55 protein-coding genes, 1 tRNA gene, 2 pseudogenes and 1 riboswitch (1 of these 59 only partly in view) are annotated in these 56,346 nt (G+C 56.2%); of the genes and pseudogenes, 17 read left to right on the forward strand and 41 right to left on the reverse strand.

Annotated elements, in window-relative coordinates; genetic code table 11:
- Together GF108_RS00005 and GF108_RS22635 are read right to left on the reverse strand one after the other, a co-directional pair.
- Window positions 1-123 (reverse strand): annotated as a pseudogene (locus GF108_RS00005) (DUF892 family protein); the annotation flags it as partial.
- Between the two features lie 508 nt (window positions 124-631).
- Window positions 632-931, reverse strand: coding sequence for a DUF982 domain-containing protein (locus GF108_RS22635; RefSeq protein ID WP_153666377.1), 300 nt, complete (start codon window positions 929-931; stop codon window positions 632-634).
- 240 nt (window positions 932-1,171) lie between these two features.
- Between GF108_RS22635 and GF108_RS00015 the strand changes: the two genes are divergently transcribed.
- The 3 genes from GF108_RS00015 (at window position 1,172) to GF108_RS00025 (ending at window position 4,815) form a co-directional block, all read left to right on the forward strand.
- Window positions 1,172-1,495 (forward strand): DUF982 domain-containing protein, encoded by a 324-nt coding sequence (locus GF108_RS00015; RefSeq protein WP_153666378.1) that lies wholly within the window; start codon window positions 1,172-1,174, stop codon window positions 1,493-1,495.
- Between the two features lie 289 nt (window positions 1,496-1,784).
- A complete protein-coding gene (locus GF108_RS00020; RefSeq protein ID WP_153666379.1) occupies window positions 1,785-3,635 on the forward strand; it encodes a hypothetical protein in 1,851 nt (616 codons plus the stop codon).
- Window positions 3,636-3,807: 172 nt separating this feature from the next.
- Window positions 3,808-4,815, forward strand: coding sequence for a glycosyltransferase (locus tag GF108_RS00025; protein ID WP_172982532.1), 1,008 nt, complete (start codon window positions 3,808-3,810; stop codon window positions 4,813-4,815).
- A gap of 16 nt (window positions 4,816-4,831) precedes the next feature.
- Here GF108_RS00025 and GF108_RS00030 read toward each other — a convergent pair whose 3' ends face one another.
- From GF108_RS00030 to GF108_RS00080, 11 genes are all read right to left on the reverse strand, one after another.
- The gene (locus GF108_RS00030; protein WP_153666381.1) at window positions 4,832-5,206 is read right to left on the reverse strand and encodes a GtrA family protein; all 375 of its coding nucleotides are present in this window, start codon (window positions 5,204-5,206) and stop codon (window positions 4,832-4,834) included.
- A complete protein-coding gene (locus GF108_RS00035) occupies window positions 5,203-5,913 on the reverse strand; it encodes a class I SAM-dependent methyltransferase (RefSeq protein ID WP_153666382.1) in 711 nt (236 codons plus the stop codon). The genes GF108_RS00030 and GF108_RS00035 overlap by 4 nt, the downstream gene beginning before the upstream one ends.
- A 658-nt stretch (window positions 5,914-6,571) precedes the next feature.
- Entirely contained in the window at window positions 6,572-7,495 is a 924-nt protein-coding gene (locus GF108_RS00040; RefSeq protein ID WP_153666383.1) for a bifunctional 2-polyprenyl-6-hydroxyphenol methylase/3-demethylubiquinol 3-O-methyltransferase UbiG, read from the reverse strand.
- Between the two features lie 12 nt (window positions 7,496-7,507).
- Window positions 7,508-8,500 (reverse strand): fatty acid desaturase, encoded by a 993-nt coding sequence (locus GF108_RS00045; RefSeq protein ID WP_370462031.1) that lies wholly within the window; start codon window positions 8,498-8,500, stop codon window positions 7,508-7,510.
- An 839-nt stretch (window positions 8,501-9,339) separates the two neighbouring features.
- Entirely contained in the window at window positions 9,340-10,089 is a 750-nt protein-coding gene (locus tag GF108_RS00050) for a class I SAM-dependent methyltransferase (protein WP_246663805.1), read from the reverse strand.
- Window positions 10,090-10,140: 51 nt separating this feature from the next.
- Window positions 10,141-11,643 carry a hypothetical protein gene (locus tag GF108_RS00055; protein ID WP_153666385.1) on the reverse strand — a complete coding sequence of 501 codons (1,503 nt, stop codon included), beginning with the start codon at window positions 11,641-11,643 and terminating at the stop codon, window positions 10,141-10,143.
- Window positions 11,644-11,710: 67 nt separating this feature from the next.
- Window positions 11,711-12,628 carry an NAD-dependent epimerase/dehydratase family protein gene (locus tag GF108_RS00060; RefSeq protein ID WP_153666386.1) on the reverse strand — a complete coding sequence of 306 codons (918 nt, stop codon included), beginning with the start codon at window positions 12,626-12,628 and terminating at the stop codon, window positions 11,711-11,713.
- A gap of 44 nt (window positions 12,629-12,672) precedes the next feature.
- Window positions 12,673-13,335, reverse strand: a complete 663-nt coding sequence (locus GF108_RS00065; RefSeq protein ID WP_153666387.1) for a class I SAM-dependent methyltransferase — start codon at window positions 13,333-13,335, stop codon at window positions 12,673-12,675.
- A 26-nt stretch (window positions 13,336-13,361) separates the two neighbouring features.
- Complete coding sequence (locus tag GF108_RS00070; RefSeq protein ID WP_153666388.1) at window positions 13,362-15,572, reverse strand: glycosyltransferase; 2,211 nt, start codon at window positions 15,570-15,572, stop codon at window positions 13,362-13,364.
- 54 nt (window positions 15,573-15,626) lie between these two features.
- Complete coding sequence (locus tag GF108_RS00075; RefSeq protein WP_153666389.1) at window positions 15,627-16,730, reverse strand: glycosyltransferase; 1,104 nt, start codon at window positions 16,728-16,730, stop codon at window positions 15,627-15,629.
- Window positions 16,730-19,039 carry a methyltransferase domain-containing protein gene (locus tag GF108_RS00080; protein ID WP_153666390.1) on the reverse strand — a complete coding sequence of 770 codons (2,310 nt, stop codon included), beginning with the start codon at window positions 19,037-19,039 and terminating at the stop codon, window positions 16,730-16,732. The genes GF108_RS00075 and GF108_RS00080 overlap by 1 nt, the downstream gene beginning before the upstream one ends.
- Window positions 19,040-20,058: 1,019 nt before the next feature.
- On the opposite strand from GF108_RS00080, the gene GF108_RS00085 reads away from it, so the two are divergent.
- Window positions 20,059-20,301 (forward strand): hypothetical protein, encoded by a 243-nt coding sequence (locus GF108_RS00085; protein ID WP_153666391.1) that lies wholly within the window; start codon window positions 20,059-20,061, stop codon window positions 20,299-20,301.
- A 267-nt stretch (window positions 20,302-20,568) separates the two neighbouring features.
- Here the strand turns inward: GF108_RS00085 and GF108_RS00090 are convergent, their stop codons facing one another.
- The 14 genes from GF108_RS00090 to GF108_RS00150 all read right to left on the reverse strand — a co-directional run bounded on the left by GF108_RS00090 (window position 20,569) and on the right by GF108_RS00150 (window position 28,180).
- A complete protein-coding gene (locus GF108_RS00090) occupies window positions 20,569-20,949 on the reverse strand; it encodes a DUF1515 family protein (RefSeq protein ID WP_153666392.1) in 381 nt (126 codons plus the stop codon).
- Window positions 20,950-21,171: 222 nt separating this feature from the next.
- A complete protein-coding gene (locus GF108_RS00095) occupies window positions 21,172-21,531 on the reverse strand; it encodes a hypothetical protein (RefSeq protein ID WP_153666393.1) in 360 nt (119 codons plus the stop codon).
- Window positions 21,528-21,824, reverse strand: coding sequence for a hypothetical protein (locus GF108_RS00100; RefSeq protein ID WP_153666394.1), 297 nt, complete (start codon window positions 21,822-21,824; stop codon window positions 21,528-21,530). The genes GF108_RS00095 and GF108_RS00100 overlap by 4 nt, the downstream gene beginning before the upstream one ends.
- Entirely contained in the window at window positions 21,817-22,347 is a 531-nt protein-coding gene (locus GF108_RS00105) for a hypothetical protein (protein WP_153666395.1), read from the reverse strand. Before GF108_RS00105 ends, GF108_RS00100 begins: the two co-directional genes overlap by 8 nt.
- Before the next feature lie 400 nt (window positions 22,348-22,747).
- A complete protein-coding gene (locus GF108_RS22235) occupies window positions 22,748-23,185 on the reverse strand; it encodes a hypothetical protein (protein WP_210386041.1) in 438 nt (145 codons plus the stop codon).
- 1 nt (window position 23,186) lies between these two features.
- Window positions 23,187-24,602, reverse strand: a complete 1,416-nt coding sequence (locus tag GF108_RS00115) for a fusion protein (protein ID WP_153666396.1) — start codon at window positions 24,600-24,602, stop codon at window positions 23,187-23,189.
- Window positions 24,602-25,231, reverse strand: coding sequence for a hypothetical protein (locus GF108_RS00120; RefSeq protein WP_153666397.1), 630 nt, complete (start codon window positions 25,229-25,231; stop codon window positions 24,602-24,604). The genes GF108_RS00115 and GF108_RS00120 overlap by 1 nt, the downstream gene beginning before the upstream one ends.
- Window positions 25,231-25,596: a hypothetical protein gene (locus tag GF108_RS22240; RefSeq protein ID WP_210386059.1), complete on the reverse strand. Its 366-nt coding sequence runs from the start codon at window positions 25,594-25,596 to the stop codon at window positions 25,231-25,233. The genes GF108_RS00120 and GF108_RS22240 overlap by 1 nt, the downstream gene beginning before the upstream one ends.
- Window positions 25,526-26,344, reverse strand: a complete 819-nt coding sequence (locus GF108_RS00125; protein ID WP_210386042.1) for a tape measure protein — start codon at window positions 26,342-26,344, stop codon at window positions 25,526-25,528. The genes GF108_RS22240 and GF108_RS00125 overlap by 71 nt, the downstream gene beginning before the upstream one ends.
- Window positions 26,344-26,493, reverse strand: coding sequence for a hypothetical protein (locus GF108_RS00130; protein ID WP_153666398.1), 150 nt, complete (start codon window positions 26,491-26,493; stop codon window positions 26,344-26,346). The genes GF108_RS00125 and GF108_RS00130 overlap by 1 nt, the downstream gene beginning before the upstream one ends.
- Before the next feature lie 32 nt (window positions 26,494-26,525).
- Complete coding sequence (locus GF108_RS00135) at window positions 26,526-26,909, reverse strand: gene transfer agent family protein (protein ID WP_153666399.1); 384 nt, start codon at window positions 26,907-26,909, stop codon at window positions 26,526-26,528.
- Window positions 26,906-27,346 (reverse strand): phage tail tube protein, encoded by a 441-nt coding sequence (locus GF108_RS00140; protein ID WP_153666400.1) that lies wholly within the window; start codon window positions 27,344-27,346, stop codon window positions 26,906-26,908. Before GF108_RS00140 ends, GF108_RS00135 begins: the two co-directional genes overlap by 4 nt.
- A 22-nt stretch (window positions 27,347-27,368) precedes the next feature.
- Window positions 27,369-27,773, reverse strand: coding sequence for a DUF3168 domain-containing protein (locus GF108_RS00145; protein ID WP_153666401.1), 405 nt, complete (start codon window positions 27,771-27,773; stop codon window positions 27,369-27,371).
- Window positions 27,770-28,180 (reverse strand): HK97-gp10 family putative phage morphogenesis protein, encoded by a 411-nt coding sequence (locus GF108_RS00150; protein WP_153666402.1) that lies wholly within the window; start codon window positions 28,178-28,180, stop codon window positions 27,770-27,772. The genes GF108_RS00145 and GF108_RS00150 overlap by 4 nt, the downstream gene beginning before the upstream one ends.
- Before the next feature lie 162 nt (window positions 28,181-28,342).
- Here GF108_RS00150 and GF108_RS00155 point away from each other — a divergent pair, with 162 nt between their 5' ends.
- From GF108_RS00155 to GF108_RS00170, 4 genes are all read left to right on the forward strand, one after another.
- Window positions 28,343-28,630: a hypothetical protein gene (locus GF108_RS00155; protein ID WP_210386043.1), complete on the forward strand. Its 288-nt coding sequence runs from the start codon at window positions 28,343-28,345 to the stop codon at window positions 28,628-28,630.
- On the forward strand, window positions 28,630-29,034 hold the full coding sequence (locus GF108_RS00160) for an HNH endonuclease (protein WP_153666403.1): 405 nt from the start codon (window positions 28,630-28,632) through the stop codon (window positions 29,032-29,034). Before GF108_RS00155 ends, GF108_RS00160 begins: the two co-directional genes overlap by 1 nt.
- A gap of 156 nt (window positions 29,035-29,190) precedes the next feature.
- Window positions 29,191-29,397, forward strand: coding sequence for a hypothetical protein (locus tag GF108_RS00165; protein WP_153666404.1), 207 nt, complete (start codon window positions 29,191-29,193; stop codon window positions 29,395-29,397).
- The gene (locus GF108_RS00170) at window positions 29,384-30,433 is read left to right on the forward strand and encodes a tyrosine-type recombinase/integrase (protein ID WP_153666405.1); all 1,050 of its coding nucleotides are present in this window, start codon (window positions 29,384-29,386) and stop codon (window positions 30,431-30,433) included. Before GF108_RS00165 ends, GF108_RS00170 begins: the two co-directional genes overlap by 14 nt.
- Window positions 30,434-30,506: 73 nt before the next feature.
- Here GF108_RS00170 and GF108_RS00175 read toward each other — a convergent pair.
- Window positions 30,507-30,580: transfer RNA gene (locus tag GF108_RS00175), tRNA-Gly, on the reverse strand.
- 62 nt (window positions 30,581-30,642) lie between these two features.
- Window positions 30,643-31,734 carry a 2'-deoxycytidine 5'-triphosphate deaminase gene (locus GF108_RS00180; protein WP_153666406.1) on the reverse strand — a complete coding sequence of 364 codons (1,092 nt, stop codon included), beginning with the start codon at window positions 31,732-31,734 and terminating at the stop codon, window positions 30,643-30,645.
- 77 nt (window positions 31,735-31,811) lie between these two features.
- Window positions 31,812-31,891: riboswitch (SAM riboswitch) on the forward strand.
- Window positions 31,892-31,954: 63 nt separating this feature from the next.
- Here GF108_RS00180 and GF108_RS00185 point away from each other — a divergent pair.
- Window positions 31,955-33,148: an O-succinylhomoserine sulfhydrylase gene (locus tag GF108_RS00185; protein ID WP_153666407.1), complete on the forward strand. Its 1,194-nt coding sequence runs from the start codon at window positions 31,955-31,957 to the stop codon at window positions 33,146-33,148.
- A gap of 7 nt (window positions 33,149-33,155) precedes the next feature.
- Here GF108_RS00185 and GF108_RS00190 read toward each other — a convergent pair whose 3' ends face one another.
- Window positions 33,156-33,494: an MmcQ/YjbR family DNA-binding protein gene (locus tag GF108_RS00190; protein ID WP_172982533.1), complete on the reverse strand. Its 339-nt coding sequence runs from the start codon at window positions 33,492-33,494 to the stop codon at window positions 33,156-33,158.
- A 134-nt stretch (window positions 33,495-33,628) separates the two neighbouring features.
- Here GF108_RS00190 and apaG point away from each other — a divergent pair, with 134 nt between their 5' ends.
- Both apaG and GF108_RS00200 read left to right on the forward strand, forming a co-directional pair.
- Window positions 33,629-34,021 (forward strand): Co2+/Mg2+ efflux protein ApaG, encoded by a 393-nt coding sequence (gene apaG / locus GF108_RS00195; protein ID WP_027230342.1) that lies wholly within the window; start codon window positions 33,629-33,631, stop codon window positions 34,019-34,021.
- Window positions 34,021-34,317 (forward strand): hypothetical protein, encoded by a 297-nt coding sequence (locus tag GF108_RS00200; protein ID WP_153666409.1) that lies wholly within the window; start codon window positions 34,021-34,023, stop codon window positions 34,315-34,317. Before apaG ends, GF108_RS00200 begins: the two co-directional genes overlap by 1 nt.
- A gap of 12 nt (window positions 34,318-34,329) precedes the next feature.
- On the opposite strand, the gene GF108_RS00205 is transcribed toward GF108_RS00200, so the two are convergent.
- Genes GF108_RS00205 through GF108_RS00215 form a run of 3 tightly spaced genes read right to left on the reverse strand, consistent with a single transcriptional unit; the run spans window position 34,330 to window position 37,472 of the window.
- Window positions 34,330-35,325, reverse strand: a complete 996-nt coding sequence (locus GF108_RS00205; RefSeq protein WP_370462032.1) for an Hsp33 family molecular chaperone — start codon at window positions 35,323-35,325, stop codon at window positions 34,330-34,332.
- Window positions 35,318-36,256, reverse strand: a complete 939-nt coding sequence (gene argF / locus GF108_RS00210; protein ID WP_153666411.1) for an ornithine carbamoyltransferase — start codon at window positions 36,254-36,256, stop codon at window positions 35,318-35,320. Before argF ends, GF108_RS00205 begins: the two co-directional genes overlap by 8 nt.
- Before the next feature lie 10 nt (window positions 36,257-36,266).
- The gene (locus GF108_RS00215; RefSeq protein ID WP_153666412.1) at window positions 36,267-37,472 is read right to left on the reverse strand and encodes an aspartate aminotransferase family protein; all 1,206 of its coding nucleotides are present in this window, start codon (window positions 37,470-37,472) and stop codon (window positions 36,267-36,269) included.
- Window positions 37,473-37,975: 503 nt separating this feature from the next.
- On the opposite strand from GF108_RS00215, the gene GF108_RS00220 reads away from it, so the two are divergent.
- Complete coding sequence (locus tag GF108_RS00220; RefSeq protein WP_153666413.1) at window positions 37,976-38,494, forward strand: GcrA family cell cycle regulator; 519 nt, start codon at window positions 37,976-37,978, stop codon at window positions 38,492-38,494.
- A gap of 79 nt (window positions 38,495-38,573) precedes the next feature.
- Here the strand turns inward: GF108_RS00220 and phoR are convergent, their stop codons facing one another.
- Window positions 38,574-39,839, reverse strand: coding sequence for a phosphate regulon sensor histidine kinase PhoR (gene phoR / locus GF108_RS00225; RefSeq protein WP_153666414.1), 1,266 nt, complete (start codon window positions 39,837-39,839; stop codon window positions 38,574-38,576).
- A gap of 63 nt (window positions 39,840-39,902) precedes the next feature.
- On the opposite strand from phoR, the gene ppk2 reads away from it, so the two are divergent.
- The gene (gene ppk2, locus GF108_RS00230) at window positions 39,903-40,841 is read left to right on the forward strand and encodes a polyphosphate kinase 2 (RefSeq protein WP_113279769.1); all 939 of its coding nucleotides are present in this window, start codon (window positions 39,903-39,905) and stop codon (window positions 40,839-40,841) included.
- 302 nt (window positions 40,842-41,143) lie between these two features.
- Here ppk2 and GF108_RS22640 read toward each other — a convergent pair.
- Window positions 41,144-42,676, reverse strand: a pseudogene (locus GF108_RS22640) (glycosyltransferase); the annotation flags it as partial.
- A gap of 301 nt (window positions 42,677-42,977) precedes the next feature.
- Between GF108_RS22640 and GF108_RS00240 the strand changes: the two are divergent.
- From GF108_RS00240 to GF108_RS00250, 3 genes are all read left to right on the forward strand, one after another.
- Complete coding sequence (locus GF108_RS00240; RefSeq protein ID WP_153666416.1) at window positions 42,978-43,817, forward strand: transporter substrate-binding domain-containing protein; 840 nt, start codon at window positions 42,978-42,980, stop codon at window positions 43,815-43,817.
- Window positions 43,818-43,937: 120 nt separating this feature from the next.
- The gene (locus GF108_RS00245; RefSeq protein WP_153666417.1) at window positions 43,938-45,593 is read left to right on the forward strand and encodes a lysine--tRNA ligase; all 1,656 of its coding nucleotides are present in this window, start codon (window positions 43,938-43,940) and stop codon (window positions 45,591-45,593) included.
- Window positions 45,594-45,620: 27 nt separating this feature from the next.
- On the forward strand, window positions 45,621-46,004 hold the full coding sequence (locus GF108_RS00250; RefSeq protein ID WP_153666418.1) for a VOC family protein: 384 nt from the start codon (window positions 45,621-45,623) through the stop codon (window positions 46,002-46,004).
- A 113-nt stretch (window positions 46,005-46,117) separates the two neighbouring features.
- On the opposite strand, the gene GF108_RS00255 is transcribed toward GF108_RS00250, so the two are convergent.
- The 6 genes from GF108_RS00255 to GF108_RS00280 form a co-directional block, all read right to left on the reverse strand.
- Window positions 46,118-47,035, reverse strand: a complete 918-nt coding sequence (locus GF108_RS00255) for a thermonuclease family protein (RefSeq protein ID WP_153666419.1) — start codon at window positions 47,033-47,035, stop codon at window positions 46,118-46,120.
- 11 nt (window positions 47,036-47,046) lie between these two features.
- Window positions 47,047-47,688 (reverse strand): helix-turn-helix transcriptional regulator, encoded by a 642-nt coding sequence (locus GF108_RS00260; protein WP_153666420.1) that lies wholly within the window; start codon window positions 47,686-47,688, stop codon window positions 47,047-47,049.
- 150 nt (window positions 47,689-47,838) lie between these two features.
- Window positions 47,839-50,058, reverse strand: coding sequence for a 3-hydroxyacyl-CoA dehydrogenase NAD-binding domain-containing protein (locus GF108_RS00265; protein WP_153666421.1), 2,220 nt, complete (start codon window positions 50,056-50,058; stop codon window positions 47,839-47,841).
- Between the two features lie 14 nt (window positions 50,059-50,072).
- The gene (locus GF108_RS00270) at window positions 50,073-51,281 is read right to left on the reverse strand and encodes an acetyl-CoA C-acetyltransferase (protein WP_153666422.1); all 1,209 of its coding nucleotides are present in this window, start codon (window positions 51,279-51,281) and stop codon (window positions 50,073-50,075) included.
- 27 nt (window positions 51,282-51,308) lie between these two features.
- Window positions 51,309-52,481 (reverse strand): acyl-CoA dehydrogenase family protein, encoded by a 1,173-nt coding sequence (locus GF108_RS00275; RefSeq protein ID WP_153666423.1) that lies wholly within the window; start codon window positions 52,479-52,481, stop codon window positions 51,309-51,311.
- Between the two features lie 68 nt (window positions 52,482-52,549).
- Window positions 52,550-54,343 (reverse strand): acyl-CoA dehydrogenase C-terminal domain-containing protein, encoded by a 1,794-nt coding sequence (locus GF108_RS00280; protein WP_153666424.1) that lies wholly within the window; start codon window positions 54,341-54,343, stop codon window positions 52,550-52,552.
- 460 nt (window positions 54,344-54,803) lie between these two features.
- Here GF108_RS00280 and GF108_RS00285 point away from each other — a divergent pair, with 460 nt between their 5' ends.
- Window positions 54,804-56,346, forward strand: the beginning of a protein-coding gene (locus GF108_RS00285) for an SEL1-like repeat protein (protein WP_153666425.1). Its footprint extends 1,799 nt past the window's final position; 1,543 of the gene's 3,342 nt are visible here — the first part of the coding sequence; the start codon lies at window positions 54,804-54,806; its stop codon lies beyond the right edge, outside the window.

Here is a 56,346-nt window from a genome sequence, read left to right on the forward strand (position 1 = left end):
GGCGGCCGAAGCCAAGCCTGCATCAAGGGCTGGTTGACCCTTGAATTCTTCCATTATCTCTTCGCCTTCGGAAATAATGCCTTCAATTGCATCGCAGGTCTTACCCTGCGGGCGTTTGCCAAGGGCTGCCGATTGCGTCGGATTTTCCGACGATCAACTCATACAACATGCGGAGAACCTGCTTACAAAGGTTGACGTTAGCGACGCGCGAGGCGATTTACCCCCTTATGCCGTGGGAGACAATTCAAACTTGCCGCCTGATGAACCTCACCGGTCCCATGTCCCCCGCTCTCCGCAGAAACCGAAGGGGCCAATATCTGATCCCAACCCGTTATTGCAAGAGCAAGATAAAGACGCAAACATTGTTGGGATGGAAGGCGAAGGCCTCATCGAGCCTTAACTCACAAATAGAACGGCCACAGACTAAGCGCGGCCAGAGGAACTCGTCATAGTTAGAGGGGAAATCCCGCACCCGGCGGGGCTTGGCCAAAGGTATTCTTCCAAGACGCAATGAGGCCAAGCCTCACCATTTCTTAGTCCGCAGAGGCACTCTGGGAGGGTTGGCACCCAATGCTCAGCGGAGCCCGCCACTCCCTATATTGTTCCACTAAGCTTCCTTGGGCGAATTGGCTTATTCTCGCACGGCCCGCAGTGCATTGGTGAGCCTTTCGACCAAAGTGTTGTTGCCCTCTTCGACGAGGATGCCAGCGTCCAATAGCGCATCGAGAAAAGCAGCTCGCGCCTCGCCTGGACTGAAGTGTCCTTCCAAGGCTCCGGTGCAAGTCAGTTTAGCGCGCAGGCATGCAGGACCTTGCTTGTGAGACCAATCGTTTTTTAGAAACGCAAGTGCTTCTCCTACTGAACTAACATTTCTGGGTTTGCCGCGTCGAGCAAGCCGGAGGACCAGTGATTGGAATGGGACGTCGTTCATGGACAGGAAACGTCGATATTGGGCGCTGGTTCCTTATGGCAGTCGACGGTGGGAAAGCACTATGCCAAATGATTTGAATGATCATGGCGATTACCCGCCCCCGAACGAACCATCCTACGTGATGTTAGCGGTGGGGTTCGTCTTGGGCATTGTGATCATCATGGCGATCAGCTGGTATTTTCGGTAACTAAGAAATTCTATTGATTCGAAATTTGGCAACCTCGGTTCTACATTGCGGGCATGTATGAGGATTACAAGACATTCCAGCGAGTGCAGGTGTTCGGGCGGCAGCCGGGCCAGTTGGTCAGCGTGACCTCAGCCTACGACGCTGCAAGGTTCGTGCTCGAGCAGTGGCCGGATACGACGGGCCCGAAACATCTCATGGCGCGGGAGATATTGCTGAAGTGCCTCGAAGGCAATTGCTCGGCCGCCGTGGCGCGTGTTGCCTTTATCGAAGCCGCGAGGGAAGCCGGCATCTATATGGAAGCCGAGCCCCTACGGACAGCATATACGGGCAAGCCCGATCCGAATTGGGCGAAACGGAGATCTGTGCGCAAGGTCTGAGAGGTAATCTACCCAAGGTTGTTGACCAACCAGAATCATGCTCTTTGTTTGTTGAGATCATGTTTTTCTGGCGAGGCAGCAATAGAATGCGTGTGGCCGTCTATACTGCCGTCTTCGGATCATATCACGAGCTAAAAATATCTGTGGTTCAATCGGGCGTCGATTGCGACTTTGATTGCGATGTCAGGCCGGGGCCAAAAACTTAGGTCGCAATCAGAAGGATCCGTTAAGGGACATGCAGTGTAGACGTGGAAGCATAGTCTTATCAGCGTCGCTGTGGACATGGGTTTTGTTTAGTACATTTACCCTAACGTTTGCACTTCGCTTCTATGCCAACGTATCAGTTGCGCAAATTACAACCATTTTTATGCTTTACCAATTAGCATTTGCCTTGCTGATATGGGTTTTGATTTTTGAATGTAAGCTTTATTTGCCGACATTTTCGAACTGGATACCCTTGAGTGTACTTTTCCTAACGTTGATGGCGGTCTATAATTTTGCCTCTTATGTCGGATCACCCGTTGATGATCTCATATCAATATTTCCTTTGGAAAGGTTAGATTACGGAAGTTCTTGGTTTTTCCCTGACACTGCTTACAATATAGCTATACTCAAAAGTATTGTCAGCGTTGGTTATCCGAGCATCTCTCTACATGGTACGCCGCTCACCGCCTACCACGTTCTGACCCACTATTTGGATGCACTTATCGCCAGACTCACGGGTGTAGATATTTTTGAGAGCTACCCGATGGTGATAACGATCAAGGGTTCTTTGTACATATCGGCCGTGCTTATTTGTTTTGCCAAGCTGGTTGAGCGATACGGACTGGTCACGCTGCTGTGCGCGGTGGGGCTTGGTCTACCCGTCGCATTGAACACTTGGAATCCGGTGAGGTCTCATGCGTTGTGGCTGCCGTCTCTGATATTGACTCTAGCGATGCCATTTGTGATCGACAGCCTATATAAGCGAGAACTGCCAACCTGGCCGCAGATTTTTGGGTTATCTAGTCTATGTGTGGTGGTTGGTTTAGGTAAGGTTTCATCAGGGTTTATGCTGGCTTGTCTGATTGGCTGCTGGCTGGCGGTTAAAGCGCCATTTGCCCGCAAGACTGTCGTCTTTGGCAGTGTGGTATTGCTGTTTTTCTATGTATACGGACAGCTATTTATTGGCGAGGAACATCAAATTGGTGATCGTTTTAGCACGGATGGATTAGAGGTTTGGAAGCTGCTGGCTTTCTATGCCGGAGAATCAACCGTGCAAATACCTTTTTGGGGCGCTGTCTTTGCGCCAAATGTCGCGATACTTTTTGGCCTGTACGTTTTATTCGCAATGATGTTCCGAAAGCCAGCTGCTGTGCAACTTGCTGCGGCAACCGGTGGCGCCATGCTTTTTTTGTGGGTGGTCACCACTGTACATAAGGGATTGAGCCCCTGGGATGTTGGGTTTTTTATCTATGGACTCTACTTCCCCTTGGTGTTCATTGGAGTTGTTGTGATAGCCGACCTCTTTGTTTCTTTCAGACGGGAAAGCACTTCGCCGGTTATGCGTCGTGCCGTGACAATGCTGATGATTACGTCCACACTTTTTTTTGTCGATCGTTTATACACAAGTGCTTATACGTTATTCAACTTGCCGCTGTCGTTACCAAAAATTATGGATGCGCCGACCAGAATGCTCGCGCCGATAAACGCGGTTCTGCCACCGGACCATCAATTGCGTTTCCTAGATTCCCGCGCCACAAAGCGCGCCAAGCTCTCGTCCCTCGAGGGACCCTTGGCGGTTTTTGGCCAGAGTCTGCAACAACAGATGTTGGAGCGAGGCGTTTCTGCCCGGGAGTCTGCGCTGTTCATTCCGCAAGAAATTTTTGACAACGAGCTTGCCCCGCGCCTTGCCGCGCACGGCGGTTGGCAATATGCACATGGCTTTCTAGCCTACGCACTATGGGGCGTTCCGCTCGTCAATGGTGCGCCTGAAGTATCTTCCAGATACGGACTGGCAACGTATGCCAAGACCGGTAAAATCATCAGACGTGAGGAGTTTGATTTGAAAGCCGCCTGCGCGGTCTCCGGGGCCAAGGTAATATGGGAAGTGGATCGGCTTTCTCCGCCGCAAATTCATGCCCAAGTGTGCCAGAGATGAGAATGGTGATTAAATTTTCTTCTGTTGGCGCCGCAACGGCAATCCCGGACGATCGCAAGCTTTACATGCGTCGCATTGGCGTGTTCTGCGCCTCGACGCGCTTTACCAAATTTCTGAATTACGCGGTCAGGACCGCGTCCTCCCAGTGCTGTTTATAGAGTCGGAGCTCGAAGTGCAAACCTTGGCTGTCGTGGTTCCAGTATATGCGGGCGATCAATATCTGGAAGATTTGATTTCGGAAGTAGAACGCCTCAGATCGCATTGGGCCTTAGCGTCGGCCCCCATCTCGCTGACTCGAGTAGTGCTGGTGGACGACAACGCGATAGACGGCTCTGCCGCCGTGATTGACCGTCTGTCTGATCGATTTCAATGGGTGGAGGCGATCCACCTGTCCCGCAATTTCGGTCAGCATCCGGCAACCGTGGCTGGTATATTGCGCACCGAGGAAGATTGGGTAGCAACTATTGACGAGGATCTCCAGCATCCGCCGTCTGGTGTGCCCATACTCCTCCAAGAGGCGGTTCAAACTCATTCGGACGTGGTGTATGGGAAACCTAAAGGCAAGGTCCACCAGGCCGCTTCTCGTGACTGGACTTCCCGAACCTTCAAACGCCTCATCGAGATTGCAACTGGTGAGAAAAACATTACACAAGCCAACAGCTTCCGGCTTATGCGAGGTTCCGTTGCACGAGCAGCTGCCAAGGCCTGTGCGGATGACACTTATTTCGATTCTGCCCTCTTCTGGTTCACACGGCAAGTTCGGACCGTGACCATGGATTTGAAGGATACGCGTTTCATCACCACCGGAAAGAGTGGGTACAGAATGCGTTCTTTGCTCTCCCACGCAAGGCGGCTGCTTATATCAAGTCAGATTAAGGTGCTACGAGTTGGAGCGTTATTCGGTTTCAGCGTCGCGCTCATAAGCGCGCTTACAGGGTTCGGAGTATTGGTACTGAGTCTTCTTGATCCGGGTGCGATAACTGAGCCTGGGTGGACGTCAATAATGGTCACCACGATATTCTTCGGCGGCACAATCTTGTTTCTGAACGGCATCGTCCTGGAGTATATATCTGTGCTTCTTCAGAGATCAAACGGGCGTCCGCTCTTCTTCGCGGTTGATCGATCTGGAGACGGGGAGATTGCCCGCTACTTTGATCATGAGATCACCCCTCTGTTATGAGACGCTGGCGATACAGTTAGGCAAAGACCCATAACTTCATCAAGATAAAGCTCACAATCGGTACAAGTATCGACGCCGCCACCGTTCCTACCGTTGCGTGAAAGCCCAGCATCACGGCACCCGCAACGCTCCAATAGCTTACCGCAAGGCCCACGACAGAAAGAAGACCAAATTTGAACAGATGTCGCCAGTCTGTTTCGCCAACTCGGAAGGTGAACCTGCTTTGGCCGAAGAAAGAGGTTATCATTCCCGCTAGATAACCGAGCAAAGATGCAGGCGCCGGCGCAACGTGGCCGCTTGCGATCAAAAGGTTGGAAACAGCCAAATATATGAGAGTGGCAGCAATTCCCACGATTCCAAACCGGGCAAGTATCGCGAGCAGCTCTGTCAACGTCGAATAGCGGTGAGATAATATTGGGCACCGATGGGTAGGCGACCAAAAACCTGATCCAGTTTCCGCAGCATCTTGTTGGCGGCTGGGACAGTTAAAATGGAACGACTTGATATGTTCGCGAAACCAGCGTCGTGGAAGAGTGCGCGCGTGGTATCCGGCTTGAGTAGAACGGCATCCTCGTCAAAGGGGCATCGGTTCACGATGCGCAAGGTAACCGGGTTGTATGGATTGTGCTCGAAGATAAGCGCCAGTCCGCCGGGCTTCAGTATACGCTTCATCTCAGAAACGAATATCGGCCACTGTACCGGCGGAACGTGGTGCAACACGCAGATCGTGAAAACAGCATCGTAAGTTGCATCTGCGTATGGAAGAGTGAGGCCATCATAAACGTCATAGGCGACACCAGGGTTGTTCGCTCTTGCGGCGTCGACGCTGGCTGCTGAAATATCTACACCCCTTAACGAGCGAAAGGTGGATGACAATAGTGGGTGAAAGTTGCCGATCCCGCAACCTACGTCCAATACCTCCAGGTGTGCTGTGCCGCCAAAATGCGCTTGCGCTAGTTCCACCAAGTAGGCGGCCTTGACCCGAGTGAAGAAATCAACCGACAATCCAGTGAATGCAATCGCCTCATTGACCGTTTCAGTATAGGACTTTCCATACTCATCGAAGGTACGGGCGGTCTTCTCAATCTCGTTTACCATGTTGATCCATATATGACACTTTCAAACAGCCAGCAAACGCTATTCTGACATGCATAGCTACAAAGTGATCTCTGGGGATGATAGATTTTTACCGTTCACCATGGCGAAACAACCGACACTTAACTTCTGATTAAAGTTTACCTTGGTCTTGCTGCTTTGTGGCGGTTTTTGGGAAGCAGTTCCTGATCCTTGCCGAAAAGACATAGAGAAGCCCAAAATCACGAGCGAGGCGAATGCGTTTGAAAAGGAATGGGCTGATATCATCCGCAAGGGCCTAAAGCCTATCGAAAAGCCGTTGAAATTATATCCGCGCAAACAACGGGGTCTGTGGCAAACGAACGATTTAGCGACTTCAAAACCAGTGGCCTCTCCAGACGCAGGGAAAGATTCACGAAAAGGACGTGATCTCTAAGTCGCCGGATGAGACGGCCTTAGTCGCGTTCGGAGTCGCCTTCGCTATCCGATGCAGCATTTCTGCCGTCAGTTCCATAGATGATTTCCATATGTGAATTCAGCGGCGCAATTCGCGCAGGAGTAATGCGACGCCCGGCGACGTCGCAGGCGTGCCAAAGCAGCCACACGCAGAGTGTGCATGGCGTTTTCCGATACAAAAAAGCGCCCTTATGAGGGAGGCTTTAGGTGCTTCTAGTTGGGTGAACTATGGTCGCCGTTTCAAAGTCAGAACCATTTGAGAAAGCCTGGCGCCGAAAGGCTTGCGAGCAAAGTCAAACGCGGCCGCACCCGCCTGCAAGAGCGGTGTCACCGGGTGATAGATCGCCGGCTTGTCGGCTGAGGCCTGAACCACGCCAATTCGCCGAAGAGTGTCGAAAATCGAGATGCTCCAGAATGGGGCGCCCTGGGTATAATCGAAGTTCGCGACTGCTAAGCCGCTCTCCCGCGCGGTTCTCTCCAGACTATCGCGATTGAAGATCACGAAGTGACGCGGCGTGTGATATCCGGCCCAAGAATGATTCCGAAAAAGCCTAGCGTCGAGGCTGTCGAAGTTTGGCGTCTTCACCCAGATGAGCCCTTTTGGGCTCAAGAGGCTCGCTGCCTTCGACAATACGGCCCGAGGGTCGGTAACATGCTCCACGAGGTTAAGCATAAGGATGAGATCAAACTTTCTGTCGCCGGCGTCGAAGTCTTCGAACCGGCTCAAGTGAAAGTCATGACCTTTGGAGATGGCAACGTCTCGTGCCCCATCGTCGATATCTACGACAGTTGTATGGGAAACACGCGAGTCAGCGGTCTTTACCTGATCGAGGAGCCAGCCCGTGCCTCCTCCTATATCCAAAACTGATAAATCCCGGCCGGGTATTTGGCGAGTGAGCGCTTTCAAACCGCGTCTGTCTAGCCATTCCTTGACGGCAACGACAAAGTTTCGCTTCGTAACTTTGAACGAATAATAGTTCGCCGGGTAGATGTCTCCAAGCTTGTCGCTAAGCATGGGGTCGACAAACAGGATACCGCAAGGCTTGCAAGCTCGGATGTCAAACTCTCGGTCAGATGTGAAGTACTCGATATCTTTCGCGCGAGCGTGGATGGTAGTTTCCTTGCTATTGCAAAGCGGGCATTTGATCATTTTTTGAATTACCTAAATCGAAAGGAGCTTGAGGAACGTCTGCGTATAAGTGGTCTTGCGCCTCTCTATTATCGGCCCGGCCTTTGTGGTCATGAGGAACCGTTCGAGAGCCGGTAAATTGGTATAAGATACCTGTGGCTCCCAATGGTGTAGTAGGTGACGGTTAAAGCCCGCACCCCCTAAAGTTGACCCGATGGGACCATCTTCAAAAATCCGCGTCACCGCACCGTGCGGGGTTTTGCTGTAATCGTTCATGGCACTAGCATCCTCGTCGCGGTGTTCAAGGAGTTGGCGCAACGCTCCAAAGAACGGGAAGACCATTCCCACGCCGAAAAGCCAGGCGATCGACACCCACCAGAAGCCGAGTAGGAATGCGATAACAACGATCCCGCCATGAACCGCCAAGGCCGTGAGCGGAGCTATTTTCGACCCGTCTTTCGCTGGCTTCTTCTGTTTCCTCTCGACGTTATCGACGATCTTCCTGCGAGCCAAAATAACTTCAACCGCACGGAGACCGAACAGCCCCTTGACAATGAAGAGAAGATTTAGAGGAAAGAAATATGTGCTTTCGCTATCGTCAATTGTGCCGAGCGCCCGATGATGTTCAAAGTGAACCTTACGATATGCTGCGACGGTCGTTCCGATCATCCAAGATATATACCGATCGCAGAACCGATCGCTCTCGGCCCGATCGGGAGCTAGATTGTAGTGCGCTCCTTCATGGATAAAGAGTTGCAAATATGCGACCCAATACCCAATGGAAGGCGCGCCTAGGATCGCCGCTATGATCGGATAGACGCCTAGGCTAGGCAGGAGAGAGCATGCTACGATCGTCGTCGCAAGAGCGGCGTAACCGAGCGCTATATCGCGCCTAATTCTGGCGTAGTCGGGGCGCAGAGCCTTAAGGAACGTTTTGTATGCGTCTCCCCAAAGTTCGCGCCGCAACTCAGAAAAGTTGGCAGAGTAGTCGCTAAACTTTTCTTCGGTCCTTGATGTCGCTTGCACCCCATCCTCCCGGCGCGGATTAGGCTTTTTGAATTATGTTCTTTCCGTAGTGAGGTCAACTCTTAGATTAGGGATGCATAACGCCTGAAATATTCAAGTTGCATGGAAGTCATGCCGAACTTTGTTCGGAAGAAATTGTTAAGGTAGTGGGACCTTTCAAACTGTGTTGCGCCCGTGAGCAACATGGAGCGGGGCCCGGGCAACTGGTCGATGAATGCTACAATGGCGGCGGTAACGTCCGGTCTGCACCGCCGCCAAAGCTTCGCCTTGTATGGGAGCAATCTAGACGCGGCAAGTTGTTGGAAAAACTGACGTCACTGATTGTCGGCGGGACCGGTTCGGGTGGCGGGGAGTATGATTCAATCGTGCCACCGTTTGCGAAATACAAGGCCAAGGTGGCACGTCGCTTGCTTCAGCCCGGATCAAGTGTTCCTGACCGTCTTCGTCAAGACACTTGATCGAACGAATTTTCCCCTTCAGGGGCAGTTCATTTTGCTAATACAAAATTCTTCATGATCACACCCTCGCGTTCGCGGCGAACAGACCGGTTGTGGTACCCTGAAAAGTAAGGACGGGTTTTTGCGGCCGGCGGGAAGCATGTGATGGCGCGTTTGCTGAACTGCCTAGAAGGCAAATGTTCGGCCGCGATTGCCGTGGGTTTTTAAGCAATAACTTGCGCCGCCGCCTGGCTGACATTCTCTGTTTAAGACATGCGTTTTTATGGTCGCCAGCTCAATAGAATATAATAATGCAAAACGAGCTGAGCCCCATGGAGAAATGTTCGCAAGTTGGTTTAAGCGCTTTTGAGCAATATCTTTGGGCGCGTTTGCCTGGGCAAGTCACCTTCGTTGATCAAACCATGGTTTCTTCCAAAATTTCAATGTCTTGGTTCTTTTAACTGTCGACCTCTTTGAGGCACTCATTGCTATGCCCGCGGGGTAATCAAACGTGTGTATTTGTATAGATGAAAAGCCTGCTTCAATGAGTTGCTGCCACGCATTAGCACCGTATTCTGTATGGACCAAAAAGTCTGCCGATCTATTCTCGCTCGACCCATGATAGCTCTTTTTTAAACCCACTCGCGAGAGAGTTAGTCGATCGACAATAATGGGAACTGTGAAAGCGAGCAGACCTTCATCTCGTAAAACCCGCTTACATTCGGATAGTGCTAAGATCGGTGCGGGCACATGTTCAAGGGTATCTGAGTGCACCACCAAATCAAATGATGCGTCGGGAATTGCCATCTGTTGCATGTCGATTTGCGGATACTCTGCTAAATGCCGGTTTGGCATTTCTGAGAGCCACCGTGTGAGTCCAGATGCCTCGTTAATCTCTAATACATCCAAATCAGAATGCTCTCGAACAAAGTTCTTAAAATTGCCAGTGAACGACCAATGCGCTTTAATCGCGTCCGCAAGAGCAATGCTGCGGATGTTGCAACCGCAACGTTCGCAAACTGTCCCTTGTTGGCGATCAATATAATCTCGCTCGTGTAAATTAAGTCCCCACTCGGCGACCAATTCATCCCAAAGCACCTTGCTGTGCGAAAATGATCTCCCGCCGCAAACGGCACAAGTCAAAGAATTCAAGTTCGACTTCCTCGCAACGCGTGACATTCTATCAATAACTATCTAAAGTCGTCAGGGTTGGTAAACCCTACATTTTCCGTCATCTGATGTGACCTTCATGGTAGCGAGTATGTTATTCACCGCTGGAAATAAATTCTGGGTTCCAGTAAATGTTCGGCAATCCACAATCGCACCCAGCGGGGCGTTGCCGAGTATAGACCGAGGATTCTGTATCGACGCAACCAATTCAGCGTCAGGCATAACCGCTCTGACAGCCAGGCCTTTCCTCTGAGCGTAGTAGGGAATTTCTGACGACCAATCTGTCCCTATCACTACAATCGCATCTCCCGGTTTAGTTTGTTCCCGCGTCACGAGACCCACACTATAGTATTCTTCTCCCACAGGGTCACTTCGAACCATCGGAAGATAAAACGCCAGCGTGTAAGCAACCTGACCAATGAGGATGAGTCCCACCAGCGCTGTGGCCAATACAGGTCGATTAAGGGTTATTACGCAAGATATCGAAACAGCTACCGCAAAAATTAGACAAATAGCGTTCGCGACCTGATAGTAAGAATGTACGAAATGGAGATTTGTAAAGGTAAGCAACGAGGACAAGAAAATCACGACAGCGATTCCCGCTGTAACAAGCGATTTTCGATGGATTATGTTCACACCAAAAGCGGCTACCGCAAAGACGGCTCCGTACCCGAAAATGTCTGTTAACATGCGCTTCCACACAACATCAATCCAGAATGTTGAGCTAAGGCGCTGTGCTAAGGTTCCAAAATACCAATAGTGAAGATTCTTCGCCGTTAGCGCCGCTGCGAATTGGTTCTGACCTTTCACAGCGTCTGAAAAAAGAGCCCAAAAATAGCCAGTTGCCACAGGCACAACGCCAGCCACTGCAGTGATCGCTACAGCATTTCCAATAGACTTTAGCCCCTGGCTTCGCATTATCTGAAGGAAATGGATGCCGGCAAATAGCGCTCCAGCAGAAGCAAAGACCATAAAGGTCGTTGATTTGGTCAGGGCTCCGAGAAGGCCGAATGCCACGCAGACTAATAATTTCCAAGCGTTTGGTTTATGAACCAAAGAAACGAGGAGAGCCAGCCAGCACATGGAGAAGAACACGGCAGCTGTCTCGATCATCACGCTTCTACCCCAGAATAGATATAGAGGGCATGCGAGATAGAGCATCGAAAATACCAAAAATCCTTCGATTTTGTTGTCGATTTGCCTCCAAAAATAGTACGCCGGTACCAAAGTTCCCACATAAAAAAAGTATGAGATCAACCGCCCGCTTACTTCCATCGGTATCCCTGTGTGGGTGACTAATGCAACGAGCAATTGATAGGTAGGAAATTCGAAGGGTATCGCCCAAGGGCTACCAAGGACCGGCGTTTCGTAAATCAGCCAGGGCCCGCCTTGTAAGATCCAATACGCTGAGAGTGCTGTCTGCGATTGTCTAAAAGCAAATGAATCTAAAGTTGGATTGGAGAGTCCAATCAAAAGAAACCAGAATGAATATGCCAAGGTACAGATGAAGCCAGCTACCAGAACCTTTTTTAGCATTTAATCTTCCAAATTGATTTAAACTCGCCTTACTAGGCATTGATTAGCAACGAACATATCAGCATGTTCAAATGCGCAGAGAGTCTACCGTTTTGCGGACCCCATCGTGAAAATTAGTAGTGGGCATCCAGTTTAAAATCTTCTTGGCAATCGTAATATCCAGGCTAGCAACCTCTACGTCCGTGGGACGAGCTTGTACGTAGTTGCGCACCATTTTTTCACCGACTATCTTCTCGACCGCCTCGATGACATCATTGACTGAGCGTACTTCACCGCTTCCAACATTGGCTACAAGGTTGGGGTGACCTGATAGGGCTATGGCCGCTTCGATTGCTGATATAAGATCGTCAATGAAGAAATAGTCACGCAACGATCGACCATCTCCGATTATTCTGATTGGCAGCTTCTTTTGCCAATTATCCAATATTGCCGGAATAAGTCCTTGACCCTTGCGGAACGCTTGTCCGGGACCAAAGGGATTGGCAACCCGCAAGATTACATACTGCATTCCGTTTATATGCCCATTCATCTGAATATACTTTTCGACCATTAATTTGGTGAGACCGTGCGAGTTTATCGGATTTGTGGGGCTTGATTCGGGAGTAGGCACAGGGGAGCCGGGCCCATACACTGTGCCTCCGGACGACAGAAATATATATCGCTTCACCCCCGCCTGTACGCAACTTTGTAAGAACTCGACGTGCGGTATGACGTTTTCCCGTATATCTACCAATGCGTGGTCATTTTTCATTCCAGGACTTGATGTTGAAACCAGTTGTACCACAGTATCGACATCTTGAAGGGTGGCTGCAATATCGAGCGGCTCCCTAATATCAGCTTCGAGAAAGTCTACGCGTCGGTCAAAGAGGTCTCTGAAATCTGGGTCGAATTTGCGCGAAACGGCCTTGACCGCTTGGCAATTCAAGGCCAGTCGTTCAACGAGATGACGGCCAATAAACCCGTTCGCACCGTAAATGCCAATCATACCTTCTCCAAACTAAAATCCTGCACGTTGCCCCGTTCAGCACTTCACTCGATTGACAACTTCCGGAATTCGACAAGCACCCCCTCCGATACACCGAGTTCATGAAAGTGCCCATCTTCCCTTGGCTCATGACGAAGAGGTCCACCAATCCGGGAGATTTCTCCGATCTGGACGTGGGGGAACTCCCGCCCCAGGGTGTCCTGAATGGCGCGATCAACTCGAATATTCTTGCCCTCTGGGGTGGCGTAGCGAAGTGAGTAATCATGGAACGCGACTCCATACGGGCGTGGTACCATGGCAAGCAGAGCCCGCACATCTGCAATAACCCCATTATAATAATGATCTCCATCAATCAGAGCCAGCGATACCCGAATCCCGTTTCCCGCACCTTGAGCAAAGGTTGCAAGATCGCAGAGGTGGAACGACACGTTATCATCGCCGGTCGTGGACTGAACAGATTGTCGCGCGACCTCCAAATAACCCGGATCGATATCAACGACATGGAGGTGTTGACCAAGTTCCTTGCCAATCGCGGCAAATTGAGCAGTCAGGCCCCCACGAAAGCACCCTACCTCGATGAGGCAATCGCCTTCTTTTGAAAACGCCCGAGCATAATCCATTAGGTCACTCTGAAACTTCTCTGTGGTGTGGGAGTGATTTCCCATCGCAGCGAGAGTGGCGCGTATCGTGTTGAGCGTTGGTGTCATTCCTAAGTCCTTATTTGAGGGCGGCGCTAACGCCGTTGCAACACACGGGAAATCAGTCGAATGGGAGCCCCCAGATCCCAAGCAGTAGAACGCAACACTCGCTCGGTCGCCGAGTGCAATTCGGCCGGAGTTGAAGGAGACGTTTCAAATAATGGGCGACGCCCGAATACGCCTAGGAGCTTGGCGCCCATTCTTAAGGTACGGCTCTTAAGTAGCGCTGAGTATTGGGCCATGGCGATGGTATCTATCTTGGCGGGATCCTGATTTGTCAATGGCGCCAACGGACGTACAATAAACCCGTAGGCACCCTCCAACAGCAAGCGGAACGCAGGGGGAACCCGTGTCATCCAAAAGTTAAGACGGGATCGTTCGTCGGGCACTTCGTGAACGTTAGCGTCAACCGCGCGGGCGTCAAGAAGCGGTTCGGCTAAAGGCAGAACTTTAAGCCCCTCCGCTAGCGCAGCGTCGAACCACAAAAGAATATCACTGCCCGGTAAACTCAAGGACGATAGCCTTTGTAGAGCAGAAGATGAGATTAGCCCACCATACCGTGCCGTGCCGTGTAAGACCGCCCATGCAACAGTACCCGGCAAGGCAAGGGCTGTAGCAGAGGTGCCGCCCGCTCCTTCGAATATGGGTAGTGGCACAACTGCGTCGGCCCGATGAGCCGCTGCAGACAACACGTCAAGTGCCGCTTTCTCTATAACGACGCCCGCACGAAGTACCAAAACGGGACGCCTTTCCTCCGCAAGCGTTCGTAGAACGCCACTGTGACCGAGTTCGTCTAATGAAAGGCTGTTTAGCTGCGTTTTCGCTAGGAGCGGACCGCGACCGTCGCTTTGCAGCACAACGATCCTCGAGATAGCTGACCCACATGCATTGAGGGCTCCGAGCGTGGTTGCGAGATGCTTGTCGTTGCCATCGTACGACACTACCGCAATCAGCGGGTCGTTTCGTTGTTCGGGTGGACTTAATGTTCGAGATGGCGCCATCGCGTAATGGGCCTCAACCCATGCTGACTCGATTTCCGATCGATCCATCGAAGGTTCGGGCGCCACGGAGCCATGCTGCAGACAATGGCGGAGCCTCTCGGTGATCGCCGGCAGGGAGTAGTCGAAAAGAACCTCGTCGTGAGAAGCGGAGGCCACCAACTCAGGTACACCGCCGCCGCGGCAGGCGATGAAGTGAGCTTCAAGTTCAAGCAACTCGTAGATCGCACATGGCGAATTGTCCACGGGGGCAGCAGCCACTACAAGTCGACCAGGTTGCGTTACGTAGGTATAGGCATCGATACGATCGAAGTCAGAAAGAATTTGCCAGTCTAGATTAAGGGGTGCCAAAGTCCGAGCAATAAGGGCGTCCGCCGACTCACCGTCAACCATGCCAATTCGGCCCATGAATGTGACACGAATGTTCGATAACTCAGGCGCCAGGGCAGTAACCGCGCTGAGGAAAAGTTTTATCCCCTTGCGTGTTTCAATGCGTCCAAAGAGGACTAACTCAGTTACGGCATCGCGTGTTCCGCGCGGTGGTCGCGAACGGTCGCGTAGTTGAGCAAGATCATTCGGAATATGATAGGTCTGCTGATAGGTGCGTCCTGCAGGAAGTACATACCCATTTGCCTCCATCCATTCCAATAGGTATCGACTAGGCGCCCACACGACGTCAGCATGGGAAAGGCAGAATCGTTCCGATGCATCAGTCCATAACCAGAACTCGTCGCGAACAACTTGGTCATTCGCTTCGATTACCCACTGGCTAGGACCATGACACCCAAGCCAAAACTCTGTGGTTGCGAAAGCTAAACCTAGTTGTTTGGCCGCAATCGCGTAGAATAACTCCCCCAAGTGCTCGCTCGCATGAACGATGTCGAATTGTCCATGCTTCAAAAACTGATACGCCGCGTGACGCTCCCAACCAGTAAAGCCGCTGAGAGGACCGCAAACCGGAGGCAGTTCCGAATGACGCAGCGCAACAACTTTGATCCCTTGGTCCCTATACCGAGCGCTCGCTCTTTCGAAGTCAGCTGAGCTAAGTAGGTCGGCTCTTGTAAAGGCAACTGTTACTTCATGTCCTGATGCGGCCAAGAGTTCCGCAAGGCCTGTACTAACAGTGCCGATACCGCCGTTCTTCCAGAACCCGACGAGTTCAAAAGTAATGATAGCAATGCGTAATCGGCGCTCCCTCAAACCGCCTGAAGCCTGAGGGAAAGGCAAAGCACCAAAGGGTAAACTCATCGACGTTCGTCCTCGTCGGTTGCCCAAAGCAGTAGCTTAAAATCGTCACTCGGGTCAGGTTTTGCTAATTGGCCCAACATTACCCCTCCCTAATATGCGTTTCAAAGACGCTCCCAACGTTTTTGGGGCAGGCGTTAATTCGGCCGACACAACGGGCTGCTCTGATTGACCCAAAAGCATCTCTCGCAATAGAGCGTAAGCTTCATTCCCCGCTCCCGAAGACGTCAGGAAATCAGTGTCCGCCAAGCCCAGACGAGCGTTGTCCACCCAGATTGCGCGCCCACGTACTTGTTTCTGGACTGGCCGACCTTGAATAAAGCGACCCATAGGTTCCTTCGAGAACCAACAAGCGAAGCGGTCGATAAACAGATCGAAATAGGCGGGCCAATGGGCCCAGCCAGGGGCCAAATGGTTGGGCGCAGTCTCTGAAAGTCCAAGCTTCACAAAATCATTAAGTGCCGCTGCGCCCTCCTGTTCGACAAGATGCGCTGTGCTCCGAAGGGTATTGGTTTCGTGATAGCGGTAAGCCATTAATGGTTCTTGGATATAGATTGGCTCTACATAATGTGTGGCACGCATCAGGAAGTCCCAGTCATGACACATTTTGAAATGCCGGAATCCTCCCACGCGGTCGTACAACGCCCGAGTAAAAAGGAGATTTCCGCTAGTAACACTGATGTTGTTGCGCAACAGCGCATACCCAACCGTGGGGCAACGAGCCGCGTCCCTCAACGCTTGGTCGTACCATAGTTGAAGTGGAGCATTGTTCGAAAGCGGGCAGGAACGATCGTCAACTAACCGGACTCGGCTAAATGCAATGTAATTTTCAACGGGTGAGAAATTGTGAAGCATTCGTTCTAGGCGATTTAGCTCATAGAAATCATCGGAATTAAGAATTGTGAGTAAATTACCCTTGGCGAGCGAGAGTCCGCGCATAATCGCTTGATGAGCTCCCGCGTTACGCTGCGCTTCGAACACAATGTGTCGGCCACAATTTTCTGAAATTGATTCTCTTATCAGTTCTTCGCTACCATCGGAGGAACCATCGTCAATTATGATAAGTTCGACGTCACTATAACTCTGTTCGATAACCGATCGAATTGCCTGCTTCACGTACCGGGCGTGATTATATGAAGGAATAATTACCGAAACCAACATTACGACTGAACCTGTTTCGCACCCGTAGAGTGTTGCAGCAACAACCCCAGAATTCTATCAGTAAAAATGCCCATACTATTGTTTTCCATAAAGCGTGCGATCCCTACCTCGCCCATAGATTTCCTTCGCGAGGGATCCTCTGCTATTTCAATTACCGCTGACGCCATCTTGGGGACATCCAGATAGGGAACAATAATTCCTGCCTCTCCGAGTGCTTCTGGCCCCCCTCCCGCACCGGCAAATGCGATGACTGGAACCCCAGAAGCCATCGCCGTTAAATTAACCAATGGGTACGGATCTTCTCTGGATGGGAGCAAGAATATATCGGCAGCAGATATAAAAGCGTCGGCATCTGCTCGCGAATCCAAGTACGCCAACCTTCCTTGGAGACCCAGACGGGAAACATCGTGCGGAATCCAAGATCCGTATGCTTTATTGTGCGCCGAGCCAATCCATGAAAAATGAATGGGGAGATCAGGGCGCTGACTTAGGACGGATGATGCCACTTGCGCAAAAATGTCAGGACCTTTTCGGTGATCGATCGTGCCACAGCCGACTACCAAGACGTTGTCTCTCGAAGGGTCAGCATTTATTAAAACTTGCGAGCGCGCGTCGTCGCGCTTCTGTTGAGAAACGAATGGCACGTGGTGCCCTGTCGGGATGATATCGATTTTCGCTGTGCCGATGCCGAAATCGTTGGTGACTTGGTCACAGGCGTAAGCCGAACCATAAACGACATGCCTTGCATGCATGTTTATCTTGTCGATTAGTTGCCGCCCAAACTGATCGATACTGGTGGACAGTTCGTGAACTAGGCTGACCACTGGGATGTTGGCTTTGTCGAGTGCTTCGACAAGCTCTGCACAGACGATCGTATTGCAAATTGCTCCCCATATTGGCACGTCCAAATCCTGCAGGATCGCCTTTAATGCTGTGGTGGGAGCGCCCGGATCGCCAATTTCGGTTAACACATATAATGGAGCGAGTTCGGCAAATTCGGGCGAGAGTTCCCCTCCATTGATTGCAACGATTAATAATCTCACGTCCTCGCGCTTGGACAGTTCGCGCGCAAGGTTTAGGCACATCACGGGTGCTCCAGTTCGGGAGCAGTCGTGGGTGGTTAATAACAGCACCGGACGTGGGTCAAGCAGAGCAGCGGTAGATTTCGAGGGTTTGGCGCTTTCAGCAGCGAGGACTAGTGGTGTACTACCTTGGACTTCTGACGCCGTTCGTAACGTTTTAAGCGCTGCGGACACAATGCGTTTCAGCACTCGTATCGGACGTGTGACTTTCCAAGACGTCGACGTAAGAATTTGGCGAAGGCGGGATTGCGCTTCCGCGATGTGCTGTAGAAGTTCATCGGCGTGCTGCAGAGCTCCCTCAGTTTTCGCGCGTTCCGCTTGCAACTCTCGCCGTAACCGATCGTGCCCTTGGTTGAGCAGAAAGTTGCTTTTTGAAACTTTTTCGAATGCTTGATTAACCCTAATCACCTCGTTCCCAAGGCGTCCCACTTCTGATTGCAACAGAGCCTCTGTTTCCATCAAACGTACTTGGATTCCATAAAGAAAATCGGGATTATCGAGCAGACCCCAGCGGATGGAAGGCAACGGCGAATCCGAGGCGAGGCCGATAAGATAAGGCGCTTTAGGTAAGATATCCGTTAGCTCGTACGTTACCTCGTCGGACCGATGGAACACCTCCACAGTAAGGTCGCATTTCCCGTCTGGGACAATTACAGAGCCGCTTGTGGCTTTTTGTAGTCCCACGGTTTTATGAATGAAATATTTCGAAAGCAGGGTCTCAAATTCTTGATGCGAAAGCTCCAATTGGTGAAAAGGATTTTGCTGCTTTCCTGGAGAAGAATAGACTTGGCGATCTGGAGTCGACAGCACAAAAAGACCTCCGGGACGAAGTACTCGCTTTACTTCGTCAAGAAACGCGGAATGTTGATTAATGTGCTCAAGTGTCTCGAAGGAGACCACGACGTCAACGCTGCCAGCCGAAAGGGGAATCGACTGGCAAGAGCCAACGTCAAAGCCTAGCCGGGCCGAACCGTATGCCCGTCGCGCGTGCGAAACCACATTAGGGTCGATGTCAACACCAATAACTGATTTTGCGACTTGCGAGAGCAGGTAGCTACCGTAACCTTCACCACTTGCTATATCGAGGACGTCCATGCCGTCGCAAAATTGGGTTGCAAATAGGTAACGGTGATGGTGTTCAAATTCAATCTCGCCCGTGCGGTCGGTAATAAATCGCTCGCCCGTCCAATCCTGATGTTCGGAATGCGCGAGAAGTTTGAATCTCATTTGTCACTCCAATGATTAAACTAAAGTCGAATGTTAGCGTGTCGTAATGAGCGAGGAGAAAATAAGCAAGAGACAATGGGGCGCTGCTTATCGAGACCGCGATTTGGCTCGAAGCAGCCGACAATCACGATGCTGCAGACATCTGAGTGCTGCCGAAGCAAGCCCTTTCTCTTTCAGCGAATGAACGCTATTTCCTTGATATATACCGCTCGCATCGGAGCCGGATAGCGCATCAGTTCCACGTCGGGCGCAAGCTTGGCGATTTCATGTACAGTGAACGAATTCACTTCATGGTTTATCGACAGGAACAGTTTGGCGGTTTCCAGCGTATGCTTGACATAAGAGTAGTCGCAACCGATCGGTCCATTTCAGTCAGTGAATCCACATTCACCACGACATCAGCTTTTATATCGTTCAGGCATGCTGGCGGGAGAATGGTTACAGCGCCAGGGCGAGATGTTCTCCGAATAAGCAGACGTTCTCTGGTCCAAGCGTCCCGCCGAGGAAATAGCCCTGCGCCAGGCTCGTCATCGGTAGGTCGATAATTGTATAGTTGTTTACCCCCCCACCGATGGCAATACTAGGCTGCGCGGCCCTATGCCAGCGCCGATCTCCAGCACCGAATTTCCCTTAGCAAGCCGCAGCATCGGCAACGTCCGGTATTGCTGTTAGATCGCAAAGACGGCACGAAGGTTTGCAACGCCAGATTTCAAGCTCAGGCCGAACTCTCTCGGGAATGGGTTCGGAAACTGCCCTTAGAATTGGATTGATCAGCGCAATCAGTTGATCGCTTGTACGCCGTTCGGGAGGATTATGATCCGGAGCTTCCGGATTGTTTACCCTTGCTGCACCAACGGCTGAACCAAGTCACGGCCTGCCAATTTGATAGCAGGGTCCTTGCGTTTTCTGTCCTTACGGTTCTTGGGCGAAAAAGCAGACCGGGAGCAGCAGCAACCTAACAAGTATTGCCGCGAGCATTTTCATGGATTATGGGTGCTGTAGCTAAAGGGAAGACTTAAATGTATCTACCTGAAAACCTGCTTGGGGGCGTCAAGGTGCCGTTTCGGACCGAGGCCGATCTTGAAGCCCTGGTCGGAACCAAAATCCTCTATGTCTGCAAAGAAGATATTAAGGTGATGGGCGGACGCCCACACGTCTTCCCCCGTGGCGGTCAGGTCCTTACCAGAGACAATCGGGCGCTACTTATCGACAACGGCATTTGGCTGGAGGCATCAGAGATAATGATGTTGCGATTGATCTAAAAATGGGTCCCTGCCTTGTCAAGAATGCGTTTGCCTTATGCTGATCGATCTTGGCAAACTCTACTTTAACTTCCGGCTTGTACGATCTGCCACGAGCATCTGGTTCTTCACCGGTTAGAACTCGATCAGTCCCGGCATAATCTCGCAGACCCCGGGAAAAGGCGCGAAGTACGTTATCGCTTTTACCGATGGCTCTGGCACGCCAGTCTCCGCAGTTCGAGCTACAAGATCAACTTGCCGGCGAATATTCCCGCTGCCAACTTCTGATCACTGACCCTTTACGAAGCAGAGAACGCGTGAGACCCACTCAAACGAATTGGCAATGCTGACGCCTAGCGCGGTACCGCCGATGCCAACGACGCCAAGTGCACCTAGACCCATCAGTTTCCACTTGCGAACCTCGTCGGTCACAACTTTGCTGTCCTTCACCTGTTCGGTGATCGTAGCGATATCGGTTTTGATGTCCCCTACCTCACTGACCATCTCATCGATCCGGTGATGAACAATGGCGCGCTTTTCGTCGGCTTCCCGGTTTTCAAGTGTAGCTCGTCGCTCAGAGGCTTCCATATCGCGGCGCAGGCCCTGAACTTCTGCGGTCAGGATGCCGATGGACTTATAGATGTAGTTCAGGTTGAGTTCGCCCATCATTGCGGCTTTCCCGCCAAATTGTCATAGAATACCGCACAGCGCCCTACCCGCGCGTTGGCCCTGTCGAGTGCCTGTCGTTCCCTCTTCCAGCCTGAGAGGGCTTCTGCGCCGACAACAACCGACGCGTGAGGCTCGACCTTGCGGCAATCGTCTGGCCACGCCGGGAGGTTACGATCGACTTGGGCTTCACCTTGCACCGTCGCTGCATCGTGCAGCTGCTTGTTAAGGCTTGAGCAACCAGTTGCGATCAGCATCGTCAACAAGACAGGAACGGCCAGCCGCCTTAAGCTTCGCCTCATAATCCGCAATCTTTGTTTCATGCTGTTCGACCTTCTCCGCCTCAGCGGCCCGCGTGTTTTTCAATTTGACCTGGTAGGCATCGATGACGATCTGATCAGCCCTACGCTCGCGCTCGATCTTGTCCGCCTTGGCTTCTGCAGCGGTTGCCTGGGCCTCGGCCACATAGCCGCGCCTTGCGTCGTTTCGTTCGATGGGAATGATAACGAGCGCGTAGAACGTTGCGGTTACTGCTGCCCCGGCGAGCGCATACAGGGCAGCCCTAAAGCCTTCAAGGATTGTCATGGCCCCTCCTCCCCGATCGGAGCGACCGGTGTCGCTGGAGTGACCTCCTCGACGCGAGTTTCAACCCGGCGCCCGCCAACACCGAAGCGCCGTTTGTTCTGGTCATCCCAGATCGCGCCGAAGACATAGGAGCCGAGTGTGCTACCAGCCAGCGTTAAGGCACCGACGGCGACCGTCTCGCGAAGTGAACTCTCCCCGCCGGCAAAAGTAATGTAGGTGACAATGCCACCGCACCAAAGAATGGTGCCGATGACCAGGCTGCGGCGAACACACCATGCGTCAGGATCAATCATCGTCCCCCTCGTACAGCTTCGACTGCTTGGCCCAATCGCGCCAAGGGTTCAGTTCGTAGTGCGGAGCGTCCCATCCGTCGGCGAAGTTGCCGTCCCCATTCCAGTCGAGACCACTGCGCAGCGGGATATTCTTCGCCTTGGCGATCCGCATCATCACCCGGTAAAGATCGGTGAATGCCCGTTGGTTGTTCCAATCGTATGGAGCCGGGAAGAGATCGAACGCGATGGCGGGAACGTAGTTGTGTGCCGACTGTCCGAAGCGGGCTTTGCTCTTGCCGCCGGCGAAGGCTCGCTGCTGGTCGACCCGGCCGCGCGTGGCATCGAGCACCATGAAGTCGATTTCCTTGATCGCTTCGTTGGCAATGTCTTGTAAGAGCGGATGGCACTTAGCCAAAGCCGCTTTGGATTTTGATCCAAAGGAAGGCATGTCAGTTTCCTTGATTTTGGTGAATTTCGCGCAGGAGTATGAGGCGCACAGCGACGTCGCAGGCATGCCAAACAGCCACGCGCGGAGTTTGTGCATGGTGCCCAGTTCCTTGGACGGTTAGGGAAACGCCACTCACCTTATCGGCGCCTATTGATATTTAACTAATTGTCGTCGGAGACGACCCTAAGCCTTGAATCCCCATTGGGGTCAAAGCTACCGTCGAATGTAGTCTTTCTAATAAAGAACTGCTTTGTTAAGAAGCATGTAGATTCGACCTACATATTCGCCATCACGCCTGGGAAAGCTTTTGGAAAGCGGCCTTAAGCCACCAATAGAGAGGCCGCTGCGCTTGTATCGTAAGCCATTTTTATTTCACCCAAGAACCGCGATAGCGTGCCGATAGTTGCTCCTTTCGTGATGCGTCGGAAGGTGGCCGGCAAATGGGAGTATTGCGAAATGCCCGAAGAGCAACTTAAAAAACTGCTCCAACGATTTCTCAAAGAGTCGCAGCAACCGTGAAGAAATTATCCACTTGCTCCGATGTATAGGCTAAAGCTGCGAACCCTTGCTGAAGCATCTCATCAGAGCGGAGAAACGTTCCGCAGTCAGCGTAAGCTGCCCGCGTGCGTTCGTCCTGTGTCGCAATCCATCCTTCGACTGTTGAAAGCAGACCGGCATCGATCAGCTGCAAGCGAAACTGTCGCCGCGATACGCGATCGGGAATAACGGGCTGCGGCGGTGGGGGTATGAATTCGACCGTCTTTTCACCGTCCCACCGATAGCGAAGGCTCAGCAATTCTTGCCACTGGTCATCTGTGATCTCAACAGCATCGTCGGGGATTATGCAATTCGCCTCTCCCCGTAGGCCATGCACGCTTTCGTGATAAAAGGCCGCAGCGAGTCCATCGATGCGAAAAGTCGCAAAATAGTTCATGTCAAATTCCCACAGCTATCCAGTTAATTGGAAGATTTGTTGCGGCGCTGACGGCGCCGGTTGATATCGATCGGCAACGAACGTCAAAGGTTGCCACCCCGACATTGCTTGTAGTCGCGGTGAATGTCGTTGCTCCACCTGCCGCGAACGCTGGAGTGATCGCCAAGCCCAAACAAGCCGCTGGAAAGGCGATTGCAAAGGGGTGCGCATAGTCGGAAGCAGCATTGGAATCCGAGCCGGCCTGAATAATTATCCCATTGGGGAACCGGTACCATGTTGGATTGCCAACTAAAGCAGCAAGCGCGGTGTTACCGTCTGTAGCGGCAAGCAAAGTGCGAATGAACGCAGTTAGGTCTGTCAAAGCGCTCGCGCCCGCGCCTGTCAGATAAGGAAGCTTGTTCGCAGCAGGCGCGCCAGCAATATTGACTGACGCCAAGCCAGCCGCCGTTATCGGCCCGCCGTCCTTCAACGTCTTGCTGTTAGCGCCATTCCACAGGGCGAGATTGGCGTCAGCGTTCGTCGCAGGCCCGCTAACGTCGCCCGCACCCTTGACGGCAATGGCTTTCCAATAGGCGTTAGAAGTCGTGGGCAGGGTCGGAGGCGCGTTTCCCGTGGTCGCCTGCAATGCAATCCACGACGAGCCCTGGTTGGTAACGACATCATCTTTCAGATAGGCCGTCGCGCCCACATAGTCGCCCTTGAACACAAAGCCATTGCCGGCCGCGGCCAGCAGGAACCACTGCACGTTTGAAGTTGTCGGCAACGTCGGTGGCGGGTTATCTGTAGTGACGACGCGCGCGATCCACGATGAGCCGTTGTACAGGACAACGTCGCCGATCGCATAAGTGGTCGACCAGTTATAGTTGCCCTTGGACTGAAATGTACCGTTCGGACCGGTGAGGTAGGCCGGCGTCGACCAATCGCCCGACGCCGAGGAGGGTTTGAAAAAGATCGCAGCACGTCCGTCGCCAACATCGTTCACTAGTACGGAAAAGCCGGTAGGCGATACATCGTAAGCCGCCCTGCCCGCCAGGTTGGCCACCTTGGCATCGGTCTGCACGCCCTCGATCAGATCATTCTTGGCAATGAGCGTCAGCGCCCCCGGTCCGGTAAAGATGGGGATCATGTCGAACGCCCCGGCCAGTGCAGCGAACGCCTGCAGATTGCCGTTGCCGAGCATTTCGATCAGCTCTTGCACCTTGGCCGTCAGGCTGGAGCCGTCGGGCTGATAGCGGATCGCATACGCTGCCCCAGCGAGCGCGCCACCCGTCCATGACTCCGTCAGCGTGATCTGAGTGTTGCTGTCGACCGACGCAATGATCGCATCGAGGTTCTTGGTCTTGAAGGTCGCACCTGGCTTGATGCCGGCAGCTGCCCAAATGGTGCCGACACCGGTACCTGCCGAGATATTGCGCATCAGCGGCTCTCCATCGCCTGAAAAGCAATGACGGCCCTCCCGGTCGCAATATCTGCTGTTGATGAGAAAGAGCCTGGAATGAGCGTCATCAGGCAAGCCGGACGCAGTACCGACACCGCATCATTGATCGCAGTCACCGGCCACAGGTGAGGCCGGATTTCGAACAATGGCGATAGACCCGCACCGCTCGCCGTGAAGTCCTCGAGCACCTGATGCAAGTTGCCGTTGCCAATCTCGATGTAGTCGCCAACCTTGCCGGTATATCCGGCCGGCAGGTTCTTGACGCGAATGGCCTTGCGGCTCGTCGCGATTGTATCGACCTGCAATCCCGAAACCGTTCCTATGCCGACACCGCCAGGATAAGCGATCGGATAGCAACGCGACTTCGACCAAGCCCGAAATTGATTGAGGCCGTTCTCCAGCGCCTTGAAGCGAGCGCGCCAACGATCGAGTTCATTCGGCTTTAGCAGGCGTGACTGGAACGCAGCGGTCCAGAGAGGCGAACCCAAATCCTTGACGATCGTTTGCCCGCCAGCGGTGCGGCTTTGCTCCTGACGCCACAACAGGTCGAACTCGGTCGACCAGCTGGGAAACTCGGTCAGGAGGTCATAGGGAAATGTAATCGCCATTACAGGTTTCTCGTCTTCTGAGCACGGCGAACGGTATCAACGACCCGAGCCGAGAACTCTTGCTTGTCTTTCAACTGCTCGCGCCGGAACTGCGCCAATTCCTCGCTGGTGCCTTGGAAATTGTTCTGCGGCGCGTAGGTGACATTTACCCCACCATTCCCACCAGCGATCGATTGAAGGTTCGGCATCCTCGGCGCCGACCCGACCAGACCGCCCGAGGCATAGCCTTGAAGCTTGCGAAGGTTGTCGACCCCTATGCGCTTGGTCGCTGCCGCATCCATGACGAACTCGCCCTTATGGACGATGCCGGCCGGTTGATATTTGCCGCCCTTGCCGGTGTATCCGCCGCGGTCGAAACCAATCATCTTCCCCAGACCACCAAAGATGCCCCCGAATGCGCCGCCGCTCGAATTGCTTGACCGCGCCAGCTTCGAACGCGCGGAAGAAGGCCTCGGAGGAGACTTTGCCGTCCTTCACCAGGCGCGTGAGCGCCGATACCGAACCGCCAGCTTCTTTCAGGCCGGCGGCGACTGCCTGCAGCAACGGCCGCGCACCATCGAGGAGGGAGTTATATTCTTCGGCCTGGACAACGCCATTGCCGAGCGCCTGGCTCAACTGGAGGAGAGCGCCGCTCGACTCTTCGGCCGACTTGCCCCCTACACGAAGCGACAGAGCAACATTATCGGTGAATTTGAGGAGTTCGGCCTGGTTGACGCCGAGGTCTTTGGCGGACTGAGCCGCGCGGCCATACAGCGTGACAAGATCCTCGATCGGCGCCGCATTGCGCTGGGCGCTGGCAAACAGACTGTCGTAGACCTTATTGAGTTCCTGACCCGATAGGCCGGCAACCTTGAGCGCATTGCTGATGCGCGTCGATGCGTCGATAAGTGACTGCGCGCCTTTCAAAGAACCGGCAGCGGCGAAGGCACCCAAGGCACCTTTGCCAAACCCGCCGGCGAAGGATGCGGAAATGCTCTTGTTTGCACGACGAACGCGGTTCTCTATCGCGCCCATCTGCTTGTTGGTGACACCTACGGCGCGGTTCATCGCGTTTTCGAACTTCTTGATGTCAGCCGAAAGCTGAACAACGAGCCGCTCCAAATCTGTCGCCATCAGCCTGTGATCCAATCAAAAAGTTCGTCTTTTTCAGCGTCAGTCAGTTTGCCGTCGTCTTTCGGCGTGTTGGCTTTGACGTAGCCCTCGACCGCCGCCATGAACTTCCACATTGACATTTTGTCGATTTCATTAGGTGAGAAGCCCATGGCAGCGCCGTTGCCATAGATGGCAGCAAATCTCAGCTTTCCGTTGGGGAGGTTGTCAATTCGCTCTCCGCCGGACTCGCTGCCTCGGTTTTTCCCAAACTTTCCTCCGGGGCCCCCATAAGCCCGGCCGATAGCACCGCTTGAGCGTAGATGATGGATTCGACCGGCGGGCGCGCTTCAACGAAGTCTTTGACGAGTTTGAGCGCCTTGGCCGGCTCCAGCCCGCCACCGATGAGACCCCAGCGGATCACTTCGCGAATGTCGTTCATCTCCCATGTCTGGGAATAAAGACGCTGGAGCACGACATAGGGCCCGGCGTTGCAGGCCTCTTGTACCTTCACCAATTCGCCCCAAGCGAGGCGAAAGGTGTAGGTATCATCGCCGAAATCGAGTTCGATCGATGCGTCACGGCTCATGGAGCAGTTGCCCGAACCATTTCGCCATCGGACTGCAGGGAAACATTGATCGTCGCCCGCTGCCCGTTGTTCGCCCCGACTTCGACGCTCTCAATATGCATCTTGCCGGTCCAGGTGATCGTTTTTGCGGGAAACTCCCATTCGACCTTGACCGGGACGGATTCGATGCTATCGAAGGCTTCAAGCCAGGTGTCAACGCTTTCTGAAGCCAGCACGCCCTCGCCAGTGACGCTCATTGAAAGGCTCGTTGCATCGCGGCCCAGCCAGTCCACCTTGTCAGGATCGGTGCAGTCGGGAATCTGAACCTCTTCGAGGTTCTTGGTCAGCGTGATCGAGCGCTGCGTAAGGCCGCAAGGTGCGGAGTAGACAATCGGGGTCGCGTCATCACCGAGCAGGACCCGGATTTTGCCGCCTTTAATCGTCGTAGCTTGTGCCATTGGTGTCTCCTGTCGATGGCAATCAGGGTTGTTCCGCAAAAGCCTGAAAGCTAATGGCGGCATGGCTCGTTAACCCGTCAGGGTTTCGGAAAACGCGAGTGATGTTGTGCCTGAAATAGACGAGCGCATTGTCTGCGATCGTCAAATCCGTACCGATCAGGGCAGCGCGGACGGCATCGCTGATGCGCTTCACCTCGGGAAAGCCGGAGGAGCGCGACCAGCAGTCGATTTGCATGGTGATCTCAAAGCCGGTGACACAATCAACGTCGTCGCTGATTTCATCCGCCGGGCCGAAACTCACATAAGGAAACGTTGGCGTAGCCGGGACAGCATCATAGATGCGTTGCCCGATCAGCGCCGATACGGTCGCGTCGGCTTTCAGGCGCGCAACAATGGCGCCCTGGAGCTCAAGAATTGGCGATGTCATGATGCGGCGACTTTCCTAGCGGCCTTGGTCGTGGCGAGCGTGATGCGTGATTTCGTTCGCTTTCGCAGCGCCCGATAGGAAACGAAGAAATACGGATGCGCCTGCATTTTCTGCGTCCCGAACTCAAGCCATCGCGCATAGTAGGCCTCGTCGCTGCCGGCAAAAACGACGAGTGAAAGATCGCCGGCGTTCGCCTTTGCCAGAACAATGGAGCCTTTCGGCGCCGCGTCCCACGACCAGCCGATCGAGCGAGCCAAAGCGCCGCTGTCCTTCGGCGCAAGCGATCGCGCCAGCAATACGATCTCGTCGGCACCCTTTGCCAAGGCAGCGCGAATTTCTTCCTTGGCGAATTTCGGCATCAGCTTGAGCTTGCGCACAAGTTTGTCCTGCCCGATTGCCTTGACCATCAGAGCGCTACGCCACTCTCGCAGAGAAGATCGATGAACTGCCGGTCTAATCCCGGGGTCACGTCTCTAACCGCGAAGTAGGTCAGCGAGCGCTTGTCCTGCGCGAACCAATCTGGCGTGATTTGCCTCGTCTGTGAGGTAGAGCGAACGCGAATGACTTGCGTGTGCTTTACCGAGACGCCTTCTGGCAAGTGGGCCCGCACCAAGGATCAGCAGTTGCAGGCATGGGAGCAGGCCTGCCGATCGCGCTGGCGGGCATTGCTGCTGTCCATCAAAGCCAAGCTAGAAAGCGTCGAGGCGGGCATCGAGACGTTTGAAGATGCGTTCCTCGCTCATATCCAGATGCCTGATGGATTGTCTGTCTCGGAGCATGTGCGCCCCCGCATCGCAACCGCGTACGAAACCAATTCAATGCAGCCACTATTGCCCGGCCCGCGGGGTGAGCAGTGATGGCCCGCCAAGTCGGCGAGTGGACGGGAAAGACCGATGACACGAAGGCCCCGCCCCGCGTGCGCCAGCGCGTCTATGACCGGCACAGTGGCGTCTGCCATCTCTGCAAACTGCAGATCAAGACCGGCGAGACGTGGCAAGCCGATCACGTCATTGCCCTGATCAATGGCGGGAAGAATGCCGAGAGCAATCTCGCGCCAGCACATTCTCATTGCCACCTTGGCAAGACAGCGCTGGACGTCAAGGAGAAGGCCAAGGTCGCCAAGGTGCGCGCGAAGCATACCGGCGTCACTCGGCCGTTGGGCTCGGTCAAATCCGCCGGGTTCGCCAAGGTCGTCAAGACCAAGCCGGCTCACACCAAATCCCTCCCGCCCCGCCGTTTATTCGAAAGGATCGAACCATGATATACGGGCAGCGCTTCAAAGGCTGGCTTACCGACTTCACCGTGATCGCCGGGCCGTTCGTTGTCGTCGGCCTTGTCCTGCTGGCTGCTTTTGTGAGGTGCGTAGGATGAAAATCACCGATGCCCTTCGCGTTCTCATTTCGGAGGGGAAGCCCGAATGACAGAAAAACTCCGCTTCACCCGAGCCCAGATTCGCTGCGTAGCCTCGATCGCGAGGACTGAAGGTGTTGGCGTAAAGCTCAACCCTGACGGGTCGATTGTTGTTTTCCCCGATGTTCACAAACCGGAAACGGTTGACGAGAGCGACGATAAAGACCTTGATCGCGAATTGGCGGCGTTCGAGGCAAAGCATGGCTACAATTAAATTGAAGGGCATCCATAAGGTTAAAGCCAAGGGGCGCGACTATTATTACGCCTGGCGTGGCGGACCGAAGCTTGATGGCGAGCCGGGATCGGCCGAGTTCATGGACTCCTATAACGAGGCCATCGCAAGCCGGACTATGCCAGACACGGCAAAATTTCGCTCTCTGGTTGTAATCTACAAAGGAAGCCCAGATTATGCGAAGCTTGCCGATAGCACGAAACGCCAATGGTCGCGGTGGCTCGATCGCATCGCTGATCATTTCGGGACCTTGAGTATCGCTCAATTCGACCGGCCCCAGAAAATCCGCCCGATTATCCGAAAGTGGCGCGGGACGTATGCCCAGACGCCGAGGACCGCCGATTATGGCATGCAAGTGCTATCGCGCGTTCTATCGTATGCGGTTGACCCCCTCGGAAAGATTACATCGAACCCGTGTGAAGGAATCAAACAGATTTATGGCAATGACCGCGCTGCTATCATCTGGACTGATCAGGATATCAAGCAGCTAAAGACTGCAACAGATGACAAGGGCAACGCGACTTGCTCGCTTGAGGTTGGGCTTGCTGTAGATCTTGCAGCCCATACCGGCTTACGAGTTAGTGATCTAGTGCGCCTGTCCTGGTCACATGTCGGCGAGGACGCAATCGTCATCACAACCGGAAAGAGCAATCACAAGCGCGAGGCTGTGATTCCGCTCTACGAGGATCTCCGGACGCTTCTCGATCGCGTTCCTAAACGTTCACCTGTCATCTTGACAAGCAGCCGCGGGACGCCATGGACGAGCGACGGCCTGGCATCGTCGTTCCACACGGCGAAGACTGATGCTGGAATGAAGGGAAAGGACCTTCACTTCCATGACTTGCGGGGCACGGCTGCGACAAAATTCTATACCGCCGGCCTACCGGAGCGTGTCATTGCTGAGATTTTAGGTTGGGAAGAGGACTCGGTGGCGAAAATTATTCGTCGCTATGTGGACAGGACAGCCGCCACAAAAGCCATCATTCGACAGCTCAATGAGGCCAGAAAGAGAACATAGGTTGTAAAACTTTGTGTAAAACTCCCCCAAAAGGGGCATCGTAAAATATCAGTTAAATCATTGAAAAGATTGATGGAGCGGGTGAAGGGAATCGAACCCTCGTATTCAGCTTGGGAAGCTGCTGCTCTACCATTGAGCTACACCCGCATTCCACTATCAGTGACCGCTGACAGCGGTCTTTGTCAAGGGGTCGCGAGCGGGCTCCGCCGTCAGCGGAAGTGCTTTGAAAGCTTCAGGCCCTGCGCCTGGTAGTTGGAGCCGAGATCAGTTCCATAGAGGGCGCGCGGTCGCTCCAGCATGTGCTCGTAGATCAGGCGTCCGACGATCTGTCCGTGTTCGAGAATGAACGGCACTTCATGGCTGCGCACTTCGAGCACGGCGCGGCTACCGGTGCCGCCCGCTGCCGTATGGCCGAAGCCCGGATCGAAGAAACCGGCATAATGCACGCGGAATTCGCCCACCAGCGGGTCGAACGGCGTCATCTCGGCGGCGTAGAGCGGCGGCACGTGGACCGCTTCGCGCGAGACGAGGATATAGAACTCATCGGGATCGAGCACGAGTTCCCGGGCGCCGCGATCATGGATCGGCTCCCAGAAGTCGAAAAGATCGTGGACGCCGCGCCGGTCGACATCGACGACGCTGGTATGATGCTTGCCGCGATAGCCGACAAGGCCATTCTGGTCGCCTGTGAGGTCGATCGAAAGGGCGATGCCGCCGCCAGAAATATTGGGGGTCTCGGAGGCAACGAGCGTCTCGGCGGCGTGAAGTTCCGCAAGCTCTGTTTCCTCGAGTTGCGCGCGCCCGGTCCGGAAGCGGATCTGCGACAGCCGCGAGCCGGTCCGGGCGACGATCGGGAAGGTGCGCGGGCTGACTTCAAGGTAAAGCGGGCCATGATAGCCGGCCGGAACCTTGTCGAACTCCTGCGCGCCATCGACGATGACCCGTGTGAAGATATCGAGGCGCCCGGTCGAACTCTTCGGATTGGCGGAGGCTGAAACCTCGGCAGGCAGCGCCAGGCTTTCAAGGAGCGGAACGATATAGACGCAGCCGGTCTCGAGGACCGCGCCCTCGGTCAGATCGATTTCGTGCAGTTTCAGGCGCTCGAGCTTGTCGATGACCGGCGTGCCCGGGCCCGGCATGAAGCTCGCGCGTACGCGGTAGGCCCGCTTGCCGAGGCGCAGATCGAGGCTCGCCGGCTGGATCTGGTCGACGTCGAATTCGCGCTCGGTCTTGAGTGCTCGCGCCTCAAATAGCGCCCTGATGCCGCTATCGGCCAATATGCCCGCTTCTCGTCTCGCCATGTCGACCATCCATACAAAGAGACGAAAAGCTTTAGCGCCTCACCCGATTGACGCAAGCGGCCAAGAGGATTAAAGCACTTTTATCCCGTGGTGATTTGGCCGGCCGGCTTGCAGCCACGTAAAATAATTTGCTAAAAGAGGCCCGGTCTCGTCCGGCCTTTTTGCGATACCCGCAAGGCCGGTTTTTTATTGGCCAGTCTTCTGGCAGATTGAGACAGCGATGACCAAGGATACCACCCGCAAACTGCGTCCCGCCACCCAGCTCGTCCATGCCGGAACCCTGCGTTCCGGCTTCGGGGAAACCTCCGAAGCCTTGTTCCTGACGCAAGGTTTCGTGTACCCGTCCGCAGAAGCGGCCGAGGCGCGTTTCAAGGGCGAAGAGCCCGGATTCATCTATTCGCGCTATGCCAATCCCACGACCGACATGTTCGAAAAGCGCATGTGCGCCCTTGAAGGCGCGGAAGATGCGCGCGCCACCGCTTCGGGGATGGCCGCCGTTGCTGCCGCAATCCTCTGCCAGGTGCGAGCGGGTGACCACGTGCTCGCCGCGCGGGCGATGTTCGGCTCCTGTCGCTACATCATCGAGACCATGCTGCCGCGCTATGGCGTCGACTTCACGCTGATCGACGGCTCCAGGATCGAGAATTGGGAAAAGGCGGTTCGCCCCAACACCAAGGTGATGTTCCTCGAAAGCCCGACCAATCCGACGCTCGAAGTTATCGATATTGCCGCCGTCGCCAGGGTCGCGAACTCCGTTGGCGCCAAGCTGATCGTCGACAATGTATTCGCAACGCCGCTCTTTCAAAAGCCGCTCGAACTCGGCGCCCACATCGTCATCTATTCGACGACCAAGCATATTGACGGCCACGGCCGCTGCCTCGGCGGCATGATTCTGTCGGACAAGCAGTGGATCGACGAAAACCTGCACGAATATTTCCGCCACACTGGCCCCGGACTTAGCCCGTTCAATTCCTGGGTCATGCTGAAAGGGCTCGAAACGCTTGCCGTGCGCGTTCACCAGCAGACGAACAATGCAGCCAAGATTGCCGACTTCCTTGCCGGACATCCGGCCGTCTCGAAAGTGCTTTATCCCGGCCGCGCCGATCACCCGCAGGCCGATATCGTCGCCAAGCAGATGAGCGGTGGCTCGACGCTGATCGCCTTCGAGGTCAAGGGCGGCAAGAACGCCACATTTGCGGTCGAGAATGCACTCGAGATCATCCAGATCTCCAACAATCTCGGCGATTCAAAGAGCCTTATCACCCACCCGACAACGACGACGCACAAGAACCTGACGGACGAGGCCCGTGCCGAACTCGGCATATCCGATGGACTGCTGCGGCTATCCGTCGGTCTCGAAGACGTCGATGATCTCGTCGACGATCTCGATGCGGCACTGAACGCATCGCGCTAGGACCTGGCTATAGCTGGTGGCGCGCCGACACTGATTTTGGCGCGGCCTTCCGCCATGCCATCGCCATGGCATGGCGCACGACATCGGGCTCGGCCATGGCGAGGATGACAAAGGTCGCACCTTTCTCGCCCCAGCCGCCCGGTACCGGTTCAAACATGTCTGCCGAGGTCTCCCGCATCATGGCCTGGTCGTCGCGCGTCAGCATCAGAACCCCGCGCTGTTTTTCCGGACGCAAGGTGGCGAAGATTTTGTTGCTCACACGAAAATCGGTTGTGCCAAAATGGCTGCCTTGCGTGCTTTCCGGAAATGAGTGCGCCATGGCGGCGAAGGCTTCCAGGGTCATCATGACTGGCTCCTTTTGCATCCCCGATCCTACCAAAGGAACCGTGACTGACGAAGGTTTTAGTTCGATCCGTGACCAGTAATGGTTGACGCATCGGCCGTGAGTGGCGATATCAAGGAGTGAAATCGAGAGCAGGCATGTACAAGGCGACAACGCGCGATATCGAAGTGACGGTCGAGCCGTTCTATCTGGAGGAGCAATCCAATCCGGAGGAAAATCGCTATGTCTGGGGCTACCGGATAACCATTGCCAATGACTCGGATCTGACGGTGCAATTGCGCGCCCGCTACTGGAGGATCACCGATGGCAACGGCCATGTCGAGGAGGTCCGCGGACCGGGAGTCATCGGCGAGCAACCTATTCTCGATCCGGGCGACTCCTTCCAATACTCATCCGGCTGTCCGCTGACGACGACATCGGGGGTTATGGTCGGGCGCTATTCGATGCAGACGACGTCAGGCGAGCGCTTCGATATCGAAATTCCGGCCTTCTCGCTCGACCTTCCCGATCAATTGCGGACCTTGAACTGATGGCCGAAACCGAACGCACCAATGCGCCCTATCTGAAGGCCCTCACCTGCTCCGCTATCGTCTTCGCACTGGCGATCGGCGCCTATTTCCTCGGCTATACCCTACCGAGTTTCACCAGCGCCTCCGACGCCGCCAGCCGATTGTTCGGCCTTGCCCTGGTCCCCGGCCTGATTATCGGCCTCTTTGCCAAGAAATCGCCGAGGCCATGGCCATTATGGCTGATTATCGGCGGGTTCGTCGTTGTTCTGATCGCCGTCACCGTCATCCATGAAATGACGGCTTCGATGCGGGTCTGACCGCGGGATCGATCAGTTTTTCGGCAGAAACTCGCCGGGATCGAACTCGTAGTGCGTCGAGCAGAATTCACAAGTGACGCTGATCTTGCCGTCTTCGATACTGTCTTCGATCTCTTCGGCCGTGAAGCCTGAGAGCACGCCGGCAATCTTCTCGCGCGAACAGGAGCAGTCGTCGTTGACGCGGACCGCATCGAAGACGCGGACGCCGCGCTCGTGGAACAGCCGATAGAGCAGCCGTTCCGCGCCAACCTGCGGATCGGTCAGTTCAGAGCTCTCGATCGTCGCGACCAGCGCCTTGATTTCGGCCCAGTCGTCATCCTCGAAAAACTCGTCCTCGTCGTTGCTCGGCGCATCGCCGGCCGGCAGATCCCGTTGGCGCATGCGAAGCTCGGATTCCGGCAGGAACTGCACGATGAGACCGCCGGCGCGCCATTGTTCGACGGGCTTGCCATCCGGGCCGCGCTCCACGAGCTTGGCGACGGAGAGGCGCACATCCGTCGGGATCTGCTCCGACTGGCGGAAGTAAGTCTTGGCAATCTCTTCGAGGTTCGAGCCGTCGAGTGCGACGATGCCCTGGTAGCGTTGTGTGTATTCGCCCTGGTCCACAGTCAGCGCGAGCGTGCCGCTGCCGATCAATTCCTCCTGGGCGGTACGTTGCTCGGCAATCGCCTCCGCCAAGCGTTCTTCGTCGTAGCGCGCATAGGCGCGCACGGAATTTGGCGTGCGGAAATCGACGACCAGCATGTCGACGGGGCCATCCGACTGCGACTGGAAGATGAACTTGCCGTCGAACTTCAGCGAGGTACCAAGCAGCACGGTCAAAACGATGGCTTCAGCGAGCAGCTTTGCAACGGGTTCGGGATAGTCGTGGCGATTGAGAATCTCATCGAGCGTCGGCCCCAATTGCACCGCGCGGCCGCGGGCATCGAGATCCGCAACCTGAAACGGCACAACGGCGTCGTCGCCGGCAAATACATATTCGTCGGAACGAATTCCGGTATCAGACACTGGAACGTCCTCCTTCAAGACACCATGCGAGAATTGCCTTTTGCGCGTGCAGCCGGTTTTCCGCCTCATCGAAGACCACCGAATGCGGTCCGTCGATGACGGAGTCGGTTACCTCTTCGCCGCGATGCGCGGGCAGGCAGTGCATGAACAGAGCGTCGGGATTGGCATGCTGCATCAATGCATCGTTGACCTGATAGGGTATGAACACGTTATGGCCACGCGCACGCCCTTCCTGTCCCATCGACACCCAGGTGTCGGTGACGATGCAATCGACGTCCTTGACCGCCGCGACGGGATCGGTGGTCAGCTTGATCTTGCCGCCGGCGCCGCGCGCCCAGTCAAGATATTTGCTGCTGGGTTCGCTGCCGTCCGGCGTTGCAATGTTGAGATTGAAGTCAAAACGGGCTGCCGCCTCGACCAGCGAGTGCAGTACATTGTTGCCGTCGCCCGTCCAGGCGAACGTCTTGCCCTGCACCGGCCCGCGATGTTCTTCGAACGTCATGATATCCGCCATGATCTGGCAGGGATGCGTGTCGTCCGTCAAAGCATTGATGACGGGCACCGTGGCGTTTTGCGCCATTTCGGTCAGGCGGTCATGCGTCGTCGTGCGCATCATGATGATGTCGACATAGCGCGACAGCACCTTTGCCGTATCGGCAATGGTTTCGCTGCGGCCAAGCTGCATCTCCGAACCGGTCAGCATGATGGTTTCGCCGCCGAGCTGGCGCATGCCGACATCAAAGGAAACGCGTGTGCGCGTCGACGGCTTGTCGAAGATCATTGCCAATACTTTGCCGGCAAATGGCTTTTCGATATTGCCGGCTTTCAGCCGTGTCTTGCGTTCGCGAGCGTCGTCAAGGATCGTGCGCAGATCGCCGGAGGAGAGCGCTGAAAGGTCGGTAAAATGCCGGAGGTCCTGCTTGATTGTCATGGCCGGTCCCTCACGCGCTCTTCTGTCTGGCGGCAACCGATAGGCGTTCGGCTGCGGTCTCGATGCGTGAAAGCGCCTCGCGCGCCTCATCTTCCGATGCAACCAGAGGTGGAAGCAGGCGAATGACGTTGTCACCGGCACCGACCGTCAGAAAATGCTCGTCGCGCAATGCCTGGACCAGCGTCGTGTTGGGCACGACGCTTTTAAGGCCAATCAAGAGGCCGCGGCCGCGCACTTCCGAAATGACGGCCGGATAGCGGTCGGCAATGGACGCGAGGCCCTGCTTCATCGTGAGGGCAATCTTCTGCACGTGTTCAAGGAAGCCCTCCTCCAGGATGACGTCGAGCACGGCGTTGCCGACAGCCATGGCAAGCGGATTGCCGCCATAGGTCGTGCCATGAACACCCGCGGTCATGCCCTTTGCGGCTTCGGCCGTGGCAAGGCAGGCACCGAGCGGAAAGCCGCCGCCGATGCCCTTTGCGACCGCCATGATATCCGGCCTGATGCCCGACCACTCATGGGCGAACAGCTTGCCGGTCCGACCGACGCCAGTCTGCACTTCATCAAGGATCAGCAAAATACCCTCATTGTCGCAGAGCTTACGCAGAGCGCGCAGATCTTCATCCGGGACGGGACGTACGCCGCCCTCGCCCTGGATCGGCTCGATCAAGATGGCAGCGGTCTCCGGCCCGATGGCAGCCTTCAAGGCCTTTTCGTCACCGAAAGGCACCTGGTCGAAACCCTCGACCTTGGGTCCAAAACCTTCGAGGTATTTTTCCTGGCCGCCAGCCGCGATCGTTGCGAGCGTGCGGCCATGGAACGCGCCTTCGAAGGTGATGATGCGAAATCGTTCGGGATGGCCGTTGACATAGTGGTAGCGCCGCGCGGTCTTGATCGCGCATTCAAGCGCTTCCGCACCGGAATTGGTAAAGAACACCTTGTCGGCGAAAGTCGCGTCGACCAGACGCTGCCCGAGACGGCGCTGGCCGGGGATCTCGTAGACGTTGGAGACGTGCCACAGTTTTTCGCCCTGGCTCTTCAGCGCTTCGACGAGATGGGGATGCGAATGGCCGAGCGAATTGACGGCGATGCCGGCGGCGAAGTCGAGATAGCGCTCGCCGGTTTCGGTCACCAGCCACACACCCTCACCTCGCTCAAAGCGCAGATCCGCACGAGCAAAAGTGTCGTAAAGCGGTTGCGCGATTGCGTCCGTCATATCGTTACGGGCCTCCAATACCCTGTTTGCCGAAACTGCTGATTACAAAGAAGAAACGGCCGTGTTGAAATCAAAAAGCCGCCCCACAATGCCATTTTGAGGGCGGCCATATGCGAGTAATATCGTCATTCGAACCCGAATTGTCAAATGAACACTTTTGATCCCATTCATCACCAACACGAACCGGATGAGCCGATCCATTAACTACAACTTCTGCGCGTATCCGCTGGAATATTTGCCACCGACTCTGCAATTCGTCATTTCTGCAACAGTCTATCGCGCAAGTTGGGGAAAACCCAAAAAAGCACCCCTGGGATCGGCGCCCGACTCTTGTCACAGAGTCATCGCATATTGTAGCTTGGTAATCGAAAAAGCTAGATTTCGTACGGCGTCCTCGTCATCTGAATAGATATGGTATCGAACCAATCTGGAGCAATCCAGATGCGAGGAAGGATTCAGTCCGGAGTCTACATAAACAAGCCCCATATGGAGCTAGGAAAACGATGAACTGGACAGATGAGCGCGTAGAACAGCTGAAGAAACTTTGGGCCGAAGGTCTGAGTGCAAGCCAGATCGCAGCACAGCTGGGCGGTGTCAGCCGCAATGCGGTCATCGGCAAGGTTCACAGGCTGAAGCTGTCCGGGCGGGGCAAGACCACGTCTACCCAGACGCGCAGCAAGAAGATCAACACGGGATCATCCGGCGCCTCGCGCAGCGGCGGTTCGTCGGGGCATGTCGCGACCCGCGTCGTCAGCCGCAGCATCGGCGCGACCGCTTTGCAGACCGAATACAGCACGGAACTCGTGCCTGTCATGAAAACTGTCACGGATGTCGTCGTGCCGATCTCGCGGCGCCTCGAGCTGGTGCAGCTCAACGAGCGCACATGCAAATGGCCGATGGGAGATCCACTGCAGCCGGACTTCAATTTCTGCGGCAACGATGTCGGCGAGGCCGGGCCCTATTGCGGCTATCACTCCCGCCTAGCCTATCAGCCGGCGTCCGATCGCAGGCGCGTCCGCTAATCTTAGCTCCTTCTGACTGAGGCGCCATTCGGCGCCCTTTTTTTGTTTGCCGTGCACCAAGCTCAACGAGCGGTTGGCGTCAGGCCTTCTGAGGACCGAAGACAACGGTGAAGGTCGAGCCCTCGCCGACCCGCGAGCGAACGACCAGGCGCGCACGATGCCGCGTCAGTATGTGCTTGACGATCGCAAGTCCGAGGCCGGTGCCTTTCTGAGCCCTGCTGGTTTCAAGATTGACGCGGTAGAAGCGTTCAGTCAGGCGCGGTATATGTTCCTCCGGTATGCCAGGGCCGAAATCCTGGACCATGGCCTTGATGCCATCGTCGCCGCGCTTGAGCTCGACGACGATGCGCTTGCCCGACTGGCCGTATTTCAAGGCGTTTTCGACAAGGTTCTGAAAGACTTGCGTTAGCTCATCCCTGTCGCCAAGCACGATGACGGGATCGGGATCGATCTTGCGTTCGATTTCGACGCCGAGATCATCCGCAAGCGGGCGCAACGAATCCACTACATGATTGATCAGCGTCGTCAGATCCACCTGGTCCTTGACCGCGATATGCGCCTTCATTTCGATCCGCGACAGTGACAACAGGTCATCGATCAGGCGGGCCATGCGCTCCGCCTGCTTCTGCATGATCTCGAGGAAATTGTCGCGCGCCGCCTCGTCGCGACGTGCCGGCCCGCGCAGCGTCTCGATAAACCCGGTCAAGGATGCGAGGGGCGTGCGTAACTCATGGCTGGCATTGGCGATGAAGTCACTGCGCATGCGTTCAAGGCGATGCGCTTCGGTTTGGTCGCGAAATGATAGAAGATATTGCCGGTCCTTGCCACCGGCCCGGTCGAGGAGGAGAACCGTCGCGCGATACCAGCGCTCGACCGGCACCCTTTCGGCAAAGTCTACCGACCGGGCTACACCATCGGCCATGACTGACTGAACCAGTGTCTGCAGTTCGGGGGCCCGGAAATGCAGGAGCAAAGCCCCGCCGCGCGCAAGCGGCCCGAACGCGCCATTGGCGACGGGATTGACGTAAAGGATCGTCCCGCCATGGTCGAAGATGATAAGCGGGTCGGGCAATTGCGCGGCAAGCTGCTGGCCGGACAGACGGAAAATTGCCGGATCGCTGGCGGGAGATTCCGCTGGTGCATCGCTGCGCGGCAGCGTCGCAGAAAGCGCAACGACCGCCAGGAGGACGAGCATGAGGACGGCAAAGCTCAGCCACCATGTCGCCTGAGTGCTGAGGACAAGGGCGGTAATGAAGGCGGCGGCGCCGAGCACGAAGCGTGCCTGGATCACACGCTCGACGGCCTTTTGACGAAACGTACGGCCCTCCTGCCCCAAAATGCTCATGCACTAAACTCCTGGCCCGGCGTCCTTTTTTGGCTCTGGACGGTACAACGCTCTCTCAATAACATGCCATTGTGTCAATTGAGGACGATTGCTGTGGGTAAAGATTCGAAAAAGAAAACCGATAAACCCGTAGCGGGGGTAGACACCACTCTCAAACTCAAGATCGACGGCAAGAAACGCACTTTCAATATAGACGATCCCAAACTGCCGGACTGGATCGATGACGGCGATCTTGCTTCAGGGGGTTATCCCTATAACGACAAGATGCCGAACGACGAATACGAGAAGACTGTCGAGCGGCTGCAGATCGAACTCGTCAAAATGCAGTACTGGCTGCAGGACACCGGCAATCGCGTCATCTGCGCGTTCGAGGGGCGTGATGCCGCCGGAAAGGGCGGCACAATCTTCACGCTGCGCCAATATATGAACCCGCGCTCGGCCCGCAATGTCGCCCTGCCGAAGCCCAGCGAGATCGAGCGCGGCCAATGGTATTTCCAGCGCTATATCTCGCATTTTCCGACGACGGGCGAGTTCGTCACGTTCGACCGTTCCTGGTACAACAGGGCCGGCGTTGAAAAAGTGCTGGGGTTCTGCACGCCCGAGCAGCATGAATCCTTTTTGGAAGAAGTGCCAGGATTTGAACGCCTTCTCGTTGCGGATGGCATTCATTTCTTCAAGTTCTGGCTCGATATCGGTCAGCTCATGCAGTTGAAGCGATTTCACGACCGCAGGCACAGTCCGTTGAAGAACTGGAAGTTCTCGCCCATCGACATCGAAGGGGCCAAGCGCTGGGACGACTACACGAAGGCGCGCGACGAAATGCTGGCACGCACGCACACGGCCTATGCCCCATGGACGATTGTCAGGTCCAACGACAAGCGGCGCGCGCGCATCGCCGTCATCCGCAGAATTCTCTTGAGCCTGCCATATAAGGGCCGCGACATGGATGTGGTCGGCAATGAAGACGCGCTGATCATCGGCTCCGGCCATGAGTTTCTGTGAGGGCGTCGGCTGATCGGCTCCGGCAATAATGTCCCTGAAGGATCGTGCGGCGTCTTTTCCCAAAGCGAGGGCGCTCTGCCAAGCTGCCAAATGGCACGCCATGCCGCCATGGCGGTAAGCAGCCAATAGAGCGGAAGCCACTGCAGGATCGGTCCGGGAATTGCCTCGGCGACCGGTGTTCTTAGGCCGAGCCTGTAGAATGACAGGAAGCCCATGACAACGCACACGAGATCGAGGGCGAGTATCGCATTGTGCCAGGCAAAGGCATCATCGCGCGCGATATGGACAATCCCAAAGCCTATCCAGAGCAGCATGAACGGATAGACGATCGATGAGACAATGATCCCCGCAACCAGCGTCTGGAACACCATGAAGCGTTGCAATCCTACGTCGCGCAGGAAAGCTCTCGGATTGCGCATTTCAACGAGCCATGTGTGGGCCCAACCTTTCAGCCATCTCGTCCTTTGCCGCAGCCAGATATCGACGCGGACCGGCGCGTCCTCAAGGGTTGGTTGGGTGATCACACCCACATCATAGCCAGAGCGCGCCAAGCGCGCGCCGAGCTCGGCATCCTCGGTGACATTGTATGGATCCCAGCCGCGCACCGCTTCAAGGCAGTTGCGCCTGAAATGATTGGAGCTTCCTCCGAGCGGCAGAATAAAGCCGTGGCGGGCCAGCCACGGAAGCAGGCCGCCGAAATGGGCCGCATATTCGAAGGCGAATAGCCGCGCCAGCAGACAGGAGCCTGCATTCGAAATGATCAGCGGCGCTTGCAGGCATGCAAGCCTCAGGTCCGATATGTCGAAGCGGCGCCAGGCCTCCAGCAACTGGTCGGGATGCGGACGATCTTCCGCATCGTAGACCACGACAAAATCGCCCTTCGCCAATTGCAGCCCATAGTTGAGCGCCTTTGGCTTGGTTCGTGGGCCGAAATTGGCAACGGGGACGATCTTGAAACCCGGCGGTAAGGTCTGGTCTGCCAAAGCCTTCAATGTTGCCGTGTCGTCTGCCTCGCAGAGAAAAAGCACTTCAAGCCTCGACTTTGGCCAATGGAGCCGCTGCATCGCCCTTACAAGTTGGGGCACCACCGCCGCTTCCTTATAAAGTGCGATCATGACGGTGTAGAACGGAAGTTCACCATGTCGTTGTGCAAGACAGCCGGTTTCGGCGGGAATTTCGCCGGTCCTGCCTGCTGCCAGGAAGCGAAGCGCGATGCATGCAAAGAAGAAGGGCAACGAAAAATAGTGATAGCCATCCCAGAGGGTGGAAAGGTGGAAGACCAGTCCGATCATGCCGAGGCTTATCGCGATGCCTAGGACGATACCCTGATTGCCGCTCAGGACCACACGGGACGTACGCTCAAGCCCGCCGATTTCCATCCTGTTCACGCAGTTCAGCAACAGTTCGCGCTCACGGTAGGAATGGATGAATTTATGCAGCTGTGTTGGTGTTGTTATTCTTGTGCGCGCCTTCGCCGCCGGATCGGAAGACAGGCTGTGCTTCAGGTCGCCTATCTCGGCAAGCGTCGGCGCCGCGAACAGCAAAAGTTCGCCTTCAGCTGTCATCACCATCAGCCGGCGTGAATGCAGATCCGGTGCAACAGCCGAACTTTTGCCGATGACTATCGCTCCCTCCGGAATTGCCGCAAAGCCCAGCCCGAGTTCCGCCGCTATCGCCCGGCCAATTGCCGCCTCGTCCGCTACGCCGTATGCCGCAACTTCTTCGAGCAGCGAGGTGCGGTTGGAAACCGCCTCGCGAAAGGCTGCGATAATGGCGTGTTTCGCCGTTCCCGCCTGGCATAGTCTTGCAGCAAGGGCAGCCTCGATCTGCCGCATTGCGGCGCCCGCCTAAAGTAAAGGCCGATGATCAGGCCGACCGATCTCGTTTCGCGATGAAATTCGCAATATATACAATAATACCATGATTAATTCTTTCAATTATAGATTGAGCTTAAAAATTGAAGTATACTTATGGTAGTAATATGTGCGATATAGTGCAAGTAATAAAAATCAATGTTTTAAACAAGTCAATATACCTTCCCGGTTTTGCTTGCGCGGGATCACCAGCCAATTGCGCTTTTTGAGGTGAAGAGATCGTGTTAGCTTGGCCCCAAATCAAATAGCACCACGGTATCGCATGCCTTTCCGCAAGATCGCCCCGTTTCTCGCCGCCTTCATTTTGGCAGTCCTGCCAGCTATGGCTGCCGAATCCGATTTTCCGCACTACTGGGATGGACGCGAGCATGTCGCCAAGCCCGACCTTTCGACCGTCGAGCGCATTCGCTTCGTGACGACCGTCGACTATCCGCCGTTCAACTTCGTCGATGCGACGGGGCGCATCTCGGGATTCAATGTCGATCTGGCGCGGGCACTCTGCAACGAACTCGGCGTGACCGCCATCTGCCAGATTGAGGCTCGCCCGTGGAACGAGTTGCAACCAACGCTTGAAAGCGGCGAAGCCGAGGCGATCATCGCCGGCCTGAAGCCAACCGCAGCCCTGCGGGAGAAGTTTGCCTTTACGGCTCCCTATATCCGCCTGCCTGCGCGCTTCATGGCGCTCAAGGAAACTACCTTTGCCGAACCCTTCGCAGACACTCTCAAGGAAAAGACCATCGGCGTGATTGCGGGTTCAGTGCACCAGGCAATTTTTGCCGATTATTTTCCAAACAGCCATTGGGTTGGTTTTCCGACGCGCGAACTCATGTTCAGGGACCTGCAGGCCAAGAAGATCGATGCCGTATTTGGCGACGGCTCGGACCTTTCCTTCTGGATCGGCAGCCCCGAGGCAAAGGATTGCTGCGCCTTTGTCGGCGGCCCCTACATTGCGCCGCAGTTCTTGGGTGAAGGAATGATGATCGCAACCACGCTCGAAAATCAAAAGCTTGTCGATGCATTCGATTTCGCACTGAAGGCGATCGAGGAAAAAGGCATCACATCGGAACTCTATCTGCGATACTTTCCCGTCGATTTCTACTAATCGATTGTCTTAACCCCGAAATCATTGCCGATTGCGCCTCCGTGCCGCCCATGCGATTGACGCGGACGACCCGCGGACGTAGAGCGTTTCATCAAATCCAAGCGTTAACAGGAATAACGAATGAACCCGCGCCTAAACACCGAAATCGAACTGACCCCCGAATTGATCGCGGCGGCAGCAGAGGCCAAAGCATGGCCGTTCGAAGAGGCGCAGAAGATCATCAAGCGTTACGCCAAATCCGGCTTTCCTGAAACGATATTGTTCGAGACCGGCTACGGCCCTTCGGGACTGCCGCATATCGGCACCTTCGGCGAAGTGGCGCGTACCTCAATGGTGCGCCATGCTTTCCGCGTTCTGACCGGCGACAAGGTAAAGACCAAGCTTCTCTGCTTCTCCGACGACATGGACGGCATGCGCAAAATACCGGACAATGTGCCGGATCCAGCATTTCTGGCACCATATCTGCACATGCCGCTCTCGGCAGTGCCCAACCCGTTTGGCGGCGATTACAAGAGCTTTGCCGACCACAACAATGTCATGCTGTGCCGGTTCCTTGATACGTTCGGCTTCGACTATGAATTTGCGAGCGCAACGGAATATTACAAAGGGGGCCGCTTCGACGCCGTCCTGCTGCGTGCCGCCGAGCGCTATGACGATATCATGAAGGTCATGCTGCCGACGCTCGGCGAAGAGCGTCAGGCGACCTATAGCCCGTTCCTGCCGATTTCGCCGACAAGCGGGCGCGTGCTCTATGTGCCGATGAAGAAGATCGACGCGGGGAACGGCACGATCACCTTCGATGATGAGAACGGTGAAGAGACGACGCTCCCGGTCACCGGCGGCAACGTCAAGCTGCAATGGAAGCCCGACTTCGGTATGCGCTGGGCAGCGCTCGGCGTCGATTTCGAGATGTTCGGCAAGGACCACCAGACAAATGCGATCATCTATGACCGCATTTGCGAGATACTGGGTGGCCGGGCCCCCGAACATTTCGTCTACGAGCTTTTCCTCGACGAGATCGGCCAAAAGATTTCCAAGTCGAAGGGCAACGGCCTCAGCATCGACGAATGGCTGACCTACGCCCCGACTGAAAGTCTCGGCCTCTACATGTTCCAGAAGCCGCGCACGGCAAAACGGCTCTATTTCGACGTCATTCCCAAGGCGGTCGATGAATATTTCACCTATCTTTCGGCCTATGGACGTCAAAGCTGGAAGGACCGGCTGAACAACCCCGTCTGGCATCTCCATGACGGCAACCCGCCGACCGTGGACCTGCCGGTGCCGTTCGCACTGCTGCTGAACCTCGTAAGCGCCTCCAATGCTGAAAACAGCAGCGTGCTCTGGGGTTTCATTTCCCGCCATGCCAGGAATGTGACTCCGGCAAACAATCCGGAACTCGACGCGCTGGTTGGCTATGCGATCCGCTACTTCAATGATTTCGTCAAGCCGACCAAGAAATTCCGCGCGCCCGACGAGGTCGAACGCGGCGCCTTCGCCGCCATGGACGAGAAACTCGCGACACTCGCGGACGATGCCGACGGGACCGACATCCAGAACGCTATTCTCGATGTCGCCCGCAACATCGAACGCTATCAGGACCACACGAAGAAGAGCCCGGAAGGCGGTCCAGGCGTCTCGGTGTCGTTCTTCCAGATGCTCTATGAGGTACTGATCGGCCAGGAGCGCGGCCCGCGCTTCGGCTCCTTCGTCGCCCTCTATGGCATACCGGAAACGCGTGCCCTCATTGCAAAGGCCTTGGCCGGCGATCTGTCGTAGTCAGGGGCAAACCAGCGGGAGTCCTCTATGCTTGATCATACTGGAGTTTCAGTCAGCGATTTCGAAAAGAGCAAGGCGTTCTATCGCCAGTTGTTCGCGTCAATCGGCTATGAGTTGATCCTCGAATTCCCGGCCTCGGTGACCGGCAGTTCGGATGTTGCGGGCTTTGGTGAAGGCGGCAAGCCGGATTTCTGGATCGCCAGCGGCGAACCCAACAGGCCAACGATCCACGTGGCGTTTCGTGTTGGCAGCCGAAGCATCGTCGATGCCTTCTATAAGGCGGGAATTGCCGCCGGCGGAACCGACAACGGCGCGCCGGGGCTGCGGCCGCACTACCATCCCAACTATTACGGCGCCTTCGTTCGCGATCCCGACGGACATAATATCGAGGCTGTCTGCCACGAGGGTTGAAACGCGGGGGGATATTACGACACCCCTCTGGGCTACCGCTCATTACCCCACAAGGGTCCTTCGATCCGCAAGTCTTTACCCGGGGGCGTCACGGCTTGATCGGCCTTGCATCTCTACTGCGGCGGTGGCGGCGGGAACGGCGCGCCCGGGACCGGCAACGGCGCAGGGACAGCCGGCGCCGCCAATTCCTCCGGCGGTAAATTATCCTGGAGCGCAGGCACCGGCAGTTCCTGCGTAATCGGCAATGCCGGCGGTGGATTGCCGAATATGCCGAGCTTCGCCTCTTGCGCCTTCTTCATCGTTTCCGACTGGGGCGAACCATCCGGTGCGCGAGCCCAGCCGTTCTCGACGAGCCATTGCGCAAGATCGACACCACCGAGCCGGCAATGGGTCGCAATGACAGCTTCGGGCGGCGGGCCCGGCACGTCGCATTCGACCGCACGCTGGCGCAGCCAATTGCGAAACGCGGTGCGGGCCGCCATGCCGCAGGGCCAGGTCGTGCCCTCGCTGGTGCAAGTCTCGTTCGGCCTGACTTCCTCGATGCCGTCCAGCGTGATGCGATAGCCGGAAACTTCGAGCGAGCCGGCCGCGATTGCAACGGGCCGGTAAAGCAAGGTCGGCTTTGCCGTATCGTCTACCGGCACCGGCGGCGCCGGGGGTGTGAGCGATGGCGGCGGTTCCGGTGGCACAGGCGGTTTTGGCGGCAGGGCCTGGCCGAGCTCGCTCAAGGGTTGGCGCGGCGCGACCCTCTGCAATGGCGTTGCGTCACCGATCGAAGGCGACATCAGGTCCGGCTTGACGGTACGAGCCGCCTTGGGCGCTGCCTTTGGTTCATCCGGCGCCGGGCTTGCCCCCTCGCTTTGCGCGTCCTGCATTTCCGCCGGCAATTCGAAATTCTCGGTCGTTACCGTTGGCTCGTCTACGCTAGCGGGCCGCGCGGTCTCCAGCGCGCCGTTGAAAGGGGCAACGAAGGCGTAGACGAGCGTCAAGGCAACCAGAACCGTCAGGATATAAAGCGGCAGCTGGCGCATGCGGATCAGTCCTATTGGCTTGCCCACAGGATCCTCGCGATCCAATCAATATGGACCGCGTCAAAGGTGCGATTGGGATGTTCAGGATTCATCGACTGCAATTCGATCGTGCGGGCGGTCTGGCGGGCCAGAATCTTGGCCATGACTTCTCCGTCTCTGGTGCGAACCACGACGCGGTCGCCGCGGCGAACCGCAGCACCCGGCGCGACGATGATCGTATCGCCGTCACGGTAAAGCGGCAGCATCGAATCCCCCGACACCTCCAGCGCATAGACGGAGTCGCCGGAGCCCACGGGAAATTCGACTACGTCCCAGCCCTGCCCGACCGGAAAGCCGCCATCATCGAAGAAGCCGCCGGCGCCGGCCTGCGCAAAGCCGAGAAGCGGTATCGAACGGATGGCCGTGCCGCCCGCCCTTGCGGCCTTGCCCACGACCAGCATCATAAACTCATCGAGCGAGGCACCCGTGGCCTCCATGATCTTGGCGAGGGATTCGGTCGAGGGCCAGCGAGCCCGCCCGTCGACCGCGAAACGCTTTGATTTGTTGAAGGTCGTCGGATCAAGCCCCGCGCGCTTCGCCAATCCTGAAACGGAAAGCGAATGGCGTTCTGCCAATGCGTCTATGGCCGCCCAAATGCGGTCATGTGAGAACATGTTGGGTCTCGGATAAAAGGAAAAAATACCTTCAGAGGTGTTTTAAGAAGGAATTTTGGAAAAGTCGAGGGGAATTACGGAAAACTTTCTTATTATCCAAAGAAAAGTGGGCATAAGCTGCCCACTCTTTTCAGATTCATGCAGACGCCGTCAAGCAGCCTGCTTTTTCTGATCGACCGGATAAGGATTGAACCTTTCGTAGAAGGTCTCGCCCTTTTCCGCCATGTCGAGAAGGAGTTTCGGCGCCTTGAACTGGGCCCCGTACTTTCGCTGCAGCCCCTTGGCGATCTCGACGAACCTGGCAGCGCCCATGCCGTCGATATAGGAGAGCGTTCCGCCCGTATAGGGGGCAAACCCGAAGGCGAGGATCGAGCCGACGTCCGCTTCACGCGGGTCGGTAACAATGCCTTCCTCCATCACGCGGGCAGCTTCCAGAGCGATTGCAACGAGGAAGCGCTGCTTCAGCACCTCGATATCGATCTTGTCCGGGTCCTGCTGCGGGTAGAGCGTCTTCAATTCCGGCCACAGCTGCTTCTTTGCGGGCTTCGCAGGATAGTCGTAAAAGCCCTTGCCGTTCTTGCGCCCGCGGCGGTCGTACTTGTCGACCAAGGTATTGACCAGTTCAACGTGGCGGGGATCGATCGCCTTCGGCCCGAGATCGGCGAGCGTCGCCTTCAGGATCTTCTGCGACAGATCAATCGCCGTTTCGTCGTTGAGCGCCAGCGGCCCGACCGGCATTCCGGCCATGCGCGCGACGTTTTCGATCATCGCCGGCGGCACGCCCTCGATCAGCATGTTGTAGGCCTCGGCCATGTAGCGCAGCACGCAGCGGTTGACGTAGAAGCCGCGCGTGTCATTGACGACAATCGGCGTCTTCTTGATGGCACGCACGTAATCCAGCGCCACCGCAAGCGCTTTGTCCGAGGTCTTCTTGCCGAGAATGACCTCGACCAGCATCATCTTGTCGACGGGAGAGAAGAAATGGATCCCGACGAAATTCTTCGGGCGCTGCGAGACCTTGGCAAGCCCGGTGATCGGCAGCGTCGAGGTGTTGGATGCGAATACCGCGGCAGGCTTCAGTACGGCCTCGGCCTTCTCGGTCACCACACGCTTGACCTCACGGTCTTCGAACACCGCCTCGATGACAAGGTCTGCGCCTTCAAGATCGGCATAGTCGGAAGACGGCGTTATCAAGGCGAGAAGCTTTTCCTTGTCCTCGGCCGTCGCCTTGCCCCGCTGCACGTCCTTGGTGACGAGATCGGCGGAATGGGCCTTGCCCTTCTCGGCGGCATCGAGGCTCTGGTCGAGAAGCACCACCGGAATGCCGGCCTTGGCGGTGACATAGGCGATGCCGGCGCCCATGAAGCCGGCGCCGACGACGCCGACCTTCCTGAACTTTGTAGGCTTCACGTCTACCGGCCGGCGCGCCCCCTTGTTCAGTTCCTGCAGCGAGACGAAGAGCGAGCGGATCATCATTCCGGCTTCGGTCGATTGCAGGATCTTGGTGAAATAGCGCTGTTCGATCTTCAAGGCGGTATCGAACGGGACCAGCAGTCCCTCATAGACAGCCTTGAGAATGGAGGCTGCGCCCGGATAATTGCCGTAGGTTTCACGGCGCAGGATCGCAGTTGCGGCTGGCCACAGATTGGCGCCTGCCGGCGAATAGATGGCCCCGCCTGGAAGCTTGAAGCCCTTTTCGTCCCAGGGTTGAACCGGCTTCAGGCCGCCCTTGATCATCTTCTTTGCCGCCTCGACAAGCTTCTTGGCCGGCGCGATCTCGTGCACCAGGCCCATGGCCTTGGCGCGCGATGCGGTGAGGCTCGAGCCAGTGGTCATAATCTGCAGGGCATCTTGTTGGTTTGTCAGGCGCGGGACGCGCTGCGTGCCGCCGGCACCCGGGAAAATACCGACTTTGACTTCCGGCAGCGCCATCTTCACCAACGGATCGTCGGAGACGACACGGCCATGACAGGCCAGCGACATTTCGAATGCGCCGCCCATGCAGGTGCCGTTGATCGCCGAGACCCAGGGCTTGCCGCAGGTTTCAAGCTTGCGGAAGAGCCCGCCCATCTTGCCGGTGTTCTCGAACAGCAGTTCGACCGCTTTCTTCGGGTCCCTTGCCTTTTCGGCCTGGAACATCTGGAACATGCGCTTGAGCATGGTGAGGTCGGCGCCGCCGGAAAAGGTATCCTTGCCGGAGGTGATCACCGCGCCCTTGACAGTATCGTCCTTGGTCACGCGATCGACGATCTGGTCGAGTTCCTTCATCACCTCTTCGGTGAAGACGTTCATCGATTTGTCAGGCATGTCCCAGGTGACAAGTGCAATTCCGTCCGCGTCGACGTCGAATTTGAAGTTGGTATAGCTCATAAGTCCGTTCTCCCTCAGACGCGTTCGATGATTGTTGCCGTGCCCATGCCCGCACCAATGCACAGGGTAACGAGGGCGACATTGAGATCGCGGCGTTCGAGTTCATCGAGAACCGTGCCGAGGATCATCGCGCCGGTTGCACCGAGCGGATGGCCCATGGCAATGGCCCCGCCATTGACGTTGATCTTGTCGCGGGGGATGTCGAACGCCTGCATGTAGCGCAGCACGACTGCGGCAAAGGCTTCATTGAGTTCGAAGAGGTCGATGTCCGCGATTTTCATCTTGGCGCGCTTCAGGAGCTTGTGCGTCACATCCACCGGCCCGGTAAGCATCAATGCAGGGTCGGAACCGATATTGGCAAAGGCGCGGATACGGGCGCGAGGCTTGGCGCCGAGCGCCTTGCCGGCACTTTTCGAGCCGAGGAGAACGCCGGCGGCGCCATCGACAATACCGGAGGAATTGCCGGCATGGTGCACATGATTGATCGTCTCGACCTCGGGGTGCGCCTGAATTCCGACCGCATTGAAGCCGCCCATTTCGCCGGGCATCACGAAGGAGGGGTTGAGTGCCGCGAGCGCCTGCATATCGGTCGACGGGCGCATGTGTTCGTCATGATCGAGAATGGTCAGGCCGTTCTGATCCTTGATCTCGAGCACCGAATTCTTGAAATAGCCTTTCTTCCAGGCTTCGCCTGCACGCTTCTGGCTCTCGACGGCATAGGCATCCACATCGTCGCGGCTGAAGCCGTATTTGGTGGCGATTAGATCGGCGGAAACGCCCTGCGGCATGAAATAGCCCGGGAGCCCTACGGACGGGTCCATGTACCAGGCGCCGCCGGACATGCCCATGCCGACGCGCGACATGGATTCGACCCCGCCGGCGATAACGATATCGTCGGCGCCCTGCACGATCTTCGCAGCGCCGAAATTCACCGCATCGAGGCCGGAGGCGCAAAAGCGCGATATCTGCATGCCGGGTGCCTTGAAATCATAGCCGGCTTCAAAAGCCGAGGAGCGCGGAATGACGGCGCCCGCTTCGCCGACCGGATCGACGCAGCCATAGATAATGTCGTCGACCAGCCCCGTGTCGAGGCCGTTGCGGTCGCGCAGCGCCTCGAGAACATGGGCGCCAAGGCGCACGGCAGGCACTTCGTGCAGGCTGCCATCCTTCTTGCCTCTGCCGCGCGGCGTGCGCACGTGGTCGTAAATATATGCCTCAGTCATTTCATTCTCCCTGTTCGAACCCGCGGCTCATAGGCTGCGGGCGATCAAAAGCTTCATGATTTCGTTGGTGCCGCCATATATCCGTTGGACGCGCGCGTCGCGGAACATGCGGGCGATCGGGAATTCGTTCATGTAGCCATAGCCGCCATGCAGTTGCAGGCATTCGTCGACGACCTTGTTCTGCAGATCGCTCAACCAGTATTTCGCCATGGATGCGGTAAAGGGGTCGAGACCGCCGTTCACATGCCGTTCCACGCAATGATTGTAGAAAACACGGCCGATGGTCGCCTCGGTCTTGAGTTCGGCGAGCATGAACTGCGTGTTCTGAAACTCCATGACCGACTTGCCGAACGCCTTGCGCTCCTTCACATAATCGATCGTCAACGCGATCGCGCGTTCGGCCATGGCAATCGCCGAACCGCCGATCTGCAGGCGCTCCTGCGGCAATTGCTGCATCAACTGCACGAATCCCTGCCCTTCCTCGGTTCCAAGAAGATTGGAGGTCGGCACACGCACGTCGTTGAAAAACAGCTCCGAAGTGTCGTTGGACTTGAGACCGACCTTGTCGAGGTTGCGGCCCCGCTCGAAGCCTTCCTGGCCATCGGTTTCAACGACGATGAGCGAAGTGCCCTTGGCGCCCTGCGACGGATCGGTCTTGGTGACGACGATGATCAGATTGGCGAGCTGGCCATTGGTGATGAACGTCTTCGATCCATTGATGACGTAGTGGTTTCCGTCCTTCTTGGCGCTGGTCTTGACGCCCTGGAGATCGGAACCTGCTCCCGGTTCCGTCATTGCAATGGCACCGATGAGTTCGCCGGTCGCCATTTTCGGCAGCCATTTGCGCTTCTGCTCTTCCGAGCCATAGTGGAGGATATAGGGCGCGACGATGGAATTGTGGAGTGCAATGCCAAACCCGTCGGTACCGACGTGGCTGATCGCTTCGAGGATTGCGGTTTCGTGGGCGTAGGTGCCGCCGGCGCCGCCATATTCCTCCGGCATCGAAGCACAAAGCAAGCCATTCTGCCCGGCGAGTTCCCAGATGGAACGGTCGAAGATCTCCTGCTTTTCGAAACGGTCGTAATGGGGCACCACCTCGGCCTCAAGGAACCTGGTGGCCATATCCTCCAGCATTACGACATCATCGGTCTTCCACGCAGGCTTCGGAACACCCAATACTTCTTCCGGTCGCAGACCCATCACTAACCTCCCGATTTCGGTTACAGGAGCCGCGTGAGGCGCGGCTCGGAAAAGCGTTCGCCGGCAGCTTAGAATGCTTCGGCGGGCAGCGCCATCATCGTATCCGCTCCGGTCTGGATGCGGGCGAGATGCGCCGACGTCTCCGGCATCACCCGCTCCATGAAGAATTTGCCAGTGGCGAGCTTCGTCTCGAAGAACGCCTTGTTCTCGGTGCCTTCCGCGAGCTTCGCATGCGACGCCTTCGCCATGCGGGCCCACATATAGCCGAGGCTTACGAGACCGAAGAGGTGCATGTAGTCGGTCGATGCCGCGCCGGCATTGTCCGGGTTGGCCATGCCGTTCTGCATCAGCCACATGGAGGCGGTCTGCAGGTCATTCAAGCCCTTCTTCAGGTGCTTGGTGAAGAAAGCGAGATTATCGTCGCTGCGATTTTCTTCGCAGAAGTCGCCGACTTCCTTGAAGAAGGCCATGACGGCGCGGCCGCCATTGAGGCCGAGCTTGCGTCCGACCAGATCCATTGCCTGAATGCCGTTCGCGCCCTCGTAAATCATCGCGATGCGCGCGTCGCGCACATACTGGCTCATACCGTGTTCTTCGATGTAGCCGTGGCCACCGAACACCTGCTGTGCCATGCAGGCATGTTCAAAGCCCTTGTCGGTAAGAACACCCTTGAGAACCGGAGTCATCAGGCCGAGCATGTCATCGGCAAGCTGGCGCTCGGCCTCATCGCCCGAGCGATGCGCGACGTCGGATTTCAGCGCAGACCAGAGAATGAAGGCGCGGCCCGCTTCGTTGAACGACTTGATCGTCAGGAGGATGCGGCGGATGTCGGGGTGGACGATGATCGGGTCAGCCTTCTTGTCCGGCTCCTTGGGGCCGGTCAGCGCGCGGCCCTGAATACGGTCGCGGGCATAGATGGCGGCATTCTGGTAGGCGACTTCACCGATCGACAGACCCTGGAGCGCGACGCCGAGCCGTGCTTCGTTCATCATGGTGAACATGGCGCGCAGGCCCTTGTTCTCCCCGCCGAGGAGGTAGCCGGTCGCCTCGTCATAATTCATGACGCAGGTTGAATTGCCGTGAATGCCCATCTTTTCTTCGATGGAGCCACAGGAAACGCCGTTGCGCTCGCCCGGATTGCCGTTCAAATCGGGAATGAACTTCGGCACGATGAACAGCGAAATGCCCTTCACGCCCTCCGGCGCTCCTTCGATGCGGGCGAGAACGAGGTGAATGATATTCTCGGCCATGTCGTGTTCGCCGGCCGAGATGAAGATCTTCTGGCCGGAAATCTTGTACGAGCCGTCGCCGTTCGGTACCGCCTTGCTGCGTAAGAGCCCGAGATCCGTTCCGCAATGCGGTTCGGTGAGATTCATCGTGCCGGTCCAGATGCCGTCGGTCATCTTGGGAAGGTAGGCCTGCTTCTGCTCGTCGGTGCCATGCGTGACGATGGCAGCAATCGCGCCCTGGGTGAGGCCGGGATACATGACCAACGCCATGTTGGCGGATGCCATGTATTCGCCCGCCGCGACATGGAGCGTATAGGGAAGGCCCTGGCCGCCAAATTCCTGCGGAACGGCGAGCCCAACCCAGCCACCTTCGCGATAGGCATCGAAAGCCTGCTTGAAGCCCTTTGGCGTCGTGACCGAACCATCATCGTGGCGCACGCAGCCCTCATGATCGCCGATCTGGTTCACTGGAAACAACGTGTTCTCGGCGAGCTTGGCGCCTTCGCCAAGGATGGCTTCCATGATATCCGGCGACGCATCGGCAAAACCCGGGAGGTTGTTGTAGCGTTCAAATCCCAGGACATCGTTCAGGACAAACAACGTATCTTCAACGGGCGCGCGGTAACTCGGCATCAGGTTTCCTCCAAAACATAAACGAGCAGATGCGGCGCCCACACGCGGCACCGCCGGATTTATCTTTGTCTAGCAAACTTTGACGTTTCCGTAAACGTCAAAGTTTGTCGAAGTTCACAGGCAGCGCCAAGACTTGGGCGCACCCCGTACAATTCCCAGTTGCAAACAAGGCCGCAACCGCGGCAGCAGCAGCCGAGCAGATTTTTAACCTTTTAGCGCCTTATCTTAACGAGTTGTTTACCACGTTTCGCCAATGTCAACGTGTCGGTGATCCGTGTCTATGTGTGGTTGGTTTTTCACGGCTTGTCGGACTGTGTGGGGCAAAGGTCCCGGCTTTCCGAATTGGCCCGAATGATCGTCTTGCGGCGCATTCGCTTTTCGGCAGACCAAGGCCACCTTTTTCCGCCCAGTCGAATCTGGAAGCGCCAGGCCGGCGCGTCAACTCGGGCAGCAGACATCCATGACAAACCAAAGGTCATTAATGGAACAGGTCAATGTGAACCGCGCACGCCGCGATGCGACGTCGCTCGACAGCCTCAACCGCACACTAGAAACCCTTGAAGCGCAGTTGCGCGGCTCGATGCAGCCGGAAGTCGGCGAGGAAACGCCCGACATCGCCGATCGCTTCGCCGCGCTCGCCTCCCGCGCAGGACAATCGTCCCTGCCCGAACGCGTCGCGCAGGCGGCACAACCTGCAACCACTTCTACGAGCCTGCCTTCGGAAGAGAAACACGACCTTTCCGCAATCGCCGCCCAGTTGAAGCAATTGCGCGACGAGATGCGCGACGATATCGAGACCACTTCGCGCGGAGAGCTTCATGGCGAGACCATGAACCGGCTGCGCCATTCGACCACGCATGAGCGCGCGCCCTATGGCCGCAGCGCTTATTATGCGAATGAGGCCGAGGCTGCGCTGGGTTCGCTGGAACGCCGCCTCAATGAAATGCATCGCACCGTCGATGCGCCGTCGCACATGCTGCCGCTGCACAACGTCGAGGAAAAGCTTAATTTCCTCACCGGGGCCGTCGAGCAGATGTCGCGTCGCCACGGCTCCGGCATTCCGACTCAGTTCATGCAACAGATGGACGAGCGTCTCGACGAAATCAGCCGCGCCATCGTCGCCACCGCGCGGCCGGCTGCATTGCAATATGCCGAGGCCGATGCCTTCGAACGCGTCGAGGCGCGCATTTCGTCGCTTGCCTCGACAATCGAGTCAGCCACGCACGACAGAACCTCGGACGTTATTCTCAAGCGCATGGGCGAACTCGCGCATCATATAGAGCAGCTCAACAAGCAGCATGGCACGACGACGCAGAATCTCGACATTCTGGCCGAACAGCTCTCGGCCGTGGCGCGGCATTTGCAGAATGCGCCCGCCGCGATCAGCATTTCGGACTTCCGCGACCTCGAGGGCCGCGTACTGCAGATCATCAGCAAGCTCGATGCCGCGCCGCAGTTGGCAGCGGTTGATCCAGCCTTCATCGAGAAGATGGATCAGCGCTTCGAGGAACTCACGCGCCGCCTCGACCAGCATCATACGCTTGCCGAGCACAATGATATCCGCCTGACCGACAATCTCGAAGCGCGCTTTGATGACATGGCCCGCTACTTTGCCGAGAACCTGCCGCAAGTAGACGGCACCAAGGACGCCATACGCAGTCTCGAACTGCAGATCGCCGGCCTTGCCGAACGTCTCGCCCAATCAAACGATCGGGATGCTGAAATCGCGAAGATTTCGCCGCGCCTCGAAGCCATCGAAGTCGCCATCGCCGGCAATCGCGATCTCGTCGTCGAGGCAGCCCGTAATGCGGCGGCCGAGGCAATCCGCAATACCGCGAACTTCGGCAGCGATCATGACAATTCGATCGCGCGCGAGCTCGCCGAAGACCTGAAGACGCTGGAGAAGCTGGCGCGACGGTCCGACGAGCGCAACGGCCGCACCTTCGAGGCCATTCACGACACGCTGCTCAAGATCGTCGATCGCCTGGCTTCGCTCGAAAGCG

Source organism: Phyllobacterium sp. SYP-B3895 (assembly GCF_009647635.1).
In the GTDB taxonomy this organism is placed as follows: Bacteria; Pseudomonadota; Alphaproteobacteria; order Rhizobiales; family Rhizobiaceae; genus Phyllobacterium; species Phyllobacterium pellucidum.

What these genes read in the sequence shown, in the direction of transcription:
- GF108_RS22240 (WP_210386059.1), bottom strand. Translation starts at nt 25,596, where the DNA reads ATGATTGGTTTCGACCGCGGCGGATACACCGGCAAGGGCGGCAAATAT.
- GF108_RS00245 (WP_153666417.1), top strand. Translation starts at nt 43,938, where the DNA reads ATGAACCCGCGCCTAAACACCGAAATCGAACTGACCCCCGAATTGATC.
- GF108_RS00040 (WP_153666383.1), bottom strand. Translation starts at nt 7,495, where the DNA reads ATGATCAAATGCCCGCTTTGCAATAGCAAGGAAACTACCATCCACGCT.
- GF108_RS00180 (WP_153666406.1), bottom strand. Translation starts at nt 31,734, where the DNA reads ATGGCGAGACGAGAAGCGGGCATATTGGCCGATAGCGGCATCAGGGCG.
- GF108_RS00150 (WP_153666402.1), bottom strand. Translation starts at nt 28,180, where the DNA reads ATGGTCAAGGCAATCGGGCAGGACAAACTTGTGCGCAAGCTCAAGCTG.
- GF108_RS00255 (WP_153666419.1), bottom strand. Translation starts at nt 47,035, where the DNA reads ATGCGCCAGCTGCCGCTTTATATCCTGACGGTTCTGGTTGCCTTGACG.
- GF108_RS00260 (WP_153666420.1), bottom strand. Translation starts at nt 47,688, where the DNA reads ATGTTCTCACATGACCGCATTTGGGCGGCCATAGACGCATTGGCAGAA.
- GF108_RS00125 (WP_210386042.1), bottom strand. Translation starts at nt 26,344, where the DNA reads ATGGCGACAGATTTGGAGCGGCTCGTTGTTCAGCTTTCGGCTGACATC.
- GF108_RS00100 (WP_153666394.1), bottom strand. Translation starts at nt 21,824, where the DNA reads ATGATTGATCCTGACGCATGGTGTGTTCGCCGCAGCCTGGTCATCGGC.
- GF108_RS00215 (WP_153666412.1), bottom strand. Translation starts at nt 37,472, where the DNA reads ATGACGGACGCAATCGCGCAACCGCTTTACGACACTTTTGCTCGTGCG.
- GF108_RS00250 (WP_153666418.1), top strand. Translation starts at nt 45,621, where the DNA reads ATGCTTGATCATACTGGAGTTTCAGTCAGCGATTTCGAAAAGAGCAAG.
- GF108_RS00120 (WP_153666397.1), bottom strand. Translation starts at nt 25,231, where the DNA reads ATGGCGATTACATTTCCCTATGACCTCCTGACCGAGTTTCCCAGCTGG.
- GF108_RS00165 (WP_153666404.1), top strand. Translation starts at nt 29,191, where the DNA reads ATGACAGAAAAACTCCGCTTCACCCGAGCCCAGATTCGCTGCGTAGCC.
- GF108_RS00280 (WP_153666424.1), bottom strand. Translation starts at nt 54,343, where the DNA reads ATGCCGAGTTACCGCGCGCCCGTTGAAGATACGTTGTTTGTCCTGAAC.
- GF108_RS00130 (WP_153666398.1), bottom strand. Translation starts at nt 26,493, where the DNA reads ATGGGCTTCTCACCTAATGAAATCGACAAAATGTCAATGTGGAAGTTC.
- argF (WP_153666411.1), bottom strand. Translation starts at nt 36,256, where the DNA reads ATGACAATCAAGCAGGACCTCCGGCATTTTACCGACCTTTCAGCGCTC.
- GF108_RS00085 (WP_153666391.1), top strand. Translation starts at nt 20,059, where the DNA reads ATGTATCTACCTGAAAACCTGCTTGGGGGCGTCAAGGTGCCGTTTCGG.
- apaG (WP_027230342.1), top strand. Translation starts at nt 33,629, where the DNA reads ATGTACAAGGCGACAACGCGCGATATCGAAGTGACGGTCGAGCCGTTC.
- GF108_RS00105 (WP_153666395.1), bottom strand. Translation starts at nt 22,347, where the DNA reads ATGCACAAACTCCGCGCGTGGCTGTTTGGCATGCCTGCGACGTCGCTG.
- GF108_RS00090 (WP_153666392.1), bottom strand. Translation starts at nt 20,949, where the DNA reads ATGATGGGCGAACTCAACCTGAACTACATCTATAAGTCCATCGGCATC.
- GF108_RS22235 (WP_210386041.1), bottom strand. Translation starts at nt 23,185, where the DNA reads ATGAACTATTTTGCGACTTTTCGCATCGATGGACTCGCTGCGGCCTTT.
- phoR (WP_153666414.1), bottom strand. Translation starts at nt 39,839, where the DNA reads ATGAGCATTTTGGGGCAGGAGGGCCGTACGTTTCGTCAAAAGGCCGTC.
- GF108_RS00145 (WP_153666401.1), bottom strand. Translation starts at nt 27,773, where the DNA reads ATGACATCGCCAATTCTTGAGCTCCAGGGCGCCATTGTTGCGCGCCTG.
- GF108_RS00275 (WP_153666423.1), bottom strand. Translation starts at nt 52,481, where the DNA reads ATGGGTCTGCGACCGGAAGAAGTATTGGGTGTTCCGAAGCCTGCGTGG.
- GF108_RS00185 (WP_153666407.1), top strand. Translation starts at nt 31,955, where the DNA reads ATGACCAAGGATACCACCCGCAAACTGCGTCCCGCCACCCAGCTCGTC.
- GF108_RS00190 (WP_172982533.1), bottom strand. Translation starts at nt 33,494, where the DNA reads ATGATGACCCTGGAAGCCTTCGCCGCCATGGCGCACTCATTTCCGGAA.
- GF108_RS00265 (WP_153666421.1), bottom strand. Translation starts at nt 50,058, where the DNA reads ATGAGCTATACCAACTTCAAATTCGACGTCGACGCGGACGGAATTGCA.
- GF108_RS00140 (WP_153666400.1), bottom strand. Translation starts at nt 27,346, where the DNA reads ATGGCACAAGCTACGACGATTAAAGGCGGCAAAATCCGGGTCCTGCTC.
- ppk2 (WP_113279769.1), top strand. Translation starts at nt 39,903, where the DNA reads ATGCCATTGTGTCAATTGAGGACGATTGCTGTGGGTAAAGATTCGAAA.
- GF108_RS00095 (WP_153666393.1), bottom strand. Translation starts at nt 21,531, where the DNA reads ATGACAATCCTTGAAGGCTTTAGGGCTGCCCTGTATGCGCTCGCCGGG.
- GF108_RS00115 (WP_153666396.1), bottom strand. Translation starts at nt 24,602, where the DNA reads ATGCGCAATATCTCGGCAGGTACCGGTGTCGGCACCATTTGGGCAGCT.
- GF108_RS00070 (WP_153666388.1), bottom strand. Translation starts at nt 15,572, where the DNA reads ATGAGTTTACCCTTTGGTGCTTTGCCTTTCCCTCAGGCTTCAGGCGGT.
- GF108_RS00200 (WP_153666409.1), top strand. Translation starts at nt 34,021, where the DNA reads ATGGCCGAAACCGAACGCACCAATGCGCCCTATCTGAAGGCCCTCACC.
- GF108_RS00270 (WP_153666422.1), bottom strand. Translation starts at nt 51,281, where the DNA reads ATGACTGAGGCATATATTTACGACCACGTGCGCACGCCGCGCGGCAGA.
- GF108_RS00055 (WP_153666385.1), bottom strand. Translation starts at nt 11,643, where the DNA reads ATGCTAAAAAAGGTTCTGGTAGCTGGCTTCATCTGTACCTTGGCATAT.
- GF108_RS00170 (WP_153666405.1), top strand. Translation starts at nt 29,384, where the DNA reads ATGGCTACAATTAAATTGAAGGGCATCCATAAGGTTAAAGCCAAGGGG.
- GF108_RS00135 (WP_153666399.1), bottom strand. Translation starts at nt 26,909, where the DNA reads ATGAGCCGTGACGCATCGATCGAACTCGATTTCGGCGATGATACCTAC.
- GF108_RS00080 (WP_153666390.1), bottom strand. Translation starts at nt 19,039, where the DNA reads ATGAGATTCAAACTTCTCGCGCATTCCGAACATCAGGATTGGACGGGC.
- GF108_RS00035 (WP_153666382.1), bottom strand. Translation starts at nt 5,913, where the DNA reads ATGGTAAACGAGATTGAGAAGACCGCCCGTACCTTCGATGAGTATGGA.
- GF108_RS00065 (WP_153666387.1), bottom strand. Translation starts at nt 13,335, where the DNA reads ATGACACCAACGCTCAACACGATACGCGCCACTCTCGCTGCGATGGGA.
- GF108_RS22635 (WP_153666377.1), bottom strand. Translation starts at nt 931, where the DNA reads ATGAACGACGTCCCATTCCAATCACTGGTCCTCCGGCTTGCTCGACGC.
- GF108_RS00240 (WP_153666416.1), top strand. Translation starts at nt 42,978, where the DNA reads ATGCCTTTCCGCAAGATCGCCCCGTTTCTCGCCGCCTTCATTTTGGCA.
- GF108_RS00015 (WP_153666378.1), top strand. Translation starts at nt 1,172, where the DNA reads ATGTATGAGGATTACAAGACATTCCAGCGAGTGCAGGTGTTCGGGCGG.
- GF108_RS00220 (WP_153666413.1), top strand. Translation starts at nt 37,976, where the DNA reads ATGAACTGGACAGATGAGCGCGTAGAACAGCTGAAGAAACTTTGGGCC.
- GF108_RS00060 (WP_153666386.1), bottom strand. Translation starts at nt 12,628, where the DNA reads ATGATTGGCATTTACGGTGCGAACGGGTTTATTGGCCGTCATCTCGTT.
- GF108_RS00075 (WP_153666389.1), bottom strand. Translation starts at nt 16,730, where the DNA reads ATGTTGGTTTCGGTAATTATTCCTTCATATAATCACGCCCGGTACGTG.
- GF108_RS00160 (WP_153666403.1), top strand. Translation starts at nt 28,630, where the DNA reads ATGGCCCGCCAAGTCGGCGAGTGGACGGGAAAGACCGATGACACGAAG.